A 41923-nucleotide genomic window follows, 5' to 3' on the forward strand; every position below is an offset into this window, starting at 1 on the left:
TTTTCCTGTACCAGTTGGCGGGGCAGATAGGTACCCATATCGTCTTCAAAAACAATGGTAACGACAGAGAGGCCGAACCTCGAAACAGAACGGATTTCATCTACTCCCGGCAGGTTGCCCATGGCCAACTCTACAGGGTAAGTAACAAACTGTTCGATATCCTCAGTGGCCAGGTTTTCTGATACAGTAATTACCTGCACTTGATTATTGGTAATGTCGGGTACAGAGCCCAGATTGACGGTGGACATGGAGTATATCCCGACCCCAATGAGCGCCAGCGTGAGCAGGCCAATAATAAGCTTGTTTTTTATTGAAAACGAAATTATTTGATTAATCATAGCTTTACTTTTATCAGGATCTCTTGATAAAGAAGTCCTGATGTTTATGACTTTTAAACATGTTGATTTGGAAATACAAGCCGTACTGTTCTATTGGACAGTAGGCGTAGTGGTGGTTATTGAATATAACACATGTGACTTGAAAATCACATGTGTTAATACCTTTGAATAAGTAAGCAATAACCTTTTAGGAAAACTTTGGGGGATGCCAAACGGCATTTATTAAATTAAAAGAAATACCATTGTTGTAGTTTCTGGGCAACTTATTATTATCCGCAAATACCAGATTGATAATTACCCTATTGTTTCCAAAAGAGATTGCATGTACATGACTACATTGACAACCACAGAGTGGGGGGCAATTTTCGTTATCCTGATTTCCGCTCTCCTGCTGACTAGATTCTGTATTTGAGTAGTTGTAAACACCATCATACGAGTTACTACGACAAGCTCCCTCAATAGGGACTGTGGAGAGCATCAGCGTAAACGTGGCGAATATCAAAGATAAATACTTCATTGGTCACAAATATAAAGAAGTGATAGTGCAACCCGATTGCAAAGGTTATTGGTTACACTTATCGCATAATCCTTTAATGACCATGTTAGCTTGTGCCATTTTAAAATTATTTGGTAGATTGACTAAAGGAATAGGGTGGTCTAAAAGGCAAAAAGTCATTTCACATGAAGTGCAATAGAAATGATAATGAAGGTCTTCTGGATCGCAATTGCAGCCTTCTACACATACAGCATACTTGGTCATCCCTGAGCCATCTTCGATGCTATGGATCACCTTATGATCTTCAAAAGTTTTTAGTGTGCGAAAAATTGAACTTCTGTCTGTTTGATCGAGACCAACTTCAATGTCTTTTAAAGACTGTGCTTTCTTTTGCTCTAATAGGTAGCGCAGTACTACTATCCTTACAGCAGTCGGCTTTACGTCCTTAATTTTAAATATTTCTTCTATTCTGTCCATTATAAAAACCAAAGGTTGTCTTTTCCAAATTCAGGTATTTCATTGCCATCAAAATGAGGGAGCATTTCTGCGACCATTTCAGGGTATTTGATGGTAACTGGTAAGTTCTGTTGTCTTACTGATTTCCAGTACATACGGCTGAACTGATACACTTGATCGATAAGCTCTTTGACTGTTTTGTAATCATCCACCAATTCAGGATTGGAGCAATTAATTTTGAGCTTTACCGGAAATGAAAAACCATCATTGAAATTGAACTCTGATGCGGAATACCTGGTATTATTGAAAAGCAAAAATCGATTGTAGCTCAATTTGATGAACGTACCGCTTACAGGCATCAAATCTTTCCAACCCATATCGAAGGCAACAATATCGGAGGATTCCGTTTTGTTGATTGCTACGATAAAGACGGGGATTTTCAGCTTTAATTCCTTCAATCCTTTTTCAATCGGCTCAACCTCATCTTTATTCATTTCCTTGTAGAAGTGGATGATTAAGCGACTGATTTCTGAATTTACGCTGACATAATCCTTAACTGCTCTGAGAATGGAACCTGCCAACTCTTTTGTCTGGTCTTTCTGAAAGCATTCAAAGCGATTAAATTTTCCTGTATTAGAGAAGCTAAAAGCACTGCCAATATATTGAACGTCAATATCAGTATGTTTGAAAGCACCTACACCTACTACAAGTTCGTTTTTTGGTTTGGTGTTTAATCTCCAAGGAATGCCATTGAGCTTTGCGAGAATCGCAATAGCGATATTCGGAAGGCTATAGTGGTACTTGTTGTTGGTAATGACCTTTTCGGGATCAATGACCTGAGAAGATACCCCCTTTTTTAGAAGTAGCTCTTTTAGCTTATAGTAAACCAATCGCTGAGATTTGACAGGTACATTCTTGCTTATTGGGCTTATGTATATTGCTAAATGCTGAATGTCCGGGTCAAAGTCTTTATCGTTGATTTGGTCGTAGAGTTCCGGCCAAGGATTCTCTCTGTTATTGAAATAGATTGCTAAGTTTTTGTCTGGATGATATGGTGTACTTATGAATTTGGTAAGGCCTTTGAATGTTGAGAAATCACCATTAAGGTAACGATGAATAGTAGCAGCCACTTCTCTATCATCTTCATGAAGAATGAAAAAGAAATGGATTTTTACTGCTGGACTAAGCGCAAATGGCCCGTGTTTAGATATTCCACTGAAAGGGACAACATGAAGATTTTGCTCACCAAAGATTAGTTTATTACTTGCCTTTTCTACTGAACCTATTCTTTTTTCATCTACCTCAATAAAGCCATTAGAAGTCAATGGAATAATTGCTTTGAACTCTGAAGTATTCAGGTATTGGCGGTAAAATTTATCTATTGCAGTTTTGAATTTTTTGTATTTGTTGGTTTTGTCGGGAGCCTCAGTGGACTGGTGCAGTGCATCACGGATTTCAAAATTCCATATCGGATAAACATGATCATACTGCCTTCTTGCCTCTTCTGGTAATTCATCATAGTGGTAAAGGCATCTATCAAAAACAACCCAATTGAAAGCTTTCTGAGGTACTTCTTCAAATAAGGACGATACAGGAGTTTTAAAAATCTTAGACTTGCCTTCAAATGTCACAAGTAATTCAAGTTCCTTTGATACGGTTTTGAATTGGACTCTCAGCGTAAATTTATCGAAGGTTTTATAAAGCCCTTCTTTGTCTTGGTCATCACTTTTTAGCCAAACTTCTGTATCCCTCACAAAATTAGGCTTTACCAAACAGCCTTTTGATTTGAAGTGGTTATGGATTAACGAGTTATAATACCTTTTTAGAATACGTGAGGAGAAAGCCGAATCAGAAACTTGAACAGATTTTTCAATTCCTTCTTCGGTAGCGATTTTCTCATAGGTTGGTGTAGTTTGCTTAGTGACTGGAATGAAACCTCCGATTTCTTGGCAAAACGATGTGTAGTAATGCTCCTGCTCTCCATACTTATCAATGACCTCATCAGGAACCAATGATTTATGGATTCGTGTGGTTCCTTCTTGCTCCTTCTCGGAAAAATAGAAGGTGAGCGATTCGCTCGGGTGATTGAATGTTAGTATGTTGAAACAGTGTTTAGGCATTTTACATCATTTTTTGTTTTTCCCCTTTTTAGTAATTCGCTTTACTTCCTTATCAAAGTCGGATTCAAAATTCTTGTCCTGAACTACTCTGAATTTATTATATTCCTTTTCAGCTAATTGCTTGGCAATAGTGGCTGAAATTTTACCTGCGTCTTTTAATACATTATACTCATTGAATTGAAGGAATGCATCTAAACGAGCTACCCAATCTGTCATTTTCATTGGAACTTGCCGTTCAGCTTGTAGCTCGGCAAAGTCCAGATACATGGTCACTATTCGGTTGAGGTCCCGGATCTCTTTTTCATTCAGGTAGTTTTTAGCTACCGAAACATCTGTTTTTAGGATTTTACCTTGGGGGGCATTTTTCCATGTAGTTAAACCCATAAAAGGTTTAGCTGCATTGGCTCTTTCTTTGATAATTTCGGCTGCTGTATGGCCAGTAATAGCCCAATGGAGTTTGTTTTGTACAGTTTTGTAAAAAATTTGTGTTATCTCAGCTTTGGGATCATAGTCTATGCTGCATTGCGCATAGATGTCGGTTATTTTCTGGTAGAAGCGTCTTTCACTGGCTCGTATCTCTCTGATACGTTCCAGTAATTCATCAAAGTAATCTTTGCCAAAGAGTGCAGAACCTTGCTTTAGGCGTTGGTCGTCCATAGCAAAGCCTTTGATAATGTATTCCCGCAATACTTTAGTAGCCCAGATACGGAACTGTGTACCCCGTTGCGATTTGACCCGATAGCCAACTGAAATAATGACGTCCAGATTGTAATACTTAACCGTATTTTCCTGTGTTTTACCTTCAATGGCTCCATGAGGACTGGTAGTTCGGAAATCCCGAACAACCACTTCTTCGTTTAATTCTCCCTCTTCAAATACATTTTTGATGTGCTCTGATATGGTGGACTTTGCTTTTTCAAACAACTCCTGCATACCCTTTTGGGTGAGCCATACTGTTTCATCATGCAGCAATACATCTACCTTTATATCTCCACTTTGGGAAACGTAGAGCAAAAATTCGCTTTGATTCGGTGTAAGACTGTTTTCCATTAATGCTTATTTTTTTCATAATCTGATTCCGGTTCTGCTGCCATTCCCAAGATTGGGTCGGTGGTCGAAGGCTTATACAGCGTTCGCTCGAAATCATCACATATTTGATTCATGTTGTCTTTCGTTTCACGAATGAAGAAATCGCCCAGGTCTTTGTTCTTAATGGTGAACTTGCGGTACAGTTTTGTGAAGTCTGAATAGATTTCATCCTGCGAAAAGGCAGAGCCATCATCATTGATTTTGGCAATTAAACGCTGACCTGTTTCATCCTGCTTAATAAACTCAAACAGGGAGGTTATTTTCTTCTCAAAGTCTGCGATTAGTTCGGCAATGGCTTCTTCTTCCTGATTGCGTTTTTCAATGACTTTAAGAATGTTGTATTTGTACTTGTTGGGCTGACCCGGATTAGTAGGACTTGGATTCTTGGGCTTGTTGCCTTTATCCTTTGGCTCTTTGGGTGCAACGATACCGATGCGGTTATCGAAATAGATTTCAACATCATCAATAATCTCAACCTGCTTGTTGATTTGATTATAGAGCATGTTGTATTTACGCCAAAAGTCCAGCAATAACTTCTCGCTATACTTAGGGTCTAAGTCGATGACAAACTCAATGAGGTTGAGGATTTTGAAATAGCCCAATACCTTTTCCTTGAGCTTTTTGGATTCGTCTTTTTGATTGCGTATGTATTCATCCAGTGCATCTTCAAGCGCTACAATACTGGAAATATCCGGGTTGGTTGTGTGATATTCCTTGAACTTTGGAAAATGGGTTTTGAATACGGAATGTGTGTTCAGCTCCTTATACAAGTCAGCCAACTTTTCTTCATCACCCAATGGATTAAAATCAGATACTACTACATTGCTGAAATGCTCAAAGGCTGCTTTGATATTTTTTACATTGACATTCTTGTAAGAGAAGTCAATAATCTTGCAGTCATTCTTGTACTTGGTGGTTCTGTTTACCCTTGATATGGTTTGAATAGCATTGATACCCCTGATTTCTTTATCCAAAAAGAGGGTATGCAATTTCGGTTCATCAAATCCTGTTTGCAGCTTATCAACTACGATGATTAAGCCGTTCTTTTTGATAGCGAAGTTTTGAAGGACTTTTTCTTCACTCAAACCACCATTTAGGCCGCTTGCGCTTCTGTGTTCTTGACTGTCTGAATAAACAATATAGATGGGTGCTTCCTCAAAACGTTCGTATTTCTTCTCTTTTACAAGCTCCGCATAATACTTATCAATAAATCCTTTGTATTTGATAGCTGCCGGGATGGATGAAACCGCCAACATTGCTTTGGCTGAACCTCTGATATTGTGGTAAACGGAACTTACCAAGCGTTCTACAATGAACTTGGATATGGCTTCAATACGCTGTGTATTGAGATAGATTTTCTTTTTACGAATGGCATATTTCTTTCCGTATTCATCTATACCCGTGTCGGTATCATCCGGTATTTCCTCAAAGCCGTAACCCAAATCACCTTCAAATCCTTCCAGTTCATTGTCGGGTATCTCGAAATACATCTTTGCCGAAACAGGCACTATGCCTTTGATAGGGTTCAGGATATAGCCGTCCTCAATAGCTTCCCGCATGGTGTAGCTATCGAACGGAATCCAGATTTTCTCTGATTCCGCATATTTATTGAACTCTCCGAATCGGGCTAAGGTGTGGTCACTTGGAGTTGCTGTAAAACCTACGATGAGGTTCTTTTTGGTTTGCTGCTGTTGATACTCTTTACTTTGGTCGAAGCTGCTTTGCAGCTCGTCAAATACGCTTATCATTTCTTCATGCTGCACACCGCTGTTGCTTCTGTGGATTTCATCAATCAGAAATGCAATTCTCATTTTGGATAGCTTCTTCACTACTGAAGCATCCAGAATATTATCTACCGAGGTGAACTTTTGCAGGTTGACAACTACTATGCGTTTGTCGCTGCTGAGGGCAGTGATGAAACTTTTCTTGTCGGTGGCTTCAATGAACATTCCCTTTTGAATATTCATGTTGTGCAGTTTGGAATCCAACTGGTCACGAAGCTGCAACCTGTCCACTACCAACATCACTTTGTCATAGACATACCCACCCTCTTTGCGAAGGTCTTTGAGTTGGAGTGCTGTCCAGCCAATGATGTTACTTTTCCCGAATCCTGCTGCGTACTGCATCAGGAGGGAATACACGGTTTTATTGTTTTGGTATTTCTGGCGTTTGGCAACCAGTTCTTTTATCTGTCCTTCGCCTATACCTTTGGCTCTTAATTCTGTTTCCAGTTTTTTGATGAAGTAGTCAGGTTCATCTTCATGCTCCAGAAACTCATTGATTTTGGCAAGGATTTTATCTGTACCGAATTTCTGCTTTGGTCTTGGACTTATCAGCCTACCATCATTATGCTTGTACTCTTTTGTTTTGCTGCCTTCCTTTTTGATAAGCTCACGTTCAATGAAGTTGTAGTAGAGGATTTCTTTCTCTACCATCTTCTTATCGTACAGGGCTTTGAAAACCTCTTCAAAGCGTTCTGTTTTAGAACCTTCACGGTTTTTGAGTGGGTAAGGCTTAAAATCCTTCAACACTTTCTTTTCGTACTGTTCAAAATCATAGCTGCCATTCAATACCGTGTTTTTGATTTCATCAAAGTGTTTTGAAATATTGCGGATGACATAGGTTTCGGCAATATCCGTAGAGGTAATATGAATGGCCTTCTCATAGATTTTCAGAAAGTCTTTTCGGATGGTTTGCGACAGGTCGTTTTTATCGGCAATGGTGAGGTATTCCTGAACGGCACTGAGGTAGTCTTTCACTACTTTCATTCGTCCGTTCTTCATGGAAGTCTGGTTGTTCCAATTGCTTTTGAGTTCGCTATATCCTAAGAAGATACCATTGAGGAAAAAGGACAAATCAGGACGGAAAGAGAAATACTGCTTGCCTTCATACTTGAAAGAATACGGAAGCTCCTGAACTACCGAAAAGATATTCTGCTCAAACAACTTGTCTTCCTCAAACTCGCTACCGCTTGGATAGAACAAATGCAGCTTAACGCCTTCAAAGGTTACTGACTTATTGGTATTGATGAAAACAGCCATGTTCATGGATGATTTTATCTTCTCGTCCAGGAACAGTGTAAAAGCGTTTAGGAGGTCTTTTTCGCTCGGGAACTTCTTGAGCAATTTTTTGTAGTTGCCCTTATTCAGTTCGGTTTCTGAAATGAAATGCTTCAAATCCTCAATAATGAAGAATTGAGGTGAAACGGTGTTTGCCTTGGCTTCCTTGTAGCGAAGGCCATCAGGCCGCTCGCAAAGGAAGTTAATGAGGTATTTATCTTGTAAGTCTAACTCTTTCATACTACTTGCGTTGTGTGGGAGGGTGCATGAAAATGAACCTTAGGCTTGGAAAATCCGTTTTCATTGCATACATTTGCAGCGAGTTCATCTTTCATTCGAAAGAAGGAAATCGGAAAACGCAAGCCAAGAAGCTCTGCGTTTTTTGCTTTTTTAGTGTATCTCATTCAGCCTCCTCTTATATTTTTTCAAAATTTTATCCCTTTGTGAATCCTTCCCCTGCAAATGGTAGGCAGTAAGGAGGAAATAGACGTTTTGGGCAGGTTTTGGTTCTAAAACCACCACGTATTTTTCCGGTATGTCATAGATATAAGTCCTGATTCCTTCCGGCTCTTTTACAGAAAAATGGAGCATATCTTCCTGCTTGCGGCAGTCTATATGAAAACGTACCCAATGAAGCCGTAGGCTTCTATGTATGTCAAATTCCCTTGCCCGTGTTGCCTTGTCCACTATCACGGTAGTGAGGTGGGTGAACAAGGTGGCCATTTCTATTGCCCCATCCTGAGGAGTAGGGGTAATTTGAATATTGCGAAACCGCAGGTTGGGATTGTTGGTAAAGTCACGGTCGAAAATGCCCATGAGCGACTGCCTCCTCTGGTGTTCATTGAACCCTGCCAGTTCCAATAATTGATTGTATGTCTTTAACAGATTAAATGGCATGGCTTACTGTAATTCTATAAAAAACAGGTTCAACTTCTCGGAATAATTGGTCTTCATCAGGCTGTCGCCTGAGTGTTGCTGTATTTTCCTGATAATATGGGCTTTGGCCTGATTCTCCTTCGCTTCATTATTGTGCTGGTAGCTGATAGCACCCATCATAAAGTCTGTCAGTTGCATCAACAAGCTCTCATGTGAGCGGATATTTTGCACATTCCTGAATACGCCAAATTTGGTGTTCAGAATGTCTTTCAGCTTATTCACCTTGTAGGCACTCAGCGTATCTTTTATGTCCAGGTACACATTGTAATTGTAAAGGCTATTCAGGTTGTGGTTCAAGAGGTAGTAATACATCTTGTAGTAGAAATCATCATACGAACACCCGAAGGCTTCATTGTTGATTTTGCTTTTGTCCACACCTACGGTTCTGAACTTCAGGTCTGTGGCAAAGAAGTACTCTACCAGTTCCATGTAGAAATGAAACTTTGACTTGGAAACATTAGTCCATTTTATCTCACCGTAAAAATGGTGCTTGGCCTTTAGCTCTTTGATGTTTTCAGTATGTAGCTTTACCTGATTGTAAGCCGCACTGATAGAACCCAAAAACATATAGGGCTTGTGGTCATGCTCTATATGGCAACTCTCGTCACAATATATGTTGAACGTTTTACTCATGGCTTACCTTGATTTTACCAGTAACCACATCATTGATGAGCGTTTTGCGAAGCTCTTTGAGGGTGGTTATCTGGGTTTGAATGTTTGCAATGATTTTGGCGATGGTGTCGAGTTTGGCATCCAAGAATTTTACGATTTCATCCTGAGCAGAAAGCGTATCAGGGATGTACACCAAAAAGTCGTTGACCTTCTCCATTTTCAAATTGATGCGGGTAAAACCTTTGCCCTCCACAATTAGCAACTGTCTGTAATAGTCTGAAAGCATCAGGTAGTTCAGGAAGTAGGGGTTGGTTTTACGAGGGTTTACCCGATAGCCTTTGCAAAAGCTATTGAGATAGGTTTCTTCTATGTCTTCCGCTAAGGCGGCTGATTTGCCAATATCTTCATATCCCTCTGAACTCATCAGGAAGAAAATATCTCCCTTTCTTACCCGATTCTGTTTCTCACCTTCATTGACTACTACCGTACCCAAATGATCCCGCTTCAAATAGGTATTGTTTGCAATGTTTGTGAATGGAATAAAGCCTTTGTTATCCGGGTTATCGTCTTGGTTAAAATCATCACCGCTTTTACCTGAAAGACCGCTGTACAAAGAACCCAAATCTTTAAGACGGTATCTGAGCCAATTTTTGGGAGTTTTAAAACCAAGCTCGCTGGTTTGTAACTCTACATTTTTATCAATACCCTGTGTAACTGATTCATTGATAAGGTTTTTTCTCAACTCCTGATGGTAGCCTATTTTCTTTTCCAATAGGTTTACTTTCTTATCAATGGCTTGGGTTTTGGTGTCGAGGTATTCAGCAATGGCGGTTTGTTCTTTAAAGTCAGGAAGAATTACTGGAAGATTACTTAAAGTGTTTTGGCTCAATGAAGCTCTTGTAACCAGATTTATCTCTCTGCTAAGAAATTGTCTATTAACATCTGCCTTGAAAAAATACTTTGAGTATTCTTTTTTGATCAGCCTTTTGTTAGGGCGCAATCTTATTACGAATCCAGAAAATATAGCATTTGGGATTGTTGTTTGCGCAGTTGCTGAGATGCCTATTTCATCGATTGTTTCTGATGTTCTTGTAAAGAAAACATCTCCTTCCTGTACTGAGTATTGCTTTTGATCTTCTGTGGTCGAATTTGCTAAGGTTTTAATTTCATCAAGCTGAATGCTGTCGTTATAAACATTACCGTAACTAACGAAGGGAAATCCTTCACCGAAATAGTCCTTTCCTTTGCTAATCCCATTTTGCAAAGTCCCAAGATCTTTTAGTCTGACAGTAATTCGGTCTTTATTATCTTGGCTTAAATCCCTATTACTTAACATATCATTCATAGAGTTAAATCTGTTTCCAAGTTTGCCAATTCATCTTCTAAAGACTTCAAATCAATACTGATAGCTGAAACTTCCCGTAGCTTCTCAGGTGTGTAGAACACCTTATTAAAGTTGATTTCTACCCCAATCACATTATCCACGTATTCAAAAGGCTTAGTGACATACTTTGCCATGAAATCGGCAATCCATTGCTGGTTTTCGGTTTCATCTGGTGAGTAGGGGATAATTTCGTAATCCTTTTGCAGGTCTTTGGTCAGCTCTACCGTAATGGCTATGCAAGCCCCTTTGGTTTTGGTGGGTTTCTTGTAAGCTGCTTTGATAACGATTTTACCACAACCCAATTCGGTTTGTTTGCCTCCTTTTTCCTCTATGATGGTTTCTTTATCTTCATCATACCAGTAGGTTGCTTTCTTGGTCACTACTTTGAGTTGCTGCTCCTTGTAGTCCAGGGCTGCTATGTTGGGTTTTACCTCCTCATTGAACCTTACTTCTAATGACTTGTATTTGGCTTTATCAAAGTCGGTGATTTCAAAATTGTCGATGGTGGTAGTACCTGCATCATCCTTTACGGTAATCTTTACCGGACTGAGTTTGATGGATTTTTCTTCTACCATTTCACCCGCTCGGTTTTCCTTCATGGGCATTTCAAGGAACTTGCCGTTTACATCCACATTGGTAAGCATAATGCTTTGGCGGTTGTAATAGAAATGCCATTTGTCAAACACCTTGCAAAAGGCATTGTCCTGAAACTCGGTGAAGGCTTTTACAATCTCAGCTCTGTTATCAGGGTTCATCTGCTTGCGCTTCTTACCCTTACTTTTTTTGAGCGGTTCGTATAGCTCACTGGCATTGATGAGGATTACTTTGTCTTTGCGGTCGGCTGGCTTGTTCTTGTTGAATACCCATAAGTAGGTGTAAATGCCCGTGTTGAAAAATTCATCCGTTGGCATTTGAATGATGGCTTCCACCCAATCATTGTCAAAGAAATGTTTACGGATGGTGCTTTCACCGCTTCCCGCATCACCACTAAACAATGTAGAGCCATTGTGAACGACTACTGAAAGGCCGTCATTGGCTAATTGATACAAAATGTGCTGCGTGAAAAGGAACTGCCCGTCTGAAATAGAAGGCAGGGCTACAAATCGTTCGGTAGTATCGTTTTGAATGTCCTTTTGGTAGCCTTTCCAATCCACACCGTAAGGTGGGTTGGCTACCACTATATCAAAGCGTTTCTCGATGAAAGAAATATTGGTGAGGGTATTGCCGTATTTGATTTCAGAATCAGCCCTGAAACGGCTTTCAATCTTAGCCAAAGCGTAAAGGCTATCGCTCCAGTCTTCACCGAATGTTTTGGTAGGGCGTTTGAATTTCTCTTTGATTTTATCCTCTACGCCAAAAAGTAAGTTTCCACCTCCACAGGTAGGGTCATAGATGGTGAGGAACTTGCCATTGTCTTCAATTTTGGAGGCAATGAGTTCGGAAATCAATGAAATGATGTCGTCAGGGGTGTACTGTTCCCCTGCGGTTTCTGCTGAAATATCCGCCCACTTACGTTTGATGTGTTCTTCAAGGGTGGTGATTTCAGAGTTGTTGAATGGGGTAAGGTCAATTTCACTCCAAGCCTTGAGCGTTTCAAACAAGATGCGCTTCTTTTTTAGCTGACCGCTTACGCCTGAAATGTCGAGGAACTTTTCTTCCTCTGTGCCTTTGTCAACCCCTAACAAATACTTGGTTTCCGGGTCGAATGATTTCAGATAGGCATGGAAGTCAATATCAAAGGTCTTGTCATTCTTGCAAATGTCTTTGAGTGTTTTACCCTTGCGGATCAGGTAGTCATTATATCCCAATCCTTCGAGCTGGAACATCTCTACAAAATCATCAATATTGTCTTTGCCTATTTCTTCTTCCAATCGGGCGGCTTCCCGAATCAATCTACTTTCGACCATAAGCAGGGCGAAATAGGGCATCATGTATTTGGGGAAATCACTCTGTTTGATTCCAGCACCAATCAATAAATCGGCTGTGCGCCAAACGTCTGATTCGTATTTGAGGATATTAATGCTCATCTTTCTTTATCTCTTTTAATGCGGTTTTTAATGCTTCACTTGCCTGTGGCTCGTCTTTGACTAAATCTATTATCTGGTCTGCCAGCCAAATCCTGAGCAAATCAGATAAGTTGGCATGAAGCAAAGAAGCTAACAACTCTACCTGTTCCCGTTTTGCTTTCCGTTCACCACGTTCAATTTTACTGAACATGGGGGTGTCTATTTCAAGACTGGCGGCTAACTGCCGTTGCAAAAGCCCCTGGCTTTCTCGCAGCTCTCTTATCCTTTCACCAAAGTGCATGACCTGTTAATTTATGACTTGTCAAATTTAGGACAATATAGGAAAAGAAAAGAAAGAAAAAAGAGGTTGGACTGTTTTTTTAAGATTCAGGATTTTAAGGAAATGGAGGATGCCAAGGATTATAAGTCCTCAGCATCCTTAGAATCCTGAACATCCTCAAGTGAGGTATTGATGTAATTGTCCTGAGATTCACGGTGAACCAATCCCGATTTGGCAAAAGCGGTGATGTAGCCTTCGGCTGTCTTTGCCGGAATACTCAGGGTATTGGCTACTTCGAGATACTTCTGTCGATTGAATGTATGTGGCAAGGCATACAGAAACTTCTCCTTCTTATTCATTCTACTTGGCTTGGGTTCTTCTTGTGGAAGTTCTCCAAACACTTTGCTTGAATGCTTCACCAGTACTTTGACCATTGAAAGCGAAGCTTGAAAATCCCTTTCTTCACAAATCAGCTTCTTGGAAGTGTCACCTGTTTGACAGCTATTGGATAATATTTCTCCAGTGGTGCTGTCGAATGCGCCAATATTTTTATCATATTTAATGTGGCGCATTTCCATGATCCGCAAAGCGGAGAATATCATGGAGATTCGGTAAGCAATCAAACCTAACCTCCTGATAGTGGCCATGTAGTCCAACCCTTGAAGGTTCATGTATTTCTCCTGTATCTGGCCGAAGAAATGGTTGAATTGTTCCTGCTGGTCTGCCGTAAGGTAGAACTGACGAGCTTCATCCTGCATGATGAATTTGTAGAGTTCATAGAACTCATTGCCCAGGGCTTCAAAATAATCGTCTAATCCGTTATCCGTTTGGCTGGCAAAGACATTTTTCCATACCAGGCGAACGTTCATGAAATAGAAGATGAAACGGCTGAATAAGCCGTTTTCAGCGTTGGGTATCAATGCCGAAACTTGTTTTGGCGTTCCTGAAAGGACGGTAGAAAGACAAGGGCTTTCTATGTCCACAAACTCACGGTCGGTTCTGCGATAGTAGGAAATGGTTTCATGGTGAAAGGCTTTTCTAAAGCCATCACTGTAATTACCATAATCACTCTTGAAGGCATGTGCTAAGGTATCTCCTTCGGTCTCGAATATCAGCCCTCTGCCATCACTATCGCCCAAAAGCTGATAAGCTCCCGTTGAACTGTTGTTGGCTGGAATGAACAGCATTTTTTCAGGTGGTTTTGCTGGCTTCTCGATACCGTCTTCCTTTCCCTTCTTGGAGTTGTATTCTGCCATTTCCAATTCATAGTGCTGTTTGTGGAGTTTGGCTTGTTCCCTCAACTCTTTATGAATGGGATTAACCAACTGGCGGCAATGCACTAAGCGGCCTTTACCTGCGGATGCCTGGGCGGTTATGAATAGGAATAGATTGGCGAATACTCTTTTGCCATCATAGATGCCCGAAACTTTGGGCAAACATGCGCTGATAGCTCCGAGGGAACCGAGGAGTAGAATATCCCTTTCCTCGTTGGAAGTGGCAACCGCCACAACCTTTTGCAGAAATTCAGGAAGTTCAGGAAACAAGGAATCGGGAAATGTTGGCATTTGATAGCTATCCTCTGTTTGTTTTTCAACGGTGCTATCGAATGCGCCAAATTCTTTATTTGAATTATGGTGGCGCATTTCTTCCGGCTCCTTTCGTGGAGGTGCAATATCAATCCCTGCATCTTTGGCGAGGTAGAAAAAGGTCTTTAGTGAAACGCCATGACCTTTTGATTTCAGGCAATTGTCAAATTGCTTGTCGCACTCAGTAGTGGAGTAATCGGGATAGAACTGGCTCACCCTATGAAATAGGTTTCTGCCGTTCTCACCAAACTCATCTGCAAAGGCAAAACCGATATTTACCCAATCGCTGTACGTGGAGGTAATATCTGTTCCGTTGGCCTCAATGCTTTGGATGATACGTTCTACTTCGTCTGGTTGAGAATCTGTATTGAAAGTTTGTTGCTCTGTAACTTTCGGTTGCGGGGTTGGCTGATTAAGCCAATCCTGCGGATTGAATGTTTTTCTCATGTCACTTTTATTTTTTATGGCATTCGAGAACCCAAATCACTTTTATTGAATTGCTTCGCATTAAGGGTGTGATTTAGGTTTCTTTCCATGTTCTACAAGTATTTAGGATTGATGAATATTTCTGAATCATGCGGAAGGAAACAGGCTCTTGAAATGTCCTTCCCTGATTGGTCTATTTCAAGTTGGTAGGTGTGGGAAACGTAGTTTGCCACTGCCTTGAAATAGTCCTGGTGTTTTGCCTGCGTCAAGTCGATTGGAATTACCCATTTGAGGCCATCACCTGAAGGAGATACAAACAGTAGCTCCGTTTCAAAGTAATGGTCGTTGAGTAGTGCTGCCTTGAGTGTAGGAATGTCCTGAATGTGGTCAAAATCGATTGTGAGCAAACCTGAATGTCTTTGAAGGTTTGCATCATTTCTCTTAGTGAAAGTGCCTGAGAAGGTCACGTAATCGAAATTTTGGGCCTTGTACTTTCGGGCTTCCTTCGGGTCGGGAATGTTGCGAAGTGTACTTGTACACGAAGCAAATTCATTGCCTTTGATAAGGTTGTACACCTCAACCAAGGAGGCTTGCCGACTTGGTGTTACGTTGGTGACAGGCTTATTGAAATAGCTGAAAACTGGCGCAGCCGGTTTAACTATTTCAGGAAGAGCAACCGCAGGTTGCGATTCTGCCTGAGCGTAAAAACCGTGTTGCTTACCGATACGCAAATGCAGTTCTTCATTCAGCTTATCGAGAAGGGCTTGCCCTTCGAGGCTGAAATGCAGTGCTGCAAAATCAAAGACATTGCCTTGTGCAATGGCTTCTTCTGAATCGGTGTGGATGGCACAACCGTCAACAACCTTTACCAACAATGTAGGCTTGTCCGCATTGAATGGGTTCTTCGCAGGTTTGCAGTCCCTTCCCGAAAGGGAAAGGACTGTTTGAGCACCATCTGAATTGTTTTTATTAGGTGTGCTCGAATCGCTTTTGGCGATTTCACCAGGATAGTACTGGCGCAGCACATAGGCGTAAATATTCAAGCCGTAGTGCGTTTTGTCGAGAATGGCTTTTCTACTTACCTCCATAGTGCTTTGATTTTGAAGGTGAGTAATTGGATTCCAGCAAGGCATCTATATCAGAAACCTTGTAGTAGAACTTGCCATTGATTCGGCTGTAGGGAAGAACCCCACTATCCCGAAGGGATTGGAGGGTTCTTTTGCTGATGTGAAGCGTTTGCATCACTACCTGTCCATCAATCCACTCTTCGCTGAATTGCTCCAAACGTGATTTGTGGAAGTTAAGGAGGTAAGCTTTGATTGTTTTTATGTCTTGAGTTAGCGTCAAGATCATATCCATTATCTCGTTCATAGCTTCACCCTCCCTTTCTTGATTAGGTAATCCGCTGCCCTTTGGTCTATTTCTTCCTGAGTGGAATTGCGGTTGCGTAGCAACCAGCTTTCCAACTCGCTTCTTTTGAAATAGAGCTTCTTTCCATTGGGCTTGTAGTGCGGAATGCTCCCTGCGCTTGTCAACTTGTACAAGTGAGATTGGGAAAGCTCCAGATACTGGCAAGCCTCATTGAAGTTTAAAACTTCCTTTGTGTAAATCCCCTGGCTCTCAATTAGGCGTTGGAGATTTTCAAGACGTTCAATTATTTCGTCCATGACTTAATCAATTATGAATTAGGAAATGGACATCTGGCCAAATGTCATCTTCGATTGTCGAAGACAGGGCTAAATTAGAATGGCTAACAGGGCGTTATGAGTGCAGAATGGCGGGGGGAGTGTCGAGTGTCGAGTGTCGAGTGGGCTGAAAAAAAGAATAGCCCACTTTTTTTGAAAAAGAGGGCTAAACAAAAACAGAAAAAAGATAATAGGAGTAAAGTGTCGAGCGGCTTATTTCAGCAATGAAATAGCGGATTCCAATAAATGGCCTGTTGACTTGGGAGCTTGATTTTTCCTAAGACCTTCATGTTCGAAGAATGATCCATCAGATTTAATAAAGCATTTGCAAGCAACTTTCCATTGGTTTTGCTTTAGGTCTGCAACCAATTTGTGTTTAGTGTAAAGCAATTTGACGAAGTAATAGAACTCACTTACGTTGCCTGTCCAGACAATAGGAGTTTTGATTTTCTCTCCTGAGAAAATCTTTCTGAAACTGGATAGCTGAGTTTCTTTGCTAATGAAATTGTTCTTTTTTAGGCTATCACATAAATCAGTTAGCTTGTCTGGACTTGTGCTGAATTGCTTGTAGGTAAATGAATGAAATGAAATTACCGTTGGTGGAGGTGCTTGTTTCCTGGCTGGTTTCTCAGTTGCTTCAATCTCGATAGTTTGAATTTCAGTCAAGAATTGTTCATTCGGTACTGGTTCAAGTAGTAGCTGGGTGAAAAAGTCCTCTATCGCCAACTTATCATCAATCCAAGTGCTGAAAGCATCTTGGATTTCAAGGTAAAGCTGCATGTATGCAAGCTTTAGCAATTGGATGATATAGGTGTTGGCTTTGTGTGCCTGGTCAAACTCAATGGATGCCTTCTTGGGATCTATGAATGTCAAATCAAATTCCTTCTCTTTAATCAGCTTTCCAATGTCTTTTAAACGGGTCTTTAAACGCTTGTTCAACGTATCATCCAGCCAATAGCGGATGAGGTTTTCAGTATCATCTTCACTGATGAGGTTGTAGAGCCTTTCAACGTCCGTTTTGAGGGTGTTTAGAATCAGCTTTGAGTAGTACTTGGTTTTGTTGTCAAATGGCCTTTCAAATTTGATTTCATACCGGAATTGATAATCAGTGGAGGCTTCTTTCAGGGCACGGAACTTTGGAGCAAACTTTTCGTCCACGCTGTTTTTCTCTGACCAAGGGCGAAGCCCCTGGTAGAGAATATCGTCAAATATTTTGGTTTGATTGCTCATAGGTCAAGTTTGATTTTACTGGCCGCCTCTTTCTTCTTGTCGTCTATGATTTTCGCATAGACTTGGGTTGTTTTCAATTCCCTATGGCCTAAGAGCTTTGAAACCGTGTAGATATCGGTTCCCATTGTAAGTTGCAATGTTGCGTAGGTATGACGGGCGCAATGGAAAGTGATTGTTTTGGATATTCCTGCTTTCATCATCCATTGCTGCAATTTGAGGTTGTGCCAAGCTGAGTATTTCAATCCTTTGAATACTCGCTCGTCTTTATCTTCTCGCTCACCGAGCAAGCCAAAGGCTTGTTCTGATATGGGGAGGGTTTCTGCTCCTTTGGTTTTCTTCTGTCTAAATCGGATGTAGTAGCCCATTTCATTTGAATGCTGTACCTCTGACCAAACGAGCTTGTTTATATCTGACCAGCGAAGCCCTGTAAGGCATGAAAAAATGAATGCCGTTTTCAGGATAGGGATTTCGCAATCTGCCTTTACTGCGGATTGTAATTCTTCCAGTGTCAAAAACTCTCTTTCCGGTTCTCCTTGCTTGAAAGCTTCTACACCTTCAGAAGGATTGGTTGGAATGATGCCGTCTTTTACGGCTTGTTTTAGGGCTGCTCTGAGCTTGTTGAAATAGGAGTACTTGGAGTTTTGGGATAGCTTCTGATTTCCGTGGGCTATGGCCTTCTTATCAAGGTACTGTTTGAAGTCCTGGACAAATTGCCTGTCCACTTCCGTGAAAGATAAATCATAGGTGCAAAAGGCTTTCAGGTGCTTAATCATGCTGGTCCAATTGCCATGATTGCCGGGGCTGTCATCCCTTTGCTGTGCAAGCAATTCAATGTAGGAAAGGAAGCTGCCTTTTTGCTTCTCCTGATCACGAAAGCCATAAACACCGTTTTGGATTTCGATTTGTCTTTGCGCCCGGATGGTTTCGGCTAATTGCATGGTCTTTTTGTTCACCTCTTTTTCCTCCTTGGTCTTTGCATTGGGGTCGAGGTACAATTTTAGGTATTCGGTTTTCCTCTTTCCCTTGTGGTAATAGTCGAGGTATAAGCTGGTCTGTCCGCCCTGGTTGCGTTGTCTTAGTGTTACCTTCATATCTGAAACAGTTTATCGATTTCGGTTCTCTTGATGATTGTGCGACTGCCAATCTTTGCCGCTCGGATGTTTCCGGCTTTTATCTGCCGATAGATTGTCATGCGGCTTGCACCTAAGAGCTTGCAGGTTTCCTCTACACTGAGAAAATCTTTGTCCTTCAACTGTTCCTGATTGTATTCAATTCTCTGTACCACGATAGGGGCGACCTCCTCAACCTTTTCTTCTCGCTTACGCTTCTTGTAGTTTCGGGAGGCGCACTTGTGGCTGCAAAATTTGGTTACGGTAGTCTTTGCGATGAAAGACTTTCGGCAGTCCTGACAAATCTTTGGAACTTCTATACTGCTGCTCATGGTGTTTTCCTTTTTGGCTTAAAAATGTCTCAGAGAATATCCCTTTGTATCGGGGTGTATCTCTATGTAACATGATTTCGCCTGTTGCTAAAAATCTTGTTGCTACCAACAAACTTGTTGTTGTTAGTAACAGATTAGAAACAAATATAAGCAAAAAATAGGAAAATTAGCAACAAGTAAAGAAAGTAAAAACCACCTAAAAGCAAGAAAAAGAAGGGTTTAGAGTATCAAAGGAAATGAAATTACTTCCCGATACAAAACTTACTAAAGATATTAGCCAACAGATCATCTGTAGTGATTTCCCCGGTAATTTCGCCTAAGTAATGTAATGCCTGGCGGATGTCCATCGCCAGAAAATCACCTGTTATATCGCTATCCAGACCTTGCATCACTGCAATTAAAGCATTCTGCGTCTGAATCAGGTTATCGTAATGCCTGATATTGGTTACCACCGTATCTCCGGTTTTAAAGTTGTCCAGATTCACTGTTTCAACCAGCTTATTTTTGAGGGCTTCTAAATTCTCTTTGTTAATGGCAGAAATAAAAAGAACATCATTATCCTTCTTGAGCGGCTCATAAAGCTCGGGCTGTGCTTCATCTACCTTATTGCCCACTTTTATGAAGGGCACTCCTAAATTTTCCAACATATTAATGTCGCGGTGGATCTCCACCAGAGAATCATTCTTCATGTCAAATAGATAAATGATAAGCGAAGCCTGCTTCATCTTTTCACGCGTTCTGGATACACCTATGGCTTCTACTTTATCCTCTGTTTCCCGCAAACCTGCTGTATCAATAAAGCGGAATACTACTCCTTCCAGGTTAATTTCATCCTCAATAAAATCACGCGTGGTACCTGCTATGTCCGACACAATAGCTTTTTCCTCATTGAGTAGGGCATTCAACAAAGTAGATTTACCTGCATTAGGCTTTCCTGCTATTACTGTTGGAACACCATTTTTAATCACGTTCCCCAGATCAAAACTATTGGCGAGTAATGTGATCACCGAAAGAAGCTTTGCTACCAGGTCCTTCAAATCCTGCCTGTCAGCAAACTCTACATCTTCCTCTCCAAAGTCAAGCTCCAGCTCAATCATGGAGGCAAAATGTATTAACTCTTGCCTTAACTGCTTTATTTGATCGGAAAATCCACCTCTCATCTGGTTGAGAGCTGCTCTGTGGGCAGCTTCTGTATCGGCATTAATCAGGTCAGCTACTGCTTCCGCTTGCGCCAAATCAAATTTGCCATTTAAAAATGCTCTCTGTGTAAATTCGCCCGGCTTAGCCAACCGCACGCCCTTCTTCAAAAAGAGTTTAATAATTTGCTGCACAATGAAAGGGGAGCCGTGGCAACTGATTTCCACCACATTTTCCTTGGTAAAAGACCTTGGCGCTATAAATAGTGTTACTAAAACCTCATCTATAATTCTTCCCTGCTTTCCATCCTCGCTATCATCTTCCCTTATTGTACCAAAATGTGCAGTATGACTCTTCTGAACATTTAGATTTTTTCCATGGAAAACGCCATTTACTATTCTGATAGACTCCGTACCTGAAAGACGAATAACAGCGATGGCGCCCACACCCGGGGCGGTGGAAAGTGCAATAATGGTTTCTTGATTGGGTATTTGCATGGCGCAAATTTCAGAATTTTAAAACGATAAATAAAATTAAATTGCCGCTATCAGTGAGGTAAAAAAAATGACTGAAGAGCTTGCAGGGTTTATGGCACTATTAGAAACAGTTGCTAATGTGAGTCGTTGCTTTAGTAAGAGTTAAGATTTTAAATGCATAATTATATAAAAAATGAAAGCAGCAATTTTAGAAGAATTCAACGGAAAGCTCACTATAAAAGACATTGATAAACCCGAAGTAGCTGAAGGGAAAGTACTGGTAAGAGTAAAATCGGCAGGTATCAATCCTGTAGATCAGAAACTTTCTGAGGGGTATATGAAGGATAACCTGCCTCACGAATTCCCAATTATATTGGGATGGGATTTAGCAGGAGTGGTAGAAGAATGCGGCCATGGAGCTGCCAGGTTTAGAAAAGGTGAGGAAGTGTATGCCTATGCCAGAAGGCCTGTTTTAAAAGAAGGAACCTTTGCTGAATACATCTCCATACCTGAAAGTTACCTAGCAAAAAAGCCGATTAACATCAGTTTTGAAGAAGCAGGAGCCATCCCTCTGGCAGGCTTAACAGCTTATCAGTGCATTTTTGATGCTGCCAGGCTAAAAGCAGATGAAACAATTTTGATATTAGGAGCTTCCGGAGGAGTAGGTACATTTGCCGTACAGCTGGCAAAATACCATGGCAGCAAAGTGATTGCTGTAGCCAGTGAAAGCAATCATCAGTACCTAAAGGATTTGGGAGCAGACCATTGTATCGATTACAAGAAAGAAAATGTGCCGCAAGAGGTGAAAAAACTGGAAAAAGAAGGTGTAGCTGTTGTATTGGATGCAGTAGGGGGTGACACTACTAAAATGGGTGCAGAATGCTTGAATAAAGACGGTAGATTGGTTTCTATCGCCAGCCAGGGTGAGGGATTGCCTGAAGAAACGGATTTTAGATTTGTTTTTGTGCAACCCAACGCCAGGGAATTGGAGCATATTAAAGAATTAGTGGAAGCCGGTTCTTTAAAAGTTCATGTAGAGAAAAAATATGATTTACAGGATATTAATGAAGCTTTTGAACAAATTGCCTCAGGCCATACTAAAGGCAAGGTAGTAGTATCAATGGGATAAATCATTTGCAATCTAAAGCCATTAATCAACATTCTTTCATACCGGCAAACTAAAGCTTATATTTCTATAACCTTTAGTTTGCCGGTATCTCCTTTAAAAACACTGAGATTGCTTCAATTAGATCATGCTGATGGCTCGGGAGTGAGATCACATCTTAACGACATATTAGCGTATTAAAGCCATTTTCAAATAAATCCAAAGCAGAGTACTATTGCGAAAGCAATGGTCTTTTTCTTAAAAAAGAAGGTGCATTTTATCCATTTTTGAAAAATGGTATTGCTTGAGGCATTTGCCCCCTTTCTGGAAAACCAAAATACACCCTGATTCAGAAAAAGTAAACAAGGAAATGTATTAACAGAGAAGGGCTATTCATGGTCATATTTAACATCTACAAACGTAAACATGTACCTTTTTTTATAAAAGTGCTGGAAACAGTCCGCATCTTGATTAGATTTGTACATTAAGTGAATCGACTATGGCGGATAAAAAGGAAATTCAGCAAAAAATTACTGAATTAAGAGATAAACTTCATCATTATAATTACAAATATTACCAGGAAAGTATCTCAGAAATACCTGATTATGAATTTGATATGCTTTTAAAGGAGCTTATCAGCCTGGAGGATGAGTATCCTGAGTTTAATTCCCCTGATTCACCCAGTCAGCGTGTAGGAGGTACAATAACGAAACAATTTGATACTGTAGTACATAAAATCCCGATGCTTTCTTTGGGTAATACTTATTCCAAAGAAGAGTTAGAAGATTTTGATAAGCGAGTAGCCAAGGGACTGGAGGAAGAATACGAGTATTTCTGTGAGTTAAAGTTTGACGGAGTAGCCATCAGCTTACACTATGAGAATGGTAGTTTAGTAAGAGCAGTTACCAGGGGGGATGGCACCAGAGGCGATGATATTACAAACAATGCACGCACTATCAGAACCATTCCCTTAAAAGTGAGAGGAGAGGATTACCCTGATTATTTTGAAGCAAGGGGAGAAGTATTTTTGCCAAGAGAGGGGTTTAATGAGATTAACAGAGAGCGAGAGGAAAACGGAGAAGCTTTATTGGCTAACCCGAGAAATGCAGCCTCAGGTACCCTTAAAATGCAGGATTCCGGTATAGTGGCTAAACGAAAGCTGGACTGCTACCTTTATTCTTATACCGGAGAAGATTTACCCATAGAATCACATGAGGAAGGGATAAAACAATTAGAAAAGTTCGGTTTTAATGTGTCGCAAACCTACAGGAAATGTCAGAATATAGAACAGGTTTTTGCTTTCATTAATGAGTGGGAAAGCAGGCGGGTTACCTTACCCCTCGATATTGATGGGATAGTGATTAAGGTAAATGATATAGGACAACAGCAGCAACTGGGTTTCACAGCTAAAAGTCCTAGATGGGCAATTTCTTATAAGTATAAAGCCGAAAGCAGTACCACCTTGTTGAAAGAAATTACCTACCAGGTAGGCCGAACAGGCGCAGTGACTCCGGTGGCAAATCTGGAGCCCGTTCTTTTGGCAGGTACAACGGTTAAACGTGCCTCATTGCATAATGCCAATGAAATAGCCAGGCTTGATTTAAGAGTGGGCGATACCGTTCATGTAGAAAAAGGCGGGGAAATTATCCCTAAAATTACAGAAGTTGATTTAACGCAAAGAAAACCGGGAAGCGAACCTGTTGAGTACATAACTCATTGTCCTGAATGTGGTACTGAATTAGTAAGGGCGGAAGGAGAAGCGGTTCATTATTGTCCCAATACAAAGGGTTGCCCACCGCAGATAAAAGGCACAATTTCTCATTATACCCAGAGAAAAGCAGCTGATATTGACTCAATAGGGGAAAGAACCATTGAATTGCTTTACAATAAAGGGTTGATACATAGTATTGCTGATCTTTATGATTTGAGTTATGATGACATCTATCAGTTGGAAGGCTTTAAGGACTTGAGTACTAAAAATTTACTTGAGGGGATTGAGGCATCAAAGAATATCCCTTTTGAAAATATCCTTTTCGGACTGGGTATTCGTTTTGTTGGAAAAACAGTCGCGGAAAAACTGGCTGCGCATTTCAAAAATATTGATAATTTGGCGCGGTCAAATTTTGAGGAGCTGATAGCAGTGCCTGAGATAGGGGAGAGAATAGCACAAAGCGTGGTGGATTATTTCAAAGACGAGGACAGTATTCAGCTTATTGAGAGGCTAAAAGCATCAGGATTGAAGCTTGAAATTGAAGAAAAGCAGCAGCTACAAGTAAGCAGTGTGCTGGATGGAAAATCTTTTGTAGTTTCAGGCGTTTTCACTCATTATGGACGCGATGAAATAAAAGAAGTTATCCAGCAACATGGCGGAAAAGTGGTATCAGCGATTTCAGGAAAAGTGGACATTTTAGTAGCAGGAGAAAATATGGGGCCTTCTAAGAAAGCTAAGGCCGAAAAACTTGGTGTTACGATTATTTCGGAGGAAGAATTTCAATCGATGATTGATCAAAAATAAAAATGTGGTAAGAGATACAGTATTAAAATATAAAATTGAGCAGGGGAGGAAATTAAATAGGTTTCTTCATAAAGCTTATAACTACAACGAACTTAAAAAAGTAGGTGTAATATTCTCGATCAAGGATTTAAAGAAACACGAGGCGGTTAAAAAATTCATTAAAACACTGGAAGCAGACGGCATTGAAGTAAAAGTTTTAGCTTATAAGCCGAAGGAAACACAAAATTTTGAATTTTACTTTAATTTCTTTGAAGACAAGGATTTTACTAGTTTTGCCAATATAAAATCGCATCATATTTTAAGTTTTTTGGATCAAAAGCTGGAATATTTATTTTGTCTTGATGATGATTTGAACCTTTACATGCAATATCTGTTGGTAAATTCAAAATCCAACGCCCGAATAGGCGCTTACCAGGATCAACCAAAGAAAGCGCGCTATTTTGAGCTGATGGTAAAACCTAACGTTGAGGGAGATACAAAACAATTAACAGAAGAGATTATTCACTATGTCAGAAAAATTTCAGGGAATGACCAATAAATTTACTGGGGTGGGCCCCGCATTGATTACTCCTTTTAAGGAAGATTTAAGTATAGATTTTGAAGGGCTGGAAAATTTATTGAAGCATGTAGCCCATGCAGATTACTGGGTAGTTCAGGGAACTACCGGTGAGTCAGCTACCACTACAAGGGAAGAAAAACAAAGTATACTGGACTTTGTTAAAAAGCACAACCCAAATAAATTACCGCTTGTTTACGGAATAGGAGGTAATAATACGCAAGGAGTGATTGACGAACTCAATACAATGAATCTGGATGGAGTAGATGCAATTCTTTCAGCAAGCCCTTATTACAATAAACCTTCCCAGGAAGGAATTTACCGTCATTATTCTGCCATTGCAGATGCTTCACCTGTTCCATTAATTCTTTATAATGTTCCGGGCCGTACTGCTTCCAATATTTCAGCAGGTACTACTTTACGGTTAGCACAGCATGCGAATATTATTGGTGTAAAAGAGGCTTCAGGAAACATGGAACAGTGTATGAAAATTGCTTCAGAGAAGCCGGAAAGTTTTCTATTGATCTCTGGCGATGATATGCTTACTACTTCACTTATTTCATTAGGGGCAGTGGGGGTTATTTCTGTAATGGCCAATGCTTTTCCTTCAGTTTTCTCAAAAATGACGCATTCAGCATTGAAAGGGGATTATGCTCAGGCAAATGAAAATTTATTTAAGTTACTGGATATCAATCCACTTATGTACGAGGAAAGCAATCCGGTAGGAGTAAAGGAAGTGCTTCATCAGTTTAAGATTTGTAAGCATTTTGTTCGTTTGCCTTTAGTGCCCGCAACTGTGGAGTTACAGCAAAAAATTAAAACTGCTTTGTCTGCTCATTCTCTTACATAATATATTTTATCCTTAGAGTCTTGAGGAACTCTAAGGATTTTTTAAAACTGCCATTTACACTGCCAAACCACTTCTTATAACGGCTTCCCTGTTTTACTTCAATCTTTCAAAAACTGGCTGCTTTTACTTACTATTTGTTTAAATAATTTTGGCAATTCATCTTCTTTCCATGGGTGAGCTGCTTCAAAAACGTGATTAGCTCCTTCAAATATTACTAATTCAGTATCGGGCTTCCATTGCTTTATTTGATGTGCCATCTCCACAGGTAAAGTTTCATCTGCTGTACCATGGAAATTCAATAGAGGCTGCTTCATTTCCTTAACAGCATCAGGAATTGACAGCCTTTCAGCGTTATTGATTACATCGTCATACAATTGTACATAAAGCGGCATTTTCTGACCGGTTCGGGCATTATCAATATACTGTACACCATTTTTTCTCCAGGCACTCAGCACTTCATCGGGATAGCGGGTGGTTAAATCGTTAATAGCTGCCAGTGTAACCACTTTTTTAATGCGCTCATCCTCTCTTGCTTTTAAAAGTACTAATCCACCTCCACGGCTATGCCCCATCAGGTGTAATGAATCAATGTCAATTTCATTCTCAGGTATTTCCACCTGACCTGAAACCACAGAGTCAATCACATCTTTCAGATCATTTAATTCAATAGTAAAATTGTTATTTCCAAAGGCTTCCAGATCAGCAAAATCCAAAGGGTTTTCGAGAGTTGTTCCATTATGGCTTAAATTTATTTTCATAAAAATGAAGCCTTGTTTGGCAAAGTTTTGGGACAGCAGATTGAAAACACCCCAATCTTTAAATCCTTTAAAACCGTGAACAAAAAGGATTAACGGTTTCTTAATAGAGCTAGAAATGTACTTAAAATCTGCAGAAATGGGCTTTTGATGAAGTGTGCTTGAAATTAGTATACTTTTTGAAATCATTTTGACTTTTTGAATTGCTTAAACATTGAATTGGTGGTAATATTGCGCTCACATGGGGAGTAAAATTAAAGAAATACAATTTCCAATCGCACATGAAATGGAAGAATTTGAAAAAAAATTCCGACAGTTCATGAAAAGTAATGTGTATTTGCTTGATAAAATAATGGGCTATATTGTCAAGCGAAAAGGAAAACAGATGAGGCCCATGTTTGTATTCTTATCAGCAGGGGTGCATGGAAAAATCAATGAATCAACTTACAGAGGAGCGGCTTTAATTGAATTGCTTCATACTGCTACACTCGTGCATGATGATGTGGTGGATGATGCCAATTACAGAAGAGGTTTTTTCTCTATTAATGCCCTCTGGAAGAATAAAATAGCTGTTTTAGTTGGGGATTATCTTCTTTCAAGAGGTTTACTGTTGTCTATTGATCATGGCGATTTCGATTTACTGAAAATAGTTTCTGAAGCTGTTCGTGAGATGAGTGAAGGAGAACTTTTACAGATTGAAAAGGCCAGAAAACTAGACATCACTGAGGACATCTATTATGATATTATCAGGCAGAAAACTGCCTCATTAATTGCATCATGCTGTGGTGTAGGAAGTCGTTCTGTAAGCGATGACGTTGATTTAAGTATTAGAATGAAGCTGTTCGGTGAAAAGGTGGGCATGGCATTTCAGATAAAGGATGACCTTTTCGATTATGGCAGCCAACAAATAGGTAAACCAACAGGCATAGATATTAAGGAAAAGAAAATGACGCTTCCTTTGATCTACGCCCTTAATAATGCTGATAAATCAGAAAAGAAGCATATTATTAAGCTCATTAAGAATAAAAGTGAAGAAAATGCTACGGTGAAGGAAGTAATCAATTTTGTGAGTAACAAAAATGGTATTGCTTATGCGGAAGAGGTGATGGAAAACTATCATCAGGAGGCAATTGCCATCTTGAAAGAGTTTCCTGAATCAGATTATAGAACTTCGTTGCAAGAATTAGTGAAATACACAATAGAGCGAAATAAGTAGAGCCTTTACCTGACTCATTTATTTCAGTCATCATCCCCGTATGTTCTACCTACAATATCCTTAATTACCTTGTCTATTTCATGGGCGGAATTAAGTATTTTGTCAAGAAGAAACTGTAATTCTTCAGGTAAAATAAAAGGCTCTTTTCTGTTTTGCATTTCGAAAACATCTATAAGGCCCATTAATCTTGTAAGAGGGGCCCGAACCATATGCGACTGTTGCCAGGCAATGTCACTTAATTTTTTGTTTTGATCTTCAATTTTGCTAATGTATTTAGCGCGCTCTGTAATGTCATTGGCTAATAGGAGAATAGCCTTTTTTCCTTTGAAATCAACCAAATTACCTTGTAAATCCACCATAATAGCAGGTTTATCCTTGCATTGATGCTCAAAAAATTCTTCACATTCAAAAGTTGAGTTTTCCAGGAAGTGGTCAACCATTTTGTCATCAAAATCCTTTTGAATTTCTCCCATATTCATGGAAAGGAACTCTTCTCTGGTGCAACCATACTTCTCAATTGCAGCTTTATTTACGTCCAGTATATTTCTTGTCTTTAAATCTACTACAAATATTGGCTGAGGGTTTAACTGAAAAAGTTCCTGATACCTTTCATAGGATTTTTGCAACTGAAGACCAATTTTTTGTCTTTCAAAAGTATAAGCAATGCTTTTATACAGTCCGGAAGGGGTCAGCGTATCTTTAAGCAGGTAATCGTAAACCCCCATCGTAAGAGATTTGACTGAAAATTCTATATCGGAATAGCCAGTAAGTATTATTATCGGAACTTGTTTTGTATGTGAACTGACTTCACGCAATAACTGCTCACCTTCTTTGTCAGGGAGTGTCAGGTCCAATAAAATGAGGTGAAAAATATCTTGTTGAAGCAACAAAAGGGCTGATTCGCATGTTTCGCAGAATTTTTGAGCTGCGTGGGGAAATTCCTGCTCAAGATAATCGCCCACCAAAAGCTGATCACCTTTGTTATCTTCTATAATTAATATCTTTAAAGGGTTTGGTATGGAGTTCATCTTATTTCACGTGTACTTTAGTAGGTAATTTAGCCAGATTTAACCAATAATCCTCTATGCTGCTCACTACATTTGAAAAATCTTCAACTTCTACAGGCTTTGTTATATAACTATTTACATAATTTTGGTAAGCCTCATCAATATCTTTGGAAGATGATGAGGTAGTTAAAATAGTAACAGGTATGGATTTAAAAGTTGCATGGCTTTTAATATAATGTAATACTTCATGCCCATTCATTTTTGGCAGATTTATATCTAAAACAATAATGTCTGGTGTTTCTGCTTTTTCGAATGGAAACTCTTTATTAAGATAGTTTAATGCTTGCTCACCATCATTCACAATAATCAATTCATGTTCCATGGAGGCATCTTCAAATGCTTCCTTTAAAAGCATTATGTCACCTTCATTATCTTCTACTAGTAAAATACGCATGTGTTTATTTTCCATATTTAAATATTCTTGCTAATTGAAAAATGAAAAGTACTTCCTTTTCCCATTGTACTTTCAACATAAATTTTACCCAAGTGGGTTTCAACTATTTTTTTACAAACGGAGAGCCCTATTCCATTGCTATCAGTATTCTCCTTGAAATTCAATGTCTTAAAAATTTTAAAAATATTTTGAAATTCTCTTTCAGGAATTCCTCTGCCATTATCTTTTACTGCAAAATTCCATTCGCTTTCAGCCTCTTCACAGGTAATTAGTATTACAGGTTTTTTGTCTGATCTGTATTTTATAGCATTACTGATCAGGTTCTGAAATAACCTCAGAAATAACGTAGGATATACATTAATTTCATTCACCTGAGTCCTTAGCAAAACGCTAGCTTTATTTTCTTTTATGGGTTGGCTCAGTATTGTTTTAGCCTCATTAATAACTTGTTTTAAATTAACAAGTTCTTTTTCTTCTGCTAAAACTCCCGTGCGGGAAAATTGAAGCAATGACTCGATAAGCTTATTCATTTTATCGCTAGCTTTAATAGCCACATCAATGTATTCAAGCACCGAACCATCCAACGTATCAGAGTATTTTTTTCGAATGAGTTCCATCATTCCTCTCACATTTCTCGCGGGTTCTTTTAGGTCGTGAGAGGCAACATAGGCAAACTCTTCCAAGGAAGCATTTACTTCTGCCAGGTTTTGATTTCGCAATTTTAAAAGGTCATTTAGTTTCTGAATATGCAAATCGTATTCATGTTGTTGGCTATTATCCTGTTGGATGGAAAAAAAGCCGCAGTGTTCATGGGCTTCGTTATATATTGGCTCACAATAAATTTGCATCCAGTATTTATGCCCTTTTTTTGTGTAATTGACTATTTCTACGCTGAAGCTTTCCTTTTTCTGTAATGCTTCACTCATTAAACGAATGGTTACTTTATCCGATTCTTTTCCTTGTAATAATTCAGCAGGCTTTTTGCCTAATATTTCAACTTCCTGATAGCCAGTAAGCTTCTCGAAAGCTTTATTAACAAAGGTTGTTTTACCTTCTACATCTGTAATTATTACAATATTGCTGGTTTGCCGTGCAATGGTAGAAAGTTTTTTAAGCTCTTCTTCATTTTTTTTCCGGAAAGTTATATCTGTTGAATTACTTAGGATTTTACTAAATTTCCCTTCCTTATTATAGATAGGCCTAAGTGTGGATTGGATCCATACTTCATGTCCATTTGCATGCTGTATCTTAAATTGAAGCGATGCGGTGCTTTCTTTGCTTTTGGCCTCCTTAAAAGCTTTGGCTATTTCCCAAATATGTTTTTTGTTATTTACTAAATCTATAAAATTTGTCCCTATTAATTCATCCGGTTTATATTGTAGAATTTCATAGACAGAAGGTGAAATATATTCAATAATGCCATTTTCATCGTGAATAGTAATCAAATCTGTAGCACTCTGGGCAATTAATTCAAAAAGTTCATTTTTCCTGGCAAAGCGTTGGGTAACTTTATAAAGAGCCTCATCTGACAGATTAAGTTTTCTACTAAGTTCACTGTGAAGGGTTACTTCTATAAAGGAGAGTATAATTCCCTCTACTTCATTTTTTATAGTTTTGAAAGGCATTATCTTAATTAAGTATTGCCTGTCATTCGTATCTTTTGTAACAGCTTCAAAAGGATTTAAAGTGCGAAGCACTTCTTCCACTTTACCTACAAGGTCTTCGAGGTCAACGCGGCCTCTGAAATGACTAATGTGCCTACCTTCATCTTTGGGTACCAGATTTAGAATAGTTTTAATAGCCGGGGTAAAGCGCCTGATATTTAAGTTTTTGTCAAGGAAAACAATAGCAATTTCTGTGCTTTTAAGCAGATTGTTTATATCATTATTAGCATCCGTTAGTTCATTAACTTTTTCCTGAAATTCTGCATTTACTGTATATAATTCTTCATTAACTGATTCAAGTTCTTCGTTAGAGCTTTGGAGTTCTTCATTGGTGGATTGTAACTCTTCATTACTTGATTCAAGCTCCTCAATAGTACTTTGTAAATTCTCTTTACTGTGTCTTAATTCGTTTTCAAGAAGACTTATTTTTTCAGCACCGGCCATGTCAAGAGCTACTGTCTCTTTGGCATGCTTTGGAGTTTTATCATTTTCCTGAAATGAAGCCACCAACATAGGAGAATCCCCCTGAGCATGAATAAGGGATATATAAATATTTATCTTTTTGCTAATGTAAGCATGGCTAATTGAAGGCGGAACAACCAGGTTTTTCAACATGACTGTTTGCTGGGAGGTTTTAACCTTATTTACTGCCAATTCAAAAGAAACCTGCCATTCTTCGGGGAGCATTTTTAAAATATGAGTATTAAACTCTCCTACAGGTAATTTTAACCATGAACTTACCTTTCCAGTTGTATGAAATAGCTCATACTCCGGTGTAAATGCAACGGAGTCTGGTACAAATTGCTGAATTAAGAAATTTTGCAGATTTTCAACTCTCTTTTTAGGGCTAACAATGTGATTTAAATTATGTGATTCTTTGTTTTGCTCAGGCAGTTTTTTACGAATGTTTTCAAATTTAATTCTTTCTGTTTTTTGACCAGGTCCCTGTAGTGGACTGCTGTTAATATAGATTTTATGTTTAGGATCAAAATCAGTAAAGTTTTGTCCCATTTTTCCTAAAGATTCACTAATTCCCAATAAAAGAAAGCCTTCCTTTTTCAGTGCAATGCGAAAGATAGAAAACAGCCTCTGTTGTATATCAGGCTTAAGGTAGATGAGGAAGTTTCTACAACTTAAAAGATCAATTCTACTAAAAGGTGGGGATTGGATTAAATCATGCACTGAGAAAATAATCATATCCCTGATTTCCTTGGCAATTCTATAACCTCCATTGGTAGAGATAAAGTAAGATTGTAAAATGTCTTTGTCTATTTCTGCTACAATACTTTCAGGAAATATTCTGTCACTGGCAGTTTTAATACATTCCTTATCCAGGTCAGTAGCAAAAATTGTTACGTCATATTGAAGGTAGTTTCTTTTAAGATAATCCTTAACTAATATAGCTATAGAATAGGCTTCTTCGCCTGTGGAGCATGCAGCAGTCCAAATTCTTAATTGTTTGGTTTCGCGGGCATTTTCTACCAATTGAGGAATTACCTGTTGCTGTAAAACGTCAAAAACATGTCTATCTCTAAAAAACCTTGTTACACCTATCAAAAGCTCTTTTGAGAGCAATCCGCCTTCATCCAGATGGGATTTGAGATAGGTATAGTATTCTTTCAGAGAATTAATACCCAGGAGCCCTGAGCGCCTTACAACCCTTCTGTATATAGTGGAATGCTTGTATTCCGAAAAATCCATAGCTGTTTGATGCTTCAGCTCGGTTGTAATTTTTTTTAAGACATCAATATTTTCTTCTATTAGAGAATCACCTTTAAGCTTTTCTGATTGGATAAAAAAATAATGAAGTGCCTCCGGAATACTTTCAGCAGTAAGTATTTTATCTACAGCACCTGTGGCAATAGCATTTTTGGGCATTCCATCAAATTTTGCTGATGAAGGATCCTGTACTACTACCAGGCCCCCTTTTTCCTTGATTGCTTTTACTCCTTCGGAACCATCACTTCCTGTACCAGAAAAAATAATAGCTGCGCAATATTCACCTAAATCTTCAGCTAAACTTACTAAAAAGGATGAAATAGGAAAGCTTAGCTCTTTACTTGCTTTCTCACTTAATAAAGTCTTGTTATTAGTTATTTTGACAAATTTCTTTGGTGGGTTTAAATAGATATGGTTTGCTTTAAGCTCCATACCATCCTCTATTATTAAAATAGGTAAATCTGTGTGGCGAGCTAGTAGCTCATCCATTAAACTTTTATGATTTGGGGCAAGGTGCTGAATAACTACATAAGCAAATCCGCTATTATTATCAATTTGCTGAAAGAATTGCTCGAGTGATTCAAGCCCTCCTGCAGAAGCACCTATTCCAATTACAGGTATTATTTTTTTGGGCATACAATATTCCTTCTCAGTATCAGTAAAATCTTTTGCTGCACGCTACTCCACATTAATTAACCCTTACATTTGGTTGAATTTTTATAACAAGACTTCAGGTATTCTATTAAACTGTTGAATTAAAGTAAAATTTAAGAACAACAATGACATGATAACCATTTTTTTTTCAAAAAGCTAAAAAAAAATGGTTTACTTTAAGTTCACTATTGTATATTATTGAATTTTTGTTGTCGTTAAATTGTTAAAAATCGATTGCATAAATTACCCCCAACAATTAATCCCTAAAGCTTGGCAGTAATTACTTTTTCTCTAAAATCACGTAATCAAAAGGATAGGCATGTCTATCATCGGCAGGATGTTTCACCCTACTGGTTTCTAACCAATTATCTTGATTAATTTCAGGGAAAAAGGCGTCTGCATCTTCAAATTCAGCAAAAACTTCAGTGATGTATAGCTTGTTCGCCAGTGGTAAACAGGCTTTATATATTTCTCCACCTCCAATAACAAATAATTCTTGCTCATTATTTTCCCTGGCAAAATCAATCGCATTTTGTATATCGTGAAACACTTTTACTCCATCGTGGTTCCATTTTTGGTTACGGGTAACAACCATGTTTACCCTTTTAGGAAGTGGTTGGTATTGCTCGCCTAATGAGTCAAAGTTTTTTCTCCCCATTAATATATGATGGTTACGTGTTTGATCTTTGAAGTACTTTAAATCATCAGGCAGGTGCCATATCATATCATTATTTTTTCCAATAGCACCATTCTGTGCCCTTGCTACAATCATCGATATTATCATAATAAATGTGAGTAAAAGTGTTAAAAGCCTTATAGTTTATTTCCACGGAAAAAATCTTCCACCTTCATTCTTTTCTTTCCTTCTTGTTGAATTTCCGTTAAGGATAAGACCCCTTTTGCGCATTGAATGTTTAAAAAGAATTTATTATCAGTGTCAATTTGCCCGGGTATTCCTGTTTTATCATTATTAATGACCTCAGAAGCATGAATTTTATATTTTTTGTCATTTAAAACGGTCCAGGCTGTGGGAAAAGGGTTTAACCCTCTGATGAAATGAAATATTTCTTCAGCACTTTTCTTCCAATCAATTTCAGTGTTCTCTTTAAATAATTTAGGGGCATGCTTTAACTGCTGATCTTCATTTTGAGGCTGTAAATCGTATTTTCCGTCTTCTATAAGCTTAACGGTTTTTAGTACCAGTTCAGCACCTTTCTCCATCAGACGCTCATAAACGGTACCCGTTGTATCTTCCCTGGAAATTGCTTCTTTTTCCTGTAGAATAATATTTCCGGTATCTATTTCGTGCTTTAAGAAAAATGTTGTCACTCCGGTTTCTTTTTCACCATTCATAACAGCCCAATGAATAGGAGCGGCCCCTCTGTATTGAGGAAGGAGGGATGCATGTAAATTGAAGGTTCCCAGGGGAGGCATACTCCAAACGGCTTCAGGAAGCATACGGAAAGCTACCACCACTTGTAAATCGGCTTGGTATGATTTCAATTCTTCAATAAAGGAAGGGGCTTTTAGGTTAGTTGGTTGTAAAATAGTAAGTCCGGCTTCTAATGCATATTCTTTCACCGGGGATACGGATAACTTCTGGCCTCTGCCTTTAGGCTTATCCGGAGCAGTGATAACAGCTACTACATTGTAGTTGTTTTCTACCAAAATTTTAAGTGAAGGCACAGCAAACTCAGGTGTGCCCATATAAATTATCTTTAATTGCTTCATACAAATGCAAAGTTAAAGGTATTGTTCTTAAAAGCTTTAACAGGAGGGTAAAAAAAGTAAAGCATAAAAAAGCCATCCGGTCTATACAGGATGGCTTTAGTAAGTTGAGCTTGATTAATTAAAGCTGCTTAATTTTTATGTTTCTGAACCAGACATCATCTCCATGATCCTGCAATCCAATATAACCTTCTTTGGCTACTTCTGCCCAATTTTCATTCAGTTCAGGGAATTTACTTTTGGCTACATCTTCTTTCCATTGTGGAGTCCAAAGGTGATACTCAACAACAGTTTCACCATTTAATTTGTGCACCACAGTACCGTTGTAAGAAATTACTTCAGCAGTATTCCATTCACCTACCGGGTTTACAGCACTTGCAGGTTTTGCAGGATACAAGTCATACAAAGAACCAGCTTTTCTGTTACCGTCCGTACCGAGCATAGCATCCGGGTGCTTTTCATTGTCCAATACCTGCATTTCAGGAGCAGTTTTCCAGATATAATCATATTTATCTGATTCCTGACCTAAATAGAAAATACCGGAATTACCACCTTCTGAAATTTTCCAGTCTACTTTTAAGTGGAAGTTGCCATACTTTTCATCATAAAGTATATCTCCACCATTTTCAGAACCCGCTTCACCTCTGCCGGATGCTGACATATAAAGTGTACCATCTTCAACTTTCCAGTCTGATGGAAATTCTTCTGACATATATCCTCTCCATCCGTCTGTGCTGGTGCCGTCAAATAATAATTTCCATCCTTCTTCCTGTTCTGCTGCACTCAAGCTATTTGGAGCAGTGCTCTCTTCTTCCGTTACTTCTGAAACAGCAGTAGAATCAACTGCTTCAGTGTTTTCGTTAGATTCTTTTTTGGTGCTATCGCAAGCAAAAGCCACTAATGCAGCTGCTGTAAAAGCCCAAAATGATTTTCTCATATTCATGTTCATGTTCTTTTTAAATTTTAAGATGAAATTACCAAACAAAAATAAAATTCAGCACAAATTTAAAAATTAATGCGGAGTGCTGAATTTTAATTTAATCGAATTGGCATTAATTATAGTTAGTAAGACCAACCTTTTCTGTAAGGTCTTTTTACGTAATCTTCAGCCGCTTTTTTTGCATTGATTGTTTCGTATTTAGTGTCAAATCTTGGATCACCATCTACTACCTTAAAGCTATCAGTGCTTACCACTCTTATTTGTTCATCCTCACCAATGTTAGTGATTTTCATGTTCTTGGCATCCCAGTTCAGCTTTCTTCGTAAATCCTGAAGCCTTACTGCAAGGTTACCTGCCACTACCACCTCATTTAAAGGACCGGCATAGCTGAAGTTTGAGCTTGGTTGTACTCTGTTTTTCTTGTTTTCTTTAGCTGCTCTTACCCAATCCATTTCATGGCCACCTTCCATAGCTTTAGGGATTCTTCTCAATTCATTAGTTACCGGAGGTGGGTTATCTTCTCTTCCAATAATAAATGGATCCATTGCGTAGGTTCCGCAAATAAGAGTGCCTTTAGTACCATAAAAAATAGCACCACCCCAGCCTCTTTGATCACCCGGGTACATACCTTCTTTTAAGCCTTCGGGTCTGTCGGGTTTCAGTCCGCCATCATACCAGGTAAACTCTACAGCTGGCATATTAATTTTACCTTTTTTAGGTCTTTCACCGAAGTAATAAGTTACTTTTTCAGCCATAGGGGCACTTTCTGTATTCACTTGTGTGGAAGTAGCTTCAAATGCATAAGGGAAACCTAACTCTAGAGCTTTATAAACAGGATCCATAATATGGCAAGCCATATCTCCTAAGGCTCCTGTACCAAAATCCCACCAGGCACGCCAGTTCCACGGTGTATAAGCAGGGTGGTAAGGCCTTTCAGGTGCAGGGCCGAGGAATAAATCCCAATCCAAAGTACTTGGTACCGAAGCAGATTCTGTAGGACGTTCCAATCCCTGTGGCCAGATAGGCCTGTCAGTCCATGCGTCTACTTTAGTTACATCACCAATTTCACCATTCCAAATCCACTCGCATACTTTGCGCATGTCGTCTGATGAATTTCCCTGGTTACCCATTTGGGTAGCTACACCAGTTTCTTTTGCTATTTCAGCCAGCTTTCTTGATTCGTATACTGAATGAGTAAGAGGCTTTTGAAGATAAACATGCTTACCAGCTTTCATGGCATCTCTTGCTGATACATAATGCGTGTGGTCAGGAGTTGCGATTACCACAGCATCAATTTCTTTGTCCATTTCCTCCATCATTTTACGATAATCCTTGTACTTTTTTGCTTTAGGATAATCGTCAAAACATCTTTTAGCATATTTCCAGTCAACATCTGCTAATGCCACAATGTTCTGTGAATTCATGTTTCTCAAATTAGCACGGCCCATTCCGCCAATGCCTATTCCTGCTATATTCAGCTTATCACTGGGAGCTGTGTAGCCCAGTCCGGAGACCACATGGCTGGGTACAATTGATATACCCGCAGTTGCTAAACCCATATTTCTTATGAATTTGCGTCTGCTCAAGCCACTTTCTTTTTCTAAATCGTCCATATTAGTAGTTTTGATAATTTGTTTTAATTGGAATGAAATTAGAAAATCCTTTTAAGAAAACATAACATATTATTGCGAATTTAAATTTTGCTAAAAGGATTTAGCTATTAACTAATTGATTTACAGTATAAAATTTGCATATTTTACAAGGTTTACATTTTACTCAGATATTGATAAACGCATATATTTTAGGATAAGTGGTTGAAGAAGTGTTTGGGGATATTGTCTTTAATAGGGGAGGGAAGAGGGCTCTGGTTTATTCAATAGTAAGACTTTGATATTAGCTCTTAACTTTCATGGTGATTTGCCAGAAATGTTGTTTGCAATAAAAGACAATATTTAAAGCTTATGCATAAAAAAAGCCTCTCGAAATCAATCAAAAGGCTTGGTTTAAAGTTCCTTACAAAAAATATGGTGGTGAATGGATAGATAACAATGATAGCATAGAAGAACATTTAGTACAATATCGTTTGCTGTGGGTATGGGGTCGTTATGAAGACGGTGTTACTTCAAAACAAGTGATGGAGGCAAAAAAAGACAGAAACAGCATTAAGGAATCGATGCAGCCCCTTTCAGGTATTGTAAGAACTACGGATGATTATATAATAGACGACAAGGAAGCGGGGTTTGATAGGCTGAGCATGATTGTCGAATTTGTTGCAACAGTTGCAGATTTGAGAAATTATAAGATTAACAACATATTAGAATGAAGAAGCGGAAGAGAAGAGAACATATCAAATGTCATGATAGATAAAAAATAGAGAGCTTAATTACCGAAGCTCTCGATTTTTTTATGTTTCAATTTTATGCTCATTTATTCTCTTCTTTGCTACCTTATAATAATGCTCATCCTTTTCTATTGCAATGAAATTTCGCCCAGTATTCATAGCTGCCACAGCTGTGGTGCCTGACCCAACAGTGGGGTCGAGTATAACATCCCCTTTATTCGAATAATATTTTATTAGCGTCTCCACCAATTTGACAGGTTTCTGCGTGTGATGCAGAGCATTTTGATATTTATCACTCTTAAATTTCAGCACAGACCGTGGATATCTTTCCGTAGAATCGTAATCCTTAAATTCTACTACCTTATTCCAAATATCCGATTGAATGGATTTTCGGGAATCAGCCTTAACTGTTTTCCTTGCGTGACCTTGGGATTTAATAGGATTGTACGTTGGTAAGGCTCTATAAAACACCAAAATGTTTTCATGGGTGCGCAAAGGCATCTTATTAGCATTGTAAAAACCCGTCTGATGGTGCTTTTCCCAAATTAATTCATATCTGAATATTTTTTTTTGAGACAGTGCTAATTCTTTGTCGAACGGACTTTGTGCAAATAATACTATGGCAGCATTTTTCTTACAAACTCTCAAGAACTGTTCCCACATCGGCTCGAAAGGGATTAGCTTATCCCACTTGGCGTTACTGACAGCATAAGGAAGATCTGCACAGATCATATCAATGGAGCCATCAGGAATGGCTTTCATCACTTTAAGACAATCACCCTTATAAACGTGGTTAGGCTTTAATTTGGAATTTAAATAAGCAGGCAGTCACTGCGGTTTTCTACCAACGGCAGGTTTTTTATATCCTTTAGGATAGGGATCAAATTCCTTGTTTTTGTAATGATCTTCCAAAATATTTTGCAACACATCCTTGATACTGCGCCTGCTCCAAAATGCATCTTTTTCTAATTTATCAGCAAGTTCTGCATCTAAGACAAAAGTTTTTCTTACCTGTTCAATTTGATCAGTTTGAGACATTCTTAAAAGTTTAAAATTAGTATAATTGAAGGATGCAAACATACAATATTTTTAATATGCATTCTATCTATTTAAGAAAAAAAGATATAAGAATGTGTTGAATATGTATAAAATGTATTCATGCAAACATATCAAATTTAGAGTATACATGAGATTGATATGATTTCTCAATTTTATAATTAGCATATTTCGAGAATATAGACTATATTGTATCATAAATAGGTTAAAGCTAAAAATGACACAATATGGATATTTGTATATATGGCAGAGTAAGCAGTGAGGGACAAGATTACAATCGGCAATTAATTAACATAAAAAAAGTTGCCAAAGAACGGAATTGGAATGTTAGAAGAATATTTACTGATAAAATATCAGGTAATGTTCAGTCGGACAGTAGACCAGCTTTTAAGCAAATGGTTGAATACATGGAGAGCAATGGTATTACTATTGTGGCGGTATCAGAGGTATCGAGGTTATCTCGAACTGTTTTGGGAGTTCTTCAAACCGTTGAAACCTTACATAAAAATGGGATAGGAGTTTATGTTCAACAGTTCAATATGATTTCTCTTGAGCGTAATATAGAGAACCCGATGGTGATGTTGCTACTTCAAGTTCTTGCAATGGGAGCGCAGATGGAAAATTCCATTAGAGCAGAAAGACAGGCTCAGGGTATTGAAATCGCAAAATTAAAAGGTAAATACAGTGGTAGAAGTAAGGGAGCGAAAAAATCAAGGACTGCTTACCTCAATGATTATAAGGATGTCACAGAGCTACTTGAAAAAAGTGATTTATCATTAAGGAAAATTTCAATTCTGACAAATCATTCAATTAATACAGTTCGAAAAGTTAAGAAATTATTGATCAATTAATATTGGTAACGATTTGCTTTTAAATCTTTCAAACCTTAACATATTCCTCCCAATTAAAGAGGTTTCTGTACTCCTCCATAAAATCCTTGGAAAACTTCACGTGGATAGCATGGAAGGTTGAATATTCGTCAAACGCTGATTTGACTCCAAAACAGTATTCACCTGGTTTCCTATTCAGAAGGCATATGTGGATTTCATTCTCCAAATCTCCTAATCTTACAACCTTATCTAATAAATGATCCTTAGCATCCTTTAGTAAAGTTATTTTAACAGTATACAGTACTGAGTCATTTATAAATCTGAATTCGGTAAATTCATCATAATTAAGTCTCTCGATACTTTTATTGAATTGGTGTGAAAAAGAGATCATGATGATTGCTTAATTTTTAATACCCTTTCTGTATATGCCTTGACGATTAATGAAAACAAATCAATCTTGCTAAGACTATTAATTCTTCCTTTTTTCATCAGATGTATTCGCACCTCTTCAATTTTAATATAATCCTCTTCTCTTATTTTAATACTTTTCATAAGCGGTAGAAACGTTCCTTTTTCTACTTATATATCAGAGTGTGGGGTGCCTTTTTTGATATATACTTAAAAAAGAAAACAGAATGAAAGTTATTGTCAATAACCACGGCATTAAGGATATAGATGAACAGGATATTTATCCATCCTACCTTCATCCTCATGCCTATATTCAAGAAGGTTCAGAAAAGAAATATTTGCATTGCGCACAATTCATAAAGGGTATTAATATGTATTCTACTTATTATGCACAAAACCATTGGAAGAATTATTCAGGAGAAGTTTATGACTGTGATAGTAAAAGCAAGATTGATTTTAACAAAAAAGTAGTATTCCAAAATTATGTTCTTAATAATGATGAAATTATTCCTGCGGACAAATTGGAATTTCTTGGTATGATTAATTTTGAATTTGCCTCTGAACATTTTTTTAAAATTTCCGAAGGCATTTATCCTGTCTACAAGAGCGAAGATGTCGAAGCTATTATAGATTTTGGTCAAGAATTTGCTGTTTTTAAGCTTTATAGTTTAAAGGATTTCGAATACTTTCAGGTGGAACCCAATAGAAATATCTGTTGGCATATCAAAGATGGAATAGAGCAAGCGTTTATCTCTGAAAATCCTGTTACTAATTTGGTGAAGGATTATAGAGTAGCTAAGATTCAATTTCTGCTTTAAATATAGGAGGATAATTTTATCACCATTTAAATTCCCAAATACTAAATGACTTATTGATCTTATTATTCATCTAACCTATAATCAGTTTTTCCTGGGAAAATAATTAATTGGTCTGATTTGCTAATAATTTCCTCATTCACCATTAATTCATACTCATCTTCTGAGAACACATCAATGGCTTTGTAGATGCCTTTATTCTTCAACCTTCGTAATGAAGTTAGTTTTTCTGAATTTTGATTGAAAAAATAAGCTAAATAATTTTTTGACAGCGGAAGGAATACTTCTGTGTCATTGCTAAATAAACCTATTTTCCCCTCTGATTGATTTGGCTCAAATGTAACGGGATTATCTGATGTTAAAAATTGCTTATCTTCGGGTGCCTCAATAATTACAAGATTGAATGTTTTTAAATATTGAAATATGGTAACTACTCAGGTACCAAATTAGCAGTAATAGCCAAGCAATCAAATATGTTTTTGTTTCTTTTGATAATGGTATCTATTACAGACCTGATAATTGCGAAAGAACGTGCACCGGATTCAGATCTAAA

Annotated in this window: 39 protein-coding genes; 8 read left to right on the top strand and 31 right to left on the bottom strand. The window is 38.5% G+C overall.

Annotated features, from left to right (window positions below):
• The 19 genes from IEV85_RS23500 to mnmE all read right to left on the bottom strand — a co-directional run.
• On the bottom strand, window positions 1-338 hold a 338-nt coding region (locus tag IEV85_RS23500), incomplete at its 3' end, for an efflux RND transporter permease subunit (RefSeq protein ID WP_188467721.1).
• Window positions 339-525: 187 nt separating this feature from the next.
• Complete coding sequence (locus IEV85_RS23505) at window positions 526-855, bottom strand: DUF6660 family protein (protein ID WP_014022289.1); 330 nt, start codon at window positions 853-855, stop codon at window positions 526-528.
• Window positions 856-900: 45 nt separating this feature from the next.
• Window positions 901-1311: a Fur family transcriptional regulator gene (locus tag IEV85_RS23510; protein WP_188467722.1), complete on the bottom strand. Its 411-nt coding sequence runs from the start codon at window positions 1309-1311 to the stop codon at window positions 901-903.
• Window positions 1311-3410: a Piwi domain-containing protein gene (locus tag IEV85_RS23515; protein WP_188467723.1), complete on the bottom strand. Its 2100-nt coding sequence runs from the start codon at window positions 3408-3410 to the stop codon at window positions 1311-1313. The genes IEV85_RS23510 and IEV85_RS23515 overlap by 1 nt, the downstream gene beginning before the upstream one ends.
• A 6-nt stretch (window positions 3411-3416) precedes the next feature.
• Window positions 3417-4460, bottom strand: a complete 1044-nt coding sequence (locus tag IEV85_RS23520) for a virulence RhuM family protein (RefSeq protein ID WP_188467724.1) — start codon at window positions 4458-4460, stop codon at window positions 3417-3419.
• Window positions 4460-7798, bottom strand: a complete 3339-nt coding sequence (locus tag IEV85_RS23525; RefSeq protein ID WP_188467725.1) for a DEAD/DEAH box helicase family protein — start codon at window positions 7796-7798, stop codon at window positions 4460-4462. Before IEV85_RS23525 ends, IEV85_RS23520 begins: the two co-directional genes overlap by 1 nt.
• Before the next feature lie 150 nt (window positions 7799-7948).
• Window positions 7949-8455, bottom strand: coding sequence for a hypothetical protein (locus IEV85_RS23530; RefSeq protein ID WP_188467726.1), 507 nt, complete (start codon window positions 8453-8455; stop codon window positions 7949-7951).
• 3 nt (window positions 8456-8458) lie between these two features.
• Window positions 8459-9127, bottom strand: coding sequence for a DUF3800 domain-containing protein (locus IEV85_RS23535; RefSeq protein ID WP_188467727.1), 669 nt, complete (start codon window positions 9125-9127; stop codon window positions 8459-8461).
• The gene (locus IEV85_RS23540) at window positions 9120-10451 is read right to left on the bottom strand and encodes a restriction endonuclease subunit S (protein WP_229712711.1); all 1332 of its coding nucleotides are present in this window, start codon (window positions 10449-10451) and stop codon (window positions 9120-9122) included. Before IEV85_RS23540 ends, IEV85_RS23535 begins: the two co-directional genes overlap by 8 nt.
• Entirely contained in the window at window positions 10448-12397 is a 1950-nt protein-coding gene (locus IEV85_RS23545) for an HsdM family class I SAM-dependent methyltransferase (RefSeq protein ID WP_229712712.1), read from the bottom strand. The genes IEV85_RS23540 and IEV85_RS23545 overlap by 4 nt, the downstream gene beginning before the upstream one ends.
• A 109-nt stretch (window positions 12398-12506) precedes the next feature.
• Window positions 12507-12797, bottom strand: a complete 291-nt coding sequence (locus IEV85_RS23550) for a helix-turn-helix domain-containing protein (RefSeq protein WP_188467730.1) — start codon at window positions 12795-12797, stop codon at window positions 12507-12509.
• A 119-nt stretch (window positions 12798-12916) separates the two neighbouring features.
• Window positions 12917-14809: a DUF3987 domain-containing protein gene (locus tag IEV85_RS23555; RefSeq protein WP_188467731.1), complete on the bottom strand. Its 1893-nt coding sequence runs from the start codon at window positions 14807-14809 to the stop codon at window positions 12917-12919.
• A 92-nt stretch (window positions 14810-14901) separates the two neighbouring features.
• The gene (locus IEV85_RS25000; protein WP_229712713.1) at window positions 14902-15876 is read right to left on the bottom strand and encodes a BT4734/BF3469 family protein; all 975 of its coding nucleotides are present in this window, start codon (window positions 15874-15876) and stop codon (window positions 14902-14904) included.
• On the bottom strand, window positions 15863-16159 hold the full coding sequence (locus tag IEV85_RS23565; RefSeq protein ID WP_188467732.1) for a helix-turn-helix domain-containing protein: 297 nt from the start codon (window positions 16157-16159) through the stop codon (window positions 15863-15865). The genes IEV85_RS25000 and IEV85_RS23565 overlap by 14 nt, the downstream gene beginning before the upstream one ends.
• A complete protein-coding gene (locus tag IEV85_RS23570) occupies window positions 16156-16455 on the bottom strand; it encodes a helix-turn-helix domain-containing protein (protein ID WP_073093951.1) in 300 nt (99 codons plus the stop codon). Before IEV85_RS23570 ends, IEV85_RS23565 begins: the two co-directional genes overlap by 4 nt.
• Window positions 16456-16686: 231 nt before the next feature.
• Window positions 16687-17703, bottom strand: a complete 1017-nt coding sequence (locus IEV85_RS23575; RefSeq protein ID WP_188467733.1) for a DUF6617 family protein — start codon at window positions 17701-17703, stop codon at window positions 16687-16689.
• Window positions 17700-18794: a site-specific integrase gene (locus IEV85_RS23580; RefSeq protein WP_188467734.1), complete on the bottom strand. Its 1095-nt coding sequence runs from the start codon at window positions 18792-18794 to the stop codon at window positions 17700-17702. Before IEV85_RS23580 ends, IEV85_RS23575 begins: the two co-directional genes overlap by 4 nt.
• The gene (locus tag IEV85_RS23585; protein ID WP_188467735.1) at window positions 18791-19144 is read right to left on the bottom strand and encodes a helix-turn-helix domain-containing protein; all 354 of its coding nucleotides are present in this window, start codon (window positions 19142-19144) and stop codon (window positions 18791-18793) included. Before IEV85_RS23585 ends, IEV85_RS23580 begins: the two co-directional genes overlap by 4 nt.
• 242 nt (window positions 19145-19386) lie before the next feature.
• Window positions 19387-20778, bottom strand: a complete 1392-nt coding sequence (gene mnmE, locus IEV85_RS23590) for a tRNA uridine-5-carboxymethylaminomethyl(34) synthesis GTPase MnmE (RefSeq protein ID WP_188467736.1) — start codon at window positions 20776-20778, stop codon at window positions 19387-19389.
• Between the two features lie 172 nt (window positions 20779-20950).
• On the opposite strand from mnmE, the gene IEV85_RS23595 reads away from it, so the two are divergent.
• The 4 genes from IEV85_RS23595 to dapA all read left to right on the top strand — a co-directional run bounded on the left by IEV85_RS23595 (window position 20951) and on the right by dapA (window position 25783).
• A complete protein-coding gene (locus IEV85_RS23595; RefSeq protein WP_229712714.1) occupies window positions 20951-21886 on the top strand; it encodes an NADP-dependent oxidoreductase in 936 nt (311 codons plus the stop codon).
• A gap of 475 nt (window positions 21887-22361) precedes the next feature.
• Window positions 22362-24377 carry an NAD-dependent DNA ligase LigA gene (gene ligA, locus IEV85_RS23600; protein ID WP_188467737.1) on the top strand — a complete coding sequence of 672 codons (2016 nt, stop codon included), beginning with the start codon at window positions 22362-22364 and terminating at the stop codon, window positions 24375-24377.
• The gene (locus tag IEV85_RS23605; protein WP_188467738.1) at window positions 24364-24915 is read left to right on the top strand and encodes a DUF6913 domain-containing protein; all 552 of its coding nucleotides are present in this window, start codon (window positions 24364-24366) and stop codon (window positions 24913-24915) included. Before ligA ends, IEV85_RS23605 begins: the two co-directional genes overlap by 14 nt.
• On the top strand, window positions 24884-25783 hold the full coding sequence (dapA, locus tag IEV85_RS23610; protein ID WP_229712715.1) for a 4-hydroxy-tetrahydrodipicolinate synthase: 900 nt from the start codon (window positions 24884-24886) through the stop codon (window positions 25781-25783). Before IEV85_RS23605 ends, dapA begins: the two co-directional genes overlap by 32 nt.
• Window positions 25784-25881: 98 nt before the next feature.
• Here the strand turns inward: dapA and IEV85_RS23615 are convergent, their stop codons facing one another.
• Window positions 25882-26727 (bottom strand): alpha/beta hydrolase family protein, encoded by an 846-nt coding sequence (locus tag IEV85_RS23615; protein ID WP_188467740.1) that lies wholly within the window; start codon window positions 26725-26727, stop codon window positions 25882-25884.
• Between the two features lie 52 nt (window positions 26728-26779).
• Between IEV85_RS23615 and IEV85_RS23620 the strand changes: the two genes are divergently transcribed.
• The gene (locus IEV85_RS23620; RefSeq protein ID WP_188467741.1) at window positions 26780-27754 is read left to right on the top strand and encodes a polyprenyl synthetase family protein; all 975 of its coding nucleotides are present in this window, start codon (window positions 26780-26782) and stop codon (window positions 27752-27754) included.
• Window positions 27755-27777: 23 nt separating this feature from the next.
• Here the strand turns inward: IEV85_RS23620 and IEV85_RS23625 are convergent, their stop codons facing one another.
• From IEV85_RS23625 to IEV85_RS23655, 7 genes are all read right to left on the bottom strand, one after another.
• Window positions 27778-28782 (bottom strand): response regulator, encoded by a 1005-nt coding sequence (locus tag IEV85_RS23625; RefSeq protein WP_188467742.1) that lies wholly within the window; start codon window positions 28780-28782, stop codon window positions 27778-27780.
• A 1-nt stretch (window position 28783) separates the two neighbouring features.
• On the bottom strand, window positions 28784-29230 hold the full coding sequence (locus IEV85_RS23630) for a response regulator (protein WP_188467743.1): 447 nt from the start codon (window positions 29228-29230) through the stop codon (window positions 28784-28786).
• A gap of 2 nt (window positions 29231-29232) precedes the next feature.
• A complete protein-coding gene (locus tag IEV85_RS23635; protein WP_188467744.1) occupies window positions 29233-33234 on the bottom strand; it encodes a CheR family methyltransferase in 4002 nt (1333 codons plus the stop codon).
• Between the two features lie 298 nt (window positions 33235-33532).
• Window positions 33533-34036, bottom strand: a complete 504-nt coding sequence (locus tag IEV85_RS23640; RefSeq protein ID WP_188467745.1) for a dihydrofolate reductase — start codon at window positions 34034-34036, stop codon at window positions 33533-33535.
• Window positions 34037-34065: 29 nt separating this feature from the next.
• Complete coding sequence (gene fmt, locus IEV85_RS23645) at window positions 34066-34983, bottom strand: methionyl-tRNA formyltransferase (protein ID WP_229712717.1); 918 nt, start codon at window positions 34981-34983, stop codon at window positions 34066-34068.
• Between the two features lie 118 nt (window positions 34984-35101).
• Window positions 35102-35923, bottom strand: a complete 822-nt coding sequence (locus IEV85_RS23650) for a 3-keto-disaccharide hydrolase (RefSeq protein ID WP_229712718.1) — start codon at window positions 35921-35923, stop codon at window positions 35102-35104.
• A 119-nt stretch (window positions 35924-36042) separates the two neighbouring features.
• Window positions 36043-37533, bottom strand: coding sequence for a glycoside 3-dehydrogenase (locus IEV85_RS23655; protein ID WP_188467746.1), 1491 nt, complete (start codon window positions 37531-37533; stop codon window positions 36043-36045).
• A 521-nt stretch (window positions 37534-38054) separates the two neighbouring features.
• On the opposite strand from IEV85_RS23655, the gene IEV85_RS23660 reads away from it, so the two are divergent.
• On the top strand, window positions 38055-38243 hold the full coding sequence (locus IEV85_RS23660; protein WP_229712719.1) for a hypothetical protein: 189 nt from the start codon (window positions 38055-38057) through the stop codon (window positions 38241-38243).
• A gap of 81 nt (window positions 38244-38324) precedes the next feature.
• Here IEV85_RS23660 and IEV85_RS23665 read toward each other — a convergent pair whose 3' ends face one another.
• Entirely contained in the window at window positions 38325-39023 is a 699-nt protein-coding gene (locus tag IEV85_RS23665) for a DNA-methyltransferase (RefSeq protein ID WP_188467748.1), read from the bottom strand.
• A 66-nt stretch (window positions 39024-39089) separates the two neighbouring features.
• Window positions 39090-39299 carry a hypothetical protein gene (locus IEV85_RS23670; RefSeq protein ID WP_188467749.1) on the bottom strand — a complete coding sequence of 70 codons (210 nt, stop codon included), beginning with the start codon at window positions 39297-39299 and terminating at the stop codon, window positions 39090-39092.
• Between the two features lie 245 nt (window positions 39300-39544).
• Between IEV85_RS23670 and IEV85_RS23675 the strand changes: the two genes are divergently transcribed.
• A complete protein-coding gene (locus IEV85_RS23675; RefSeq protein WP_188467750.1) occupies window positions 39545-40168 on the top strand; it encodes a recombinase family protein in 624 nt (207 codons plus the stop codon).
• Between the two features lie 28 nt (window positions 40169-40196).
• Here IEV85_RS23675 and IEV85_RS23680 read toward each other — a convergent pair whose 3' ends face one another.
• The gene (locus IEV85_RS23680) at window positions 40197-40538 is read right to left on the bottom strand and encodes a hypothetical protein (RefSeq protein WP_188467751.1); all 342 of its coding nucleotides are present in this window, start codon (window positions 40536-40538) and stop codon (window positions 40197-40199) included.
• 244 nt (window positions 40539-40782) lie between these two features.
• Between IEV85_RS23680 and IEV85_RS23685 the strand changes: the two genes are divergently transcribed.
• Window positions 40783-41373 carry a hypothetical protein gene (locus IEV85_RS23685; protein WP_188467752.1) on the top strand — a complete coding sequence of 197 codons (591 nt, stop codon included), beginning with the start codon at window positions 40783-40785 and terminating at the stop codon, window positions 41371-41373.
• A gap of 62 nt (window positions 41374-41435) precedes the next feature.
• Here the strand turns inward: IEV85_RS23685 and IEV85_RS23690 are convergent, their stop codons facing one another.
• Window positions 41436-41795 (bottom strand): DUF4238 domain-containing protein, encoded by a 360-nt coding sequence (locus IEV85_RS23690; protein ID WP_262892167.1) that lies wholly within the window; start codon window positions 41793-41795, stop codon window positions 41436-41438.
• Window positions 41796-41923: the final 128 nt, after the last annotated feature.

The sequence above is a fragment of the Marivirga lumbricoides genome (genome assembly GCF_014636295.1).
GTDB lineage: Bacteria > Bacteroidota > Bacteroidia > Cytophagales > Cyclobacteriaceae > Marivirga > Marivirga lumbricoides.

What these genes read in the sequence shown, in the direction of transcription:
- IEV85_RS23505 (WP_014022289.1), bottom strand. Translation starts at nt 855, where the DNA reads ATGAAGTATTTATCTTTGATATTCGCCACGTTTACGCTGATGCTCTCC.
- IEV85_RS23510 (WP_188467722.1), bottom strand. Translation starts at nt 1,311, where the DNA reads ATGGACAGAATAGAAGAAATATTTAAAATTAAGGACGTAAAGCCGACT.
- IEV85_RS23515 (WP_188467723.1), bottom strand. Translation starts at nt 3,410, where the DNA reads ATGCCTAAACACTGTTTCAACATACTAACATTCAATCACCCGAGCGAA.
- IEV85_RS23520 (WP_188467724.1), bottom strand. Translation starts at nt 4,460, where the DNA reads ATGGAAAACAGTCTTACACCGAATCAAAGCGAATTTTTGCTCTACGTT.
- IEV85_RS23525 (WP_188467725.1), bottom strand. Translation starts at nt 7,798, where the DNA reads ATGAAAGAGTTAGACTTACAAGATAAATACCTCATTAACTTCCTTTGC.
- IEV85_RS23530 (WP_188467726.1), bottom strand. Translation starts at nt 8,455, where the DNA reads ATGCCATTTAATCTGTTAAAGACATACAATCAATTATTGGAACTGGCA.
- IEV85_RS23535 (WP_188467727.1), bottom strand. Translation starts at nt 9,127, where the DNA reads ATGAGTAAAACGTTCAACATATATTGTGACGAGAGTTGCCATATAGAG.
- IEV85_RS23540 (WP_229712711.1), bottom strand. Translation starts at nt 10,451, where the DNA reads ATGAATGATATGTTAAGTAATAGGGATTTAAGCCAAGATAATAAAGAC.
- IEV85_RS23545 (WP_229712712.1), bottom strand. Translation starts at nt 12,397, where the DNA reads ATGGTCGAAAGTAGATTGATTCGGGAAGCCGCCCGATTGGAAGAAGAA.
- IEV85_RS23550 (WP_188467730.1), bottom strand. Translation starts at nt 12,797, where the DNA reads ATGCACTTTGGTGAAAGGATAAGAGAGCTGCGAGAAAGCCAGGGGCTT.
- IEV85_RS23555 (WP_188467731.1), bottom strand. Translation starts at nt 14,809, where the DNA reads ATGAGAAAAACATTCAATCCGCAGGATTGGCTTAATCAGCCAACCCCG.
- IEV85_RS25000 (WP_229712713.1), bottom strand. Translation starts at nt 15,876, where the DNA reads ATGGAGGTAAGTAGAAAAGCCATTCTCGACAAAACGCACTACGGCTTG.
- IEV85_RS23565 (WP_188467732.1), bottom strand. Translation starts at nt 16,159, where the DNA reads ATGAACGAGATAATGGATATGATCTTGACGCTAACTCAAGACATAAAA.
- IEV85_RS23570 (WP_073093951.1), bottom strand. Translation starts at nt 16,455, where the DNA reads ATGGACGAAATAATTGAACGTCTTGAAAATCTCCAACGCCTAATTGAG.
- IEV85_RS23575 (WP_188467733.1), bottom strand. Translation starts at nt 17,703, where the DNA reads ATGAGCAATCAAACCAAAATATTTGACGATATTCTCTACCAGGGGCTT.
- IEV85_RS23580 (WP_188467734.1), bottom strand. Translation starts at nt 18,794, where the DNA reads ATGAAGGTAACACTAAGACAACGCAACCAGGGCGGACAGACCAGCTTA.
- IEV85_RS23585 (WP_188467735.1), bottom strand. Translation starts at nt 19,144, where the DNA reads ATGAGCAGCAGTATAGAAGTTCCAAAGATTTGTCAGGACTGCCGAAAG.
- mnmE (WP_188467736.1), bottom strand. Translation starts at nt 20,778, where the DNA reads ATGCAAATACCCAATCAAGAAACCATTATTGCACTTTCCACCGCCCCG.
- IEV85_RS23595 (WP_229712714.1), top strand. Translation starts at nt 20,951, where the DNA reads ATGAAAGCAGCAATTTTAGAAGAATTCAACGGAAAGCTCACTATAAAA.
- ligA (WP_188467737.1), top strand. Translation starts at nt 22,362, where the DNA reads ATGGCGGATAAAAAGGAAATTCAGCAAAAAATTACTGAATTAAGAGAT.
- dapA (WP_229712715.1), top strand. Translation starts at nt 24,884, where the DNA reads ATGTCAGAAAAATTTCAGGGAATGACCAATAAATTTACTGGGGTGGGC.
- IEV85_RS23615 (WP_188467740.1), bottom strand. Translation starts at nt 26,727, where the DNA reads ATGATTTCAAAAAGTATACTAATTTCAAGCACACTTCATCAAAAGCCC.
- IEV85_RS23620 (WP_188467741.1), top strand. Translation starts at nt 26,780, where the DNA reads ATGGGGAGTAAAATTAAAGAAATACAATTTCCAATCGCACATGAAATG.
- IEV85_RS23625 (WP_188467742.1), bottom strand. Translation starts at nt 28,782, where the DNA reads ATGAACTCCATACCAAACCCTTTAAAGATATTAATTATAGAAGATAAC.
- IEV85_RS23630 (WP_188467743.1), bottom strand. Translation starts at nt 29,230, where the DNA reads ATGGAAAATAAACACATGCGTATTTTACTAGTAGAAGATAATGAAGGT.
- IEV85_RS23635 (WP_188467744.1), bottom strand. Translation starts at nt 33,234, where the DNA reads ATGCCCAAAAAAATAATACCTGTAATTGGAATAGGTGCTTCTGCAGGA.
- IEV85_RS23640 (WP_188467745.1), bottom strand. Translation starts at nt 34,036, where the DNA reads ATGATAATATCGATGATTGTAGCAAGGGCACAGAATGGTGCTATTGGA.
- fmt (WP_229712717.1), bottom strand. Translation starts at nt 34,983, where the DNA reads ATGAAGCAATTAAAGATAATTTATATGGGCACACCTGAGTTTGCTGTG.
- IEV85_RS23650 (WP_229712718.1), bottom strand. Translation starts at nt 35,923, where the DNA reads ATGAATATGAGAAAATCATTTTGGGCTTTTACAGCAGCTGCATTAGTG.
- IEV85_RS23655 (WP_188467746.1), bottom strand. Translation starts at nt 37,533, where the DNA reads ATGGACGATTTAGAAAAAGAAAGTGGCTTGAGCAGACGCAAATTCATA.
- IEV85_RS23660 (WP_229712719.1), top strand. Translation starts at nt 38,055, where the DNA reads ATGGAGGCAAAAAAAGACAGAAACAGCATTAAGGAATCGATGCAGCCC.
- IEV85_RS23665 (WP_188467748.1), bottom strand. Translation starts at nt 39,023, where the DNA reads ATGAAAGCCATTCCTGATGGCTCCATTGATATGATCTGTGCAGATCTT.
- IEV85_RS23670 (WP_188467749.1), bottom strand. Translation starts at nt 39,299, where the DNA reads ATGTCTCAAACTGATCAAATTGAACAGGTAAGAAAAACTTTTGTCTTA.
- IEV85_RS23675 (WP_188467750.1), top strand. Translation starts at nt 39,545, where the DNA reads ATGGATATTTGTATATATGGCAGAGTAAGCAGTGAGGGACAAGATTAC.
- IEV85_RS23680 (WP_188467751.1), bottom strand. Translation starts at nt 40,538, where the DNA reads ATGATCTCTTTTTCACACCAATTCAATAAAAGTATCGAGAGACTTAAT.
- IEV85_RS23685 (WP_188467752.1), top strand. Translation starts at nt 40,783, where the DNA reads ATGAAAGTTATTGTCAATAACCACGGCATTAAGGATATAGATGAACAG.